Source organism: Nocardia sp. NPDC127526, assembly GCF_042672265.1.
In the GTDB taxonomy this organism is placed as follows: domain Bacteria; phylum Actinomycetota; class Actinomycetes; order Mycobacteriales; family Mycobacteriaceae; genus Nocardia.
In genome coordinates this window covers 230,687-288,357 of record NZ_JBHXVO010000007.1, presented here as the reverse complement: position 1 = coordinate 288,357, position 57,671 = coordinate 230,687, and the positions used below count along the sequence as shown (strand labels likewise).

Here is a 57,671-nt window from a genome sequence, read left to right as displayed (position 1 = left end):
GGACCTTTTCGACGCGGGCAGCATTGCGGTGCTGGCGCGCCGGTTCGAGCAGGTGCTGGCGGCGGTGGCCGCCGACCGCACGGTCGCGGTCGGCGATATTCAGCTGTTGAGCGCCGAGGAGCAGCGGCGCGGGCTCTACGAATGGCCGGTGGGCGATGCGGATATCGCCGAAACCGTCACCATCGCGGAGCGTTTCGCGACGGCCGCGCGCATCGATCCGGAGGCCGTGGCGGTCCGGGCGGGGGAGATCACGCTGACCTACCCGGAGCTCGATGCCCGCTCGAACCGGCTGGCGCGCCGGCTCATCGCGGCCGGCGCGGGACCGGAAGCGCTGGTGTGCGTGGCGCTCCCGCGGACCGCCGATGTGGTGGTGGCGCTGCTGGCGGTGCTCAAGTCCGGGAGCGGTTACCTGCCGATCGATCCGAACTATCCGGCGGACCGCATCGAGTACGTGCTGGACGACGCGCGTCCGGTGTGCGCGGTCACCAGCGCCGCCGCCCAGTTGCCCGCGGGCTGGTTCGGCGGTCCGGTCATCGATCTGGATACCGCTGAGCTGTCCGGCTTTTCGGACGCCCCGGTCACCGATGCCGACCGGCGCGGCGCGCTGCGGCCGGAGAACACCGCGTACGTCATCTACACCTCCGGTTCCACCGGCCGCCCGAAGGGCGTAATGGTGCCGCACAGCAATGTGATTCGGCTGCTGGACAATACGCACCGCGAATACGGTTTCGGTCCGTCGGATGTGTGGACGCTCTTCCACTCCTACGCCTTCGACTTCTCGGTGTGGGAGTTGTGGGGCGCGCTGCTGTACGGCGGGCGCATCGTGGTGGTCGACTACCTCACCTCGCGATCACCACAGCAGTTTCTGGAATTGCTGGCTGCCGAACGGGTTACGGTGCTCAACCAGACCCCGTCGGCGTTCTACCAGCTCATTTCCGCCGACGCGGAGTCGCATCCGGAGCTGGCGCTGCGGGTCGTGATTTTCGGTGGCGAGGCGCTGGAGCCGAATCGCTTGCGCGGCTGGTTCGCTCGGCGTCCGCAGCGTCCGGTCCTGGTGAACATGTACGGCATCACCGAGACCACGGTGCACGCGTCCTACCGGGCCGTCGGGCCGGAGGACGGCTCGGCCAGCGCCATCGGCGGCGCGCTCGCGGGTCTGACCCTGCGGCTGCTGGACTCCCGGCTGCGGCCGGTGCCGGTCGGGGTGCCCGGTGAAATCTATGTCTCCGGCGGGCAATTGGCGCGCGGTTACTTCGCCCGCCCCGCCCTGTCGGCCGGGCGCTTCGTGGCCGACCCGTACGGCCCGGCCGGATCGCGGACCTACCGCTCGGGCGATCTGGCGCGCTGGACCGCGGACGGTGAGCTGGAATACCTCGGGCGCGCCGACCAGCAGGTGAACCTGCGCGGCTTCCGGGTCGAGCTCGGTGAGATCGAGCAGGCGCTGCTGGAGCAGCCGGGCGTTCGGCAGGCAGCGGTCGCGGTGCGCCGGGACGCGGCCGTGGACGAAGACCGGATCGTCGGCTACGTCGTGGCCGGCGCGGCCGACGTCGATACGGCCGCGCTGCGGCAGGCGGTGGCGCGGCGGCTGCCCGAGCACATGGTCCCCGCCGCCCTCGTGCTGCTGGATCGAATCCCGTTGACCGTCAACGGAAAACTCGATCGCGCTGCACTGCCGGACCCGGTGTTCGAGACCGCCGTCTACCGGCGGCCCGCGACCTTGGCCGAGGAGATCGTGGCGGGCGTCTTCGCCGAACTGCTCGGCCTGGACCGAGTCGGCTCGGACGACGACTTCTTCGCCCTCGGTGGAAGTTCGCTGCTGGCGGCCAAGGCGGTCGCCCGGATCGGCGGGGTGCTCGGCGCCACCGTCGGGGTGCGGGCGCTGTTCGAATCCTCCCGGGTGCGTGAACTCGCGGCTCGTATCGGCGCCGGCGCGGAGTCGGCGCGTCCCCCACTGGTCGCGGGCGAGCGTCCCGACCGGCTGCCGCTATCACCCGCCCAGCAACGCATGTGGTTCCTCAACCGCTTCGACCGCACCTCCACCGCGTACACCATTCCCCTCGCACTGCGGCTCCGCTCGGCCTCCGGCGCGCTCGACGTGGAGGCATTGCGGGCCGCGGTAGGGGATGTGATCGGACGGCACGAGACCCTGCGCACCGTCTACCCCGAGACCGCCAACGGTCCGGCCCAGGTGATCCTGCCCGCCGAGGACGCCGCGCAGCCGCTGATCCCGGTGGACATCACCGAAGCCGAACTGCCGCAGCGAATGCTGGATCTGGTCGCCGCCGGATTCGATGTCACCACCGAGGTCCCGGTACGACTGCGACTGTTCCGCATCACCGATACCGACCCGAGCGAGCACGTCTTTGCCGCTGCGCTGCACCATATTTCGGCGGACGGCTCCTCGATCGTCCCCTTCGTCCGCGACCTGATCCACGCCTACGGCGCGCGGCTGGCGGGCGAAGCGCCGGTCTGGTCGCCGCTGGCGGCCCAGTACGCGGACTACGCCCTCTGGCAGCGGACCCTGCTGGGATCCGAAGACGATGCCGAATCGGTTGCCGCGCAGCAGATCGCGTACTGGAGCAATGCCCTCGCCGGGCTGCCGGAACAGCTGGACCTCCCCACCGATTACCCGCGCCCGGCCCGGCAGAGCCTGCGCGGCACCCACGTCGACTTCCCGATCGACGCGGAACTGCACGCCCGTCTTGCCGAGGTCGGCCGTCGCCGGGGCGCAACGCTGTTCATGGTGGTGCACGCGGCCTTCGCGGCACTGCTGGCCCGCCTCTCGGGTAGCGCCGATATCGCGGTCGGCACCCCGATAGCGGGCCGCGGCGAAGCCGCCCTCGACGACATCATCGGCATGTTCGTCAACACGCTGGTGCTCCGCACCGGCATCGACCCCGCCGAACCGTTCACGGACCTGCTCGACCGTGTGCGCACCACCGATATCGCCGCCTTCGCCCACGCCGACGTCCCCTTCGAACGCCTCGTCGAGGTCCTGAACCCGGCGCGCTCCACCGCCCGCCACCCCCTGTTCCAAGTCGGCCTGTCCTTCCAGAACCACGCCCGAGCCACCCTGCACCTCCCCGGTCTGGACATCTCGGATATCGAATTCGACAACGACACAGCCCAATTCGACCTGCACCTGTTCGCGATCGACCACTACTCCGACACCGGCGCCCCCACCGGCGTCGACCTCACCCTCCGCTACGCCACCGACCTGTTCACCGCCGCCACCGCGGCCCGGTTCGCCGACGCGCTGCGCCGGGTCCTGGAAACCATTGCCGCCGAACCGGAAACCAGGATCGGCGCAATAGATCTGCTGGGCGGGGAGCTGCGGCATCGGATGCTGGTCGAGTGGAACGACACCACCCACCCGGTCCCCGGCCATACCCTCGCGGACCTGGTGGACGCCCAGGTCGCGAGCACACCGGCTGCCCCCGCCCTCGTCATTCCGGCGGGCTCTCGGCCGGAACCTCGCGGTGGATCCCGGCCACAACCACGCCGGGATGACGGAGGATGCGAGGTTTTGACCTACGCCGAGTTCGATGCGCGGGTGAATCGGCTGGCGCGGTGGCTCATTGCGGGCGGGGTCGGGCCGGAGCGGACTGTGGCGCTGGCTATGCGGAGGTCCGTCGAGCTGGTTGTCGCGATGTACGCGGTGGTCAAGGCCGGTGGGGCGTATGTGCCGATCGATCCGGATCATCCCGCCGACCGGATCGCGTATGTGCTCGAGACGGCCGCGCCGGTCTGCGTGCTGACCACGAGTCGAGACGGGTTCGAGGTCGACTCCCATCGTCATCCCGGCGCGCTTCTTGGCCGGGATCCACACGATGTCGTGGATTTCGGTGCTGGTGTGGATTCCGGCCAAAAGCACGCCGGAATGACGGGGCAGGTGCTGCGGGTCGATGAGCTCGACCTGACGGGGTACTCGGGTGCGCCGATCGCCGACGGTGAGCGGGTGTGCCCATTGCGGGCGGCTCATCCGGCGTATGTCATCTTCACCTCGGGGTCGACCGGTGCGCCCAAGGGCGTGGCGGTCCCGCATTCCGCCATTGTCAACCAATTGCAGTGGCTGCGGACCACGTTCGGGCTGGGGCCGGCGGATCGGGCGCTGCTCAAGACGCCCGCGACCTTTGATCTGTCGGTGTGGGAGTTCTGGTCGCCGCTGGTTACCGGCGGTGGGCTGGTGGTCAGCGCGGCTGGTGACGAGCGGGATCCGGACCGGCTGCGCGAGCTGATGAGCGCGTACGGCGTCACGGTGCTGCATCCGGTTCCGTCGCTGCTCGGCATGTTGCTGACCGCTGGGCCGCTGCCCGCTTCGGTGCGGGCGGTGCTCACCATCGGTGAGGCGCTGCCTGCCGCCACCGCAGCGGAGTTCCTCGACCGGCATCCGTCCGGGAGTGAGTCCGCCGCAGGGCTTTTCAATCTGTACGGGCCTACCGAGGCCGCGGTGTCGATTACCGCATACGAGGTGCGGCAGCCGCCTGCGCATACGGTGCCGATCGGCACACCGGCTTGGAACAGCCGGTGCTATGTCCTCGATGCTCGCTTGCAGCCGGTGCCCGTCGGAGTTCCGGGTGAGCTGTACCTGTCCGGTGCGCAGTTGGCCCGTGGCTATCACGCGCACGCTGCCCGTACCGCCGAACGCTTTGTCGCCGATCCCTTCCATCCCGCCGGGGCGGAGGCCGACGGTCGCATGTACCGCACCGGCGATATCGTGCGGTGGCGTGCGGATAGCAGCCTGGAGTACCTGGATCGCGCCGACTTCCAGGTGAAGGTCGGTGGCCATCGCATCGAGCTCGGTGAGATCGAGACGGTGCTGCGCCGGCAGGAGGGTGTGACGGCGGCGGTCGCGGTGGCTCGCACCGGCGCGGCGGGCGCTCGGCTGGTCGCCTATGCGGCGGTGCCGGACGCCGAACCGGAGCGCTACGACGAAGTCGCCGCGGAATTGCGTGCCGCACTGGTCGCGGGCCTGCCGCAGTACATGGTTCCGGCGGCAATCGTGGTGCTGGATGCATTGCCGCTCAACGCCAATGGGAAGGTGGATCGCCCACGGCTGCCGGAGCCAGTGTTCGCCGCGGCGGTGCACCGGGAACCGGTGACGCGGCTGGAGCGGCTGGTGGCGGCGGCGTTCGCCGAGGTCGCCGAGTTGGCAGACGTTCCGGGGCTGGATTCCGATTTCTTTGCGCTGGGCGGAAATTCGCTCATGGCGACGAGGCTGGTGGCCCGGCTGGGTGCGGACCTGGGCGTGCACGTGCCGGTGGCAGCCGTCTTCGAAGCGCCGACGGTGGCGGGACTGGCCGAACGTTTAGCGAGCGCCGACGCGCGTGATGCGCGCCCGGTTCCTGTGCGCCGCAGTACGACCGGACCCGCGGCGCTGTCGCTGGCGCAGCAGCGGATGTGGGTGGTCAACCGGCTGCACCCGGATTCGACGGCCTACCACGTGCCCGCCGCGATTCGCCTGACAGGCGCGCTGGATCGGGACGCTCTGCACGCCGCATTGCTGGACGTGCTGGGCCGCCACGACATTCTGCGCACCCGATTCCCGGAAGTGGACGGCGAGCCGGTGCAGCAGGTGCTTCCGGTGACCGACCTCCGGCTCGATCTCGAGCCGGTCCCGGACGACGGCCGGGACATCGAACAGCGGATCGCCGACATCATGGCCGCAGGCTTCGATGTCACCGCCGAGCCGCCGGTGCGGGTGCGGCTGCTGGTCGACGGTGCCGAGGCGCATGTGCTGGTCGTGGTTCTGCATCACATCGCGGCGGACGGCTACTCGGTCACGCCCATGACGCGGGATCTGGTGCTCGCCTACACGAGCCGGGCGCGCGGTGACGTGCCCGCCTGGGAACCGCTGCCGATTCAGTACGCCGATTACAGCGACTGGCAGCGGCAGGTGCTCGGTGACGACAACGATCCGCGGAGCGTGCTGTCACGGCAGCTGGCGTTCTGGACCGATGAATTGGCCGGTGTGCCGGACCATCTGCCGCTGCCCACCGATCGGCCCCGTCCGGCACGGCGGGATATGCGTGGCGCGACAGTCGATTGCGAGATCGGTGCAGATCTCACCTCCAACCTGGTAGCGGTGGCCCGCGCACACGAGACCACGCTGTTCGGCGTGCTGCACGCCGGATTCGCCGTCCTGCTGTCGAAGCTGTCGGGCCTGCACGACATCGCAGTCGGCACGCCGGTGGCAGGTCGTGGTGATCGGGCGCTGGACGACATGATCGGCATGTTCGTGAACACGGTGGTGCTGCGCACCGATATCGACGCGCGAGCGCCCTTCCACGATTTGCTGCGGCAGGTGCGCGACCGCGATCTGGCCGCCCTCGCACACGCCGACGTGCCGTTCGAGCGTGTGGTGGAGGCCGTGCTGTCCGGTTCCGGCCGGTCCCGGTCCAGCGCGCACACGCCGCTGTTCCAGGTGCTGTTCACCTACCAGAACATGCCGGCCGGCGCGATCGCGCTGCCCGGTCTCGCGGTGGAGGTGCTGGAACCCCGGCCGGCCGAGGCCAAGTTCGATCTGCAGCTCACCGCAGTCGAGCAGTACGGCGAACACGGGCGCGTCACCGGATTGCGCATGCAATTCACCTATGCCACCGATATTTTCGACGCCGAGACCGTGCGCCGCTGTGCGGAGCGACTGGTCCGGGTGCTCGAGACGGTGGCCGCCGATCCGGCGATCACGGTGCGCGCCATCGATATTCGTACCGCGGCCGAGCAGTCCGGCCCGGCACGGTCCGCGACCGGTGGCGCCGCCGACGTCGCCCCGGCCGACCTCCCGGCGCTCATTGCCGCCGCGGCGGAGCTCACCCCCGATGCGATCGCCGTCCGGCACGGCGATCACATCGTCAGCTACCGCGATCTCGCCACCAAGATCGCCGCCGTTGCCCGTTCCATGGGCGCGGCGGCGAAACCGGAAGCACTGGTGAATGTCGCATTGGCCGGTTTGGTGCCCGGCATTCTGGCCGCCCTGGGTGCGGGCGGCCTGTCCGAAGTCCTGCGCACGCTGTCCGGCGAGGCGCAGGCGGTGGTCCTTCGATCTGATCTCGAATCGGAAGGAGCCCTCTGATGTCCAATGCGGAGTCGGTCGCCCTCGGCAGGTACGGAAACAATGCGGCGCTGCGCAGCGCCTACGGCATCGCGGATCTGCCGCTCTTGATCGAGACGGTGGCGGCGCTGGAACCGGAGCGCATTGCCGTGCGGCACGCGGACGCCACCGTGTGCTACGCGGCGCTCGCCACGGAACTGGATGTGCTGACCGAGGCCATGGGCGGTGCGCTGGAACCCGAGGCGCTCGTTCAAGTGGTGGTGTCGGGCGCGCTGCCCGCGCTCATGGAGGGGGAGGAGGGCGCGCTGGCGCGGGTGCTGGGGGAGCTGCTCGACGATGCCGTCGCGGCGGCGGCCGGGGTGCTGACCCCGCGGCTGGCGCCGGTGGAGACGCTGGCCACGCTGTTCGAGGAGCAGGTGCGGCGCACACCGGACGCGGTGGCGGTGCAGTTCCGCGACGAATGTTTGACATATTCCGAGTTGGATGCCCGCGCGGATCGGCTGGCCCGCCGGCTGGCAGGCTCGGGCGTGGGCCCGGATGTGCTGGTGGGCTTGGCCGTTCGACGATCGGTCGAATTGCTGGTCGGCATGTACGCCATTCTCAAGGCGGGTGGCGCGTATGTGCCGCTGGATCCGGATCATCCGGTCGAGCGGTTGTCGTATGTGCTGTCGGTGGCCACCCCGGCGCTGGTGCTCACCACCACAGCCGACGAGCCGGAATTCGATGCCGCCGTGCCGGTCCTGCGCATCGACGAGTTCGAGGCTGCCGCACAGGCTTCCGAGGCGTCCGGCGATCAGCTGTCACCATCCGTGGATCTCTATGCCCTGCAACCGTTGTCGGACAATATCGCCTACGTCATCTTCACCTCGGGCTCCACCGGACGCCCCAAGGGAGTCGCGGTCTCGCACCGTGCCATCGTGGCGAATCTGCGCTGGCGGCAGCGCATGTATCGGCTGCACGAGGACGATGCCGTCCTGCAGAAGACTCCGTTCACCTTCGATGTCTCGGTGTGGGAGTTCTTCTGGCCCTTGCAGGTCGGCGCGCGGCTGGTGATCGCCGAGCCGGAGGGGCATCGCGATCCGGCGTATCTGCTGCGCACCATGACCGAGTACGGCATTACCGTCGCGCATTTCGTGCCGTCCATGCTGGCGGTCTTCGTGGCCGGGGCGGGTGAGGGCGTGCCGGACGCGCTGCGCGTGGTCTTCGCCTCCGGCGAGGCGCTGCCGGCCGCCACCGCGGCGGCCTTCCGCGATGTGAGCGGTGCGACGCTGCACAATCTGTACGGCCCCACCGAGGCCGCCGTCGATGTGACCGCGCACGAGGTCACCGGCGCGGATACCGATCAGGTGCCGATCGGCGCGGCCGCGGACGATACCGAACTGCTGGTGCTGGACGAGCAGCTGCGGCCGGTGCCGGTGGGCGTGGTCGGTGAGCTGTATCTGGCGGGCGTGCAATTGGCGCGCGGTTATGTGGCGCGTGCGGCGCTCACGGCGGAACGATTCGTCGCCAATCCCGAAGGCGCGCCGGGTGATCGGATGTACCGCACCGGTGATCTGGTGCGTTGGACGCCCGGGGTCGATGGTGGTCCGGCCGAGCTGGAATACCTGGGGCGCAGTGATTTCCAGGTGAAGCTGCGGGGATTGCGGATCGAGCTGGGCGAGGTGGAGGCGGCGCTGCTGCGCCACGATCGGGTGGCGCAGGCGGCGGTGCTGCTGTGGCACGGTCCCGCCGGTGCTCACCTGGTGGGCTATGTGGCGCCCGCCGGCGAGCTGGACACCGCCGCCGTGCTCGCGGCGGCGCGGGAGCGACTGCCCGAGTACATGGTGCCGTCGCTGCTGGTGCCGCTGGCCGAAATGCCGTTGAACCCCAATGGCAAGCTGGATCGCAGGGCCTTGCCGGAACCGGAATTCGCCGACAGCGAGAGCTCCTACCGGGAACCCGAAAGCGCTGCCGAGCGCGCGGTGGCGGCTGTTTTCGCCGATCTCCTCGGGGTGGAGCGAGTCGGCGCGGACGACGATTTCTTCGCCTTGGGCGGCAATTCGCTCATTGCCACCCGCGCGATCGCCCGGGTGGCCGAGGCCCTGCGGATCACCGTCGACGTGCGCGACTTCTTCGATCGGCCGACCGCGGCGGCGCTGGCCGCGCTCGCGGAGACCGCCGGCTCCGTACCAGCATTGCGGGCGCAGTCCCGGCCGGAGCGGTTGCCGTTGTCGCCCGCCCAGCAGCGCATATGGTTCCTCAACCGCCTGGCCCACACCGAATCCGAATCCGCCGCAGCCGGATTCGATGCGGCGGCGGTGGACAATGTGGCCGTCGCGCTCCGGCTGCGCGGGGAGCTGGACGTCGCCACGCTGGCCGCCGCGATCGGTGATCTGACGGCCCGGCACGAGGTGCTGCGCACCTATTATCCGCAGACTCCGGACGGGCCGGTGCAGGTCGTGCGCGCCGCTGTGGAGCTCGACCTGGATCCGGTCGATATCGCCGTGACCGCTGTGCGACCCGCCATCGAGGCGCTGGCCGGTCAGGGTTTCGATGTCGCCGAACAGATTCCGCTGCGCATCCGGCTGTTTCGCGCCGGTCCCGATGACCACACGCTGGCGCTGGTGGTGCATCACATCGCCGCCGACGGCGTCTCCATGAATCCGCTGGTGCGCGACCTGGCCACGGCCTATACCGCCCGCCGGGCGGGGGAGCGGCCCGGGTGGGCGGCGCTGGAGGTTCAGTACGCCGACTACACCTTGTGGCAGCGGGAGCGGCTCGGCGCGGAATCCGATCCGGGGGCCCTGGCCGCCCGCGAACTCGCCTTCTGGACCGCCGAACTCGACGGGCTGCCCGCTCGGCTGGAGTTGCCCGGCGACCGGCCGCGACCGGCGGTGGCCGGATATCGCGGGGCCACGGTCGAATTCGATATCGACCCGGCGCTGCGCGCCGCGATCGACCAGCTTGCCGCGCGGTGCAAAGCGACACCGTTCATGGTGCTGCATGCCGCGTTCGCGGCCTTGCTGGCCCGGTTGTCCGGCACTACCGATATCGCCATCGGCACCGCGGTGGCGGGCCGCGGTGAACGGGCTCTGGACGATCTCATCGGCATGTTCGTCAACACCCTGGTGTTGCGCGCCGAGGTGCGCGGCGAATTGTCGTTCGCCGAACTGGTTTCCGCGGTGCGGGAGCGTGATCTGCGGGCCTTCGCCCACCGTGAGGTGCCGTTCGAGCGACTGGTCGAGGTGCTCAATCCGGTCCGTGCCCGCAATCGGCATCCGCTGTTCCAGGTGGCGCTGTTCCTGCAGAACCTCGGCGTCACCCTGCCGGAGCTGCCGGGGGTCGAGGTGGAGCCGGTCGATTTCGATCCGGGCTTCGCCAAATTCGATCTACAGCTCACCATCTCCGACCGCGCCGCCGGGTACCGCGCCGAATTCACCTATGCCACAGAGCTGTTCGACGCCGCCACGGTGGAGGAGTTCGCCGCCAAGTTCACTCGCCTGCTGACCGCCGCCACCGCTGCCGCCGATCGCCCGGTCGGCGATATCGAACTGCTGGACGCCGGGGAGCTCGACTATGTCGTCGATTCCTGGAACGCCACCGGTCACAAGGTGCCGGATGTGTTCCTGCACGCCGGTTTCGACACCCAGGTCCAGCGCACACCCAAGGCGCGCGCCCTGATCTCGGGCACGGACGAACTCACCTACGCGGAGCTGGATGCCCGCATCAATCGTGTGGCCCGCGCGCTCATCGACGCCGGGGTCGGTCCGGAATCGCTGGTCGTGCTGGCCATGACGCGCTCGGTGGAGCTGGTGGTCGCCATGTATGCGGTGCTGCGGGCCGGTGGCGCGTATGTGCCCGTGGATCCCGCGCATCCGGCCGAGCGCATCGGCCATATTCTCGATACCGCGCGCCCGGAACTTGTGCTCACCACCGCCGCCGACGGATTCGCGCTGCCGGAGGGTACGCGGCTGCCGCTGTATCTGCTGGACCTGCTCGAGCTCGCCGAATACCCCGAACGCAAGATCACCGACCGCGAGCGGCGCGCCGCCCTGCACCCGGACCATCCGGCCTACGTGCTGTTCACCTCCGGCTCGACGGGCAGGCCCAAGGGCGTCGCCGTGAGCCATCGCGCCATCGCCAACCAGATGGCGTGGATGCACGCCGAATACGGGATCGGCGTGCGGGATGTGTACCTGCAGAAGACCGTCACCACCTTCGACGTCTCGCTGTGGGGCTACTTTCTGCCATTGCGGGCCGGGGGCACCCTGGTGCTGGCCGAGCCGGACGGGCACCGTGACGCCCGCTATCTCGCCGAAACCGTGGCTCGGTACGGTGTCACGCTCACCGATTTCGTGCCGTCCATGCTCGCGGTCTTCGCCACTCACGCGCAGCCGGGCGAATTGGATTCGCTGCGAGATGTTTTCGTAGCCGGAGAGGCATTTCCGGCCGAGACGGCCGCGGCCTTCCGCGCGGTGTGTGATGCGGGACTGCACAATCTGTACGGGCCCACCGAGGCCGCCGTCACCGTCACCTATCGCGAGGCCGGCGACGAGGCCACGGCGGTGCCCATGGGGGAGCCGGAGTGGAACACCCAGGTGTACGTGCTGGATTCGCGGCTGCACCCGGCGCCCATCGGGGTGCCCGGCGAGCTGTATCTGGCAGGCGTTCAGCTGGCGCGGGGCTATCACCGCCGGGTCGACCTGACCGCGGATCGATTCGTGGCCAACCCGTTCGGGCGGCCGGGAGCGCGCATGTACCGCACCGGCGACCTGGTGAAGTGGACCGCCGACGGTGAGCTCGTCTACCTGGATCGGCTCGACCTCCAGATCAAGTTCCGGGGCCAGCGCATCGAATTGGCCGATATCGAGACGGCGCTGTTGACCGCACCGGAGGTCGCGCAGGCCGCCGTCCGGGTGGTCACCGCCGAAACCGGCGACTACCTCGCGGGCTATGTGATCCGCACGCCCGGAAGCGATCTCGATACCGAGACGCTCACGGCCCGCGCGGCCCGGCTGCTGCCGCCCTATATGGTGCCCACCGCGATCGTGGAACTGGCCGAGTTCCCCCTGGGAGCCAGTGGCAAGCTCGACCGCAAGGCCCTGCCCGCACCGGCCGTGGCGGCCAAGCGCTTCCGCGCACCCGTCGACGCCGTCCAACGCCTGGTGGCCCGAGTCTTCGGCGAGGTACTGGGCCTGCCGCGCATCGGCCTCGACGACGACTTCTTCGCCCTCGGCGGCAGCTCGCTCTCCGCCACCCAGGTGACCGCCCGCATCGGATCCGAACTGGGCGTACGCATTCCGGTCCGCATGCTCTTCGACGCCGGTTCCGTCGAAGCCTTCGCCGCCGCGGTAGCCGAATCCTCGGGCACCGCGACACGTCCCGCGCTGACACCACAGCAGCGCCCGTCCCGGGTGCCGCTCTCACCCGCGCAGCAGCGACTATGGTTCCTCAACCGCCTGGAAAGCGAGCAGGACGCCCCCAGCCGCTACCACCTCCCGGTCGTACTGCGCCTGTCCGGCCGTCTCGACCTCACCGCCCTGCAACAGGCCGTCCTCGATGTGCTGGCCCGCCACGAATCCCTGCGCACCTACTACCCCGCCACCGAGTTCGGCCCGTACCAGAAAACCCTCGACGCCACCGACGTCGGCCTGAGCCTGAACCGGGTCCAGGTCCCGGAATCCGAGATCATCGCCGCCGTCACCGCCATCGTGTCCGCGCCGATCGACGTGACCCGCGAACTCCCGTCCCGCATAGCGCTACTCGTGCTCGACCGCGGCCCCGACGCCCCCTTGAACGCCGACGAGTACGTCCTGGTCATGGTCCTGCACCACATAGCCGGCGACGCACTGTCCCTGCCGCCCCTCGTAGCCGACCTCATGCGCGCCTACACCGCCCGCCACACCGGCCACGCCCCCGACTGGTCCCCCCTGACCATCCAATACGCCGACTACAGCCTCTGGCAGCACACCCTCCTCGGCTCCGAAACCACCCCCGGCGACCTCGCCCACCAGCAACTCGAATTCTGGCGCGACACCCTCACCGGCCTCCCCGCCCAACTCCCCCTCCCCACCGACCGCCCCCGCCCGGCGAACCCGCAGAACACCGGCGCCGCAGTCGATTTCACAGTGTCCGCTGAGGTCCTCATCGGCCTACGCGACCTGGCGCAAACGAACAACGCCACCGTGTTCATGGTGGTCCACGCCGCCTTCGCCGCCACCTTGTCCCGACTGGCGAACACCTCCGACATCGCCATCGGCACACCGGTCGGCGGCCGCGGCGAACGCGAACTGGACCCACTCATCGGCATGTTCGTCAACACCTTGGTGCTCCGCACCGAAGTGGACGGCAACGCCACCTTCACCGACCTCCTGACCCGGGTGCGCGATACCGACCTCGCCGCCTTCGCCAATGCCGAGCTGCCCTTCGAGCGCCTCGTCGACGCACTCGCGGTGGACCGCTCCACCGGCGCGCACCCCCTGTTCCAGGTCATGCTCAGCTTCGGCGAAGAGTCCGGCGCCGACACCGAGCTGCGGCTCCCGGATCTCACCGTGAGCCCGATCGAAATACCGGACCCAACAGCCAAATTCGACCTGCAACTAGTGATGACAGAGGCGGACGGCGATCGCCTCACCGCCAGTCTCCGCTATGCGACCGAGCTATTCGACGCCGCCACCGCCGCCGCTCTCACGACCCGATTCGAGCGTGTTCTACGAGCAGTGGCCACCGATCCGTCGGCACGAGTTGGCGACATCGACCTCCTGGACGCCGCGGAAAGAGATTCAGCACTGCGCGCGTGGAACGACACCGCCCGGCCGGTAGCGGGATGCACACTGGTCGATCTGTTCGTGGCACAGGCAGAACGCACCCCGGACGCGGCCGCCCTCGTCATTCCGGCGCGCTCTTGGCCGGAATCTCGCGGTGGATCCCGGCCACAAACACGCCGGGATGACGGTCCGGGCGATGACGGTCCGGGCGATGACGGTCCGGGCGATGACGGGACAGGTCGCGCCGAGGCAGGAACGCGCCGCGAGGTCGTGACCTACGCCGAGTTCGCCGCCCGCGTGCACCGCCTGGCCCGCCGCCTCATCGCGGCCGGAGTGGGTCCGGAAACCCGAGTCGCCCTGGGCATGCGGCGCTCGCTCGACTTCGTCGCCGCCGCCTACGCGGTGCTCGAGGCCGGTGGCGCCTACGTGCCCCTGGACCTGGACCAGCCAGCGGAACGCATCGCCGACGTGCTCGCGACCGCAACTCCGGTTTGCGTGCTCACCACCGCGCATGACGGTTTCGAGATCGGCCCGCTTCGTCATCCCGGCGCGCTTCTTGGCCGGGATCCACACGTCGCGGGGGATGTCGTTGCCGGTGTGGATTCCGGCCACAAGCACGCCGGAATGACAGGGGAGGTGCTGCGCGTCGATGAGTTGGATCTGTCGGACTACCCGGACAGGCCGGTCACTGATGCGGAACGAATCGCTCCATTGCGGTCGTCGAACGCGGCGTACGTGATCTTCACGTCGGGCTCGACCGGGCGGCCGAAGGGTGTGGCGGTGCCGCATTCGGCGGCGGTGAACCAGGTTCGGTGGATTACCGCCGAATATGGGCTGGATGCCGATGATGTGGTCTTGTTCAAGACGCCGCAGACCTTCGATGTGTCGGTGTGGGAGTTGTTCGGGCCGTTGGCGACCGGTGGCCGGATGGTCGTGGCAGCGGCGGACGGGCATCGGGATCCGCGGTATTTGGCGGAGGTGATCGCGGCCGAGCGGGTCACTGTGACCTCGTTCGTGCCGTCCATGCTGTCGGTATTCGCCCAGGCCGCCGAGCCATGGCAATTGGTGTCGTTGCGGGCGCTATTGGTGGCCGGTGAGGCGTTGACCTCGGATGCGGTGCGGGCGTTCCGCCGCATCAGCTCGGCGGAGCTGCACAACCTGTACGGCCCCACGGAATTCACGGTGCACGCCACCTTCGCGCCGGTCGCGGAGGATGTGCAGGGTGCGGTGCCCATCGGTCTGCCGGTGTGGAATGCGCAGGCGTATGTGCTGGATTCGCGTCTGCACCCGGTGCCGCAGGGTGTCGCGGGTGAGCTCTACCTCGCGGGTGATCAGCTGGCGCGTGGTTACGTCGGTCGGGCGGATCTGACCGCGGATCGGTTCGTGGCCAACCCGTTCGGGACCTCCGAGCGCATGTATCGCACCGGTGACCTGGTGCGCCGGGCCGCTGATGGTTCGATCGTGTACCTGGGCCGCACCGACTTCCAGGTGAAGCTGCGCGGTCTGCGCATCGAGCTCGGTGAGATCGAATCCGCGCTCACCGCACTGGATTCGGTGGATCGGGCCGTTGTGCTCGTGCGGGACGATCACGGCACGGGTGATGCGCTGGTTGCTTATCTCATCCCGGCGAATGGTGGCGAGCTCGCGGTTGACGAACTGCGGGCGGCGCTGGCTCGGCGGTTGCCGGGATATATGGTGCCGTCGGCTTATCAAGTGCTGGATGCCTTTCCGCTCAATGCCTCCGGGAAGCTGGATCGCCGGGCTCTGCCTGCTCCCGCACCGGTGCGGTCGGAGTTCCGGGCGCCCGTGGGGTCCGGTGAGACTCTGGTTGCCGATGTCTTCTCCGCTCTGCTGGGCGTGGATCGGATCGGGCTCGACGACGACTTCTTCGCATTGGGCGGGAACTCCCTCATCGCCACGCAGCTGGCTGCGCGGCTGAGCAAGGCCACCGGTGCGCCGGTGCCGCTGCGCGCTGTGTTCGAGGACTCCACGGTGCGCGGGTTGGCGGCGCGTATCCAGTTGGCGGACAGTGCGGTTGCCCCTGTGCTGCCGCCGGTGACCGTGCAGGAGCGTGGGGCGGAGATTCCGCTGTCCATTGCGCAGCAGCGCATGTGGTTTCTCAATCGGTTCGATGGGCGGGACGGGTACAACATCCCGTTCGCATTGCGGCTCACCGGTTCGCTCAATGCGGAGGCGCTGGAGGCCGCCATTGCCGATGTGATCGCCCGTCATGAGACGCTGCGCACGCTGTATCCGGAACGCGATGGCGCGCCTACGCAGCTGGTTCTGCCCGCGGGTACTCGGCTGGTGGAGCTTGCGGCAGAGTCGGTTTCGGCCGCGGAGTTGGGTGAGCGGGCGGAGTCGTTGGCGCACACCGTCTTCGACGTCACGGCCGAGGTCCCGTTCCGCGCGAAGTTGTTGCGCGTTGTGGATGAACCGAATACCCATGTCCTGCTGTTCGTGGTGCATCACATTGCGGCCGACGGGTGGTCTTTCGCGCCGTTGACCCGGGATCTCGCGCACGCCTATGTGGCCCGTTGCGCAGGGGTCGCACCGAATCCGACGCCGTTGCCGGTGCAGTACGCGGATTTCGCGCTCTGGCAGCGGGCCGCGCTCGGTAGTGCGGATGACTACAGTTCGGTGCTCGCGGGGCAGTTGCGGTACTGGACGCGTCGTCTGGATGGTGTGCCCGATGTGCTGGCGCTGCCGGGCGATCGGCCGCGGCCGGCGGTGTCCGGGAATCGCGGCGGGCTGGTGCGCGGTCGGCTGGATGCGGAATTGCACGCCGCTATCGGTGAATTCGCGGCCGAGCATCGGGTGACGCCGTTCGTGGTGCTGCACACGGCATTGGCGGTTGTGCTGTCCCGGCTTTCGGGGACGGCGGATATCGTCATCGGCGCGCCGGTGGCGGGGCGCGGTGACGAGGCGCTGGATGACCTGGTCGGCATGTTCGTCAATACGCTGGTGTTGCGCACCGCCGTGGCGTCCGATGCCGCGCTCGGTGAACTGCTCGCCACGGTGCGGGAGACCGATCTGGCGGCCTTCGAGCACGCTCTCGTCCCCTTCGAAATGCTCGTCGACGCCCTGAATCCGGTGCGCTCGCAGGCGCATGCGCCGTTGTGCCAGGTGACGCTGACCCTGCAGAACCATGAGCGGCCGGAGGTCCGGTTGCAGCGGCTCGCCATCGAGGCGCTGGAGGTGGAGGTCGGCGCCACCCAGTTCGACCTGGATTGGACACTGTCGGAGACCACCGACACCGAGGGGGCGCCCGCGGGCATAGAGGTGCATCTGGTCTATGCCCGCGACCTGTTCGATCCGGAGACCGTGGACGGTTTCCTCGCCGCTTTCGAACGGGTGTTGCGCGCACTGCTCACCGATCCGCGTGTCACCGCGGGCGAGGTGGAGATCATGTCGGTGGCCGAGCGCGGGGAACTGCTCTCGGACCGCAATGCCACCGCGCGGGTGTTGCCGCGCGAAACCTTGGCCGATCTGCTCGATCGGCGAGCCGCGACGGACCCGGAGACTGTCGCGCTCGTCTTCGACGGGGCTACCCGAACCTATGCCGAGCTGGCCGATCGTGCGAATCGTCTTGCGCGGTACCTGGTTTCGGCGGGCGTCGGTCCGGACGCCATTGTCGGCGTCACCGCCCAGCGGTCGTTCGACATGGTGACCGCGCTGTTCGCCATCGTGCACGCCGGTGCGGCGTATCTGCCCATCGACCCCGAGCACCCGGCCGACCGGATCGCCCATGTGCTCGCCGCGTCGCAGGCCACCCTGGTGCTGTCCGTCGGCGGCGCGACATTGCCCGCGTTGGATGGCGTGCGCGTGCTGGAGGTGGCCGCGCTCGACCTGTCCGCGCTGTCGCCTGCGCCGCTCACCGATGCCGACCGGAGGGGTGTGCTGCGTCCGGACAACCTCGCCTACGTGCTGTTCACTTCGGGTTCCACCGGTCTGCCCAAGGGTGTGGCCACCAGCCATCGCGCCATCATGAATCAGCTGCGCTGGCTCGAGCATCGCTACAGGGTCACCCGGGACGACCGGATCATGCAGCGTGCGCCGTTGACCTTCGACGTGTCGGTGTGGGAGTGCTTCCTGCCCGCGCTGGCCGGCGCTCCGCTGGTGATTCCGCGGCCGGACGGGCATCGGGATCTGGACTATCTGGCGGGGCTGATGCGGGAATCCGGCGTCACCATTGCCGAGCATGTGCCGTCGGTGCTGGCCGCGCTGATCGCGGAGGGCCACGGCGATGCGCTGGCTTCGTTCCGCCATCTGCATACCGGTGGTGAAGCGCTGTCGGCCGAGCTGCTGACCGCGCTGCGCGCGCAGGTGGGCGGTGCGGTGCACAATGCGTACGGCCCGACCGAGGCCGCGATTTCCGCCATCTACCACGAGTTCTCCGATGCGGACCCGGAGTACGAGGTGGCCATCGGCCGGCCCAACTGGAATACCCGCGCGTATGTGCTCGATGCCCGGCTGCGGCCGGTGCCCACCGGCGTCACCGGCGAGCTGTACCTGGCGGGCGCTCAGCTGGCGCGCGGTTATCAGGGCCGGGGCGGGCTCACGGCGGAACGCTTCGTATCCGACCCGTTCGGAGTGCCCGGATCCCGCATGTACCGCACCGGCGATCTGGTGCGATGGAACCGTGCTGGCGCGCTGGTATATCTGGGCCGCAACGACTTCCAGGTGAAGCTGCGCGGCCAGCGCATCGAACTCGGCGAGATCGAGGCGGCGCTGCTGTCCGCCGACGGGGTCGCTCATGCGGCGGTGCTCGCGGCGCAGGACAGCAGCGGCGCCGATTGTCTGGTCGGCTATGTCAGCGGTGCGGGCCTCTCGGCGGATGCCGTGCTCGCCCATGCGCGCGTCCAGTTGCCCGGCTATATGGTGCCCGCGCATCTGGTGGTGCTGGACGATATGCCGCTCACCAGTGTCGGCAAGCTCGACCGCAAGGCCCTGCCCGCTGTCGAGTTCGCCGCGGCCGCGAACGCTTTCCGTGCGCCGAAGGAGGGTGCGGAAGCCGTGCTGGCCGCCCTGGCCGGTGATCTGCTCGGCGGCGCGCCCATGGGCGCGGACGACGACTTCTTCGCGCGTGGCGGCAACTCCCTGCTCGCCATGCGCCTGATCGCCCGGGCCAATGCCGCCCTCGGCAGCGATATCGGTGTGCGGGAGATCTTCGAGGCCCCGACCATTGCCGGTCTGGCCGCCCGCGTCACCCAGGGGGCGGGCCGTGGGCGGCGACTGGCGGCCGGGCCGCGTCCGGAGCGAATCCCGCTGTCGCTGGCACAGACTCGGATGTGGCTGCTCAATCGTCTGGAGCCGGAATCCCCGGTTTACAACATTCCGGCGGCCATTCGCCTCACCGGTGAGCTGGACGTGGCCGCGCTCCGGGCCGCCGTCGCCGATGTCATCGTCCGCCACGAATCGCTGCGCACCGTGTTCCCCGAGGATACGGAGGGTCCCAGGCAGGTCGTCGTGCCGGCGGCGGAACTCACCATGCCCGTGCTGAATCCGGTCGAGACCGGCGATATGGCCGCCGCGGTGGCCGGGGTCGCCGGCCGCGGCTTCGATCTGCGCACGGAGTTGCCGATACGGGTGCAACTCTTGCGGCGCGCCGGTTCCGGCCGGGATCACGTGCTGGTCGTGGTCACTCATCACATTGCGGCCGACGGCGTTTCGACCACGCCGCTGGCGCGCGACCTGGTGTTCGCGTACGCGGCCCGCACGGCGGGCGAGACGCCGCAATGGACTCCGCTGCCGGTGCAGTACGCCGACTTCACGCTGTGGCAGCATGCCGTGCTGGGCAGCGCCGATGACCCGGATTCGACACTGGCCGAGCAGATCTCGCACTGGCGTACCGAACTGTCCGGCCTGGCGCCGCTCTTGGAGCTGCCCGCCGATCGGCCGCGCCCGGCGGTGGCCTCCGGTCGCGGCGCCGCCTACCAGTTCGGCATCGATGCCGAGACGACCGCCGCCATCGAGGAATTGGCGCGGCGGCACGGGGTCTCGACCTTCATGGTGATGCACGCCGCCTATGCGACGCTGCTGGCGCGGTTGACCGGCAGCACCGACATCGCCATCGGCACGCCGATCGCGGGCCGCTCCGAGCAGGCCCTGGACGATGTGGTCGGCATGTTCGTCAACACCCTGGTGCTGCGCACACCGGTCATGGGGGACACCCGGTTCGCCGGCCTGCTCGGCACCGTGCGGGAAACCGATGTGCGCGCCTTCGCGCATGCCGAGTTGCCGTTCGAGCGGCTGGTGGACGAGCTCGATCCGGTGCGCTCCCAGGCGCATTCGCCCATTGTGCAGGCGCTGCTCACCTTCGAGCATCGGGACGACACGACGCTGCGGCTCCCTGGACTGGAGGTCTCCGGCTACCCGATCGAGAACACCACCGCGCAGTTCGATCTGTCGCTGGCGTTCACCGAGATCGCCGACGAGGCGGGCCGCACCACCCTGCACGGTGTGCTGCGCTACGCCACCGATCTGTTCGACGTCGGCACGATCGCCGGATTCGCCGCCAGATTCCGCCGCATCGTGACCGCCGCCCTCGCCGATCCCGCCATTCCGGTGGGCGATATCGACCTGCTCGATCCCGCCGAGCGCGATCTGGTGCTGCGGAACTGGAACGACACGGCCGCCGATCTGCGCCTGGACGGCGGTGCGCCGACGCTCATCTCGCTGTTCGAGGCCCAAGCGCTGCGATCCGCGCACCGCCCGGCGCTCACCTTCGAGGGCACGAGCCTCACCTACGGCGAGCTCGCCGTCCGGGTGAACCGTTTGGCGCGGCATCTGCTCGCGCACGGTGTGGGCCCGGAATCGCTGGTGGCACTGGGTATGCGGCGGTCGATCGACCTGGTCGTCGGTATGTACGCCGTGCTCGCGGCGGGCGGGGCGTATGTGCCGCTGGATCCGGATCAGCCCGCCGAACGCCTGGAATACATTCTCGCCACCGCCGATCCGGTGGCCGTGCTGACATCGGAGATGGATCTGCCGATCGATATCGCGCAGGTGCGCATCGATCTGCTGGACCTGTCCGGCTGGTGGCCCGGCGAACCACTGACCGATGCCGAGCGGCGGCGTCCGCTACGGCACGACAACACCGCCTATGTCATCTTCACCTCCGGTTCGACGGGCCGTCCGAAGGGTGTGGCGGTCAGCCACGCGGCCATTGTGAACCGCCTGGTGTGGATGCAATCCGAGTATCGCCTGACCGCCGAGGACGCGGTCCTGCAGAAGACCCCGGCCACCTTCGATGTGTCGGTGTGGGAGTTCTTCTGGCCGCTGCTCACCGGGGCCCGGCTGGTGGTGGCCCGGCCCGACGGGCATCGCGATCCGGCCTACCTGGCCCGTGTGATTGCCCAAGAGGGCGTCACCACAGCGCATTTCGTGCCGTCGATGCTCTCGGCATTCGTCGCCGCCCTCGAAGAGGGAACCACCCCCGTCATGCGCGGCGGGAGAATACGGTTGCGGCAGGTCTTCGCCTCGGGTGAGGCCTTGCCCGCGTCCACCGCACAGCGGACACGCGAGCTGACCGGGGCCCGGCTGCACAATCTGTACGGACCCACCGAGGCCGCGGTCGACGTCACCTATCACGAGGTCGCCTACACCGACACCGTCTCGGTACCCATCGGCAGGCCGGTCTGGAATACCCGTGTCTACGTGCTGGATTCGCGGCTGCGACCGGTGGCTCCGGGGATCGCGGGTGAGCTTTACCTGGCCGGTGATCAGCTCGCCCGGGGCTACCTGACCCGGCCCGGCCAGTCCGCCGATCGGTTCGTGGCCAATCCCTTCGAGCCGGGTGCGCGCATGTATCGCACCGGCGACCTGGTGAAGTGGACCGGCACCGGTGAACTGGAATACCTGGGCCGCACCGACTTCCAGGTCAAGCTGCGGGGCCTGCGCATCGAATTGGGCGAGATCGAATCCGCGCTCACCGCCCTGGAATCCATCGCGCAGGCCGTGGTGATGGCGCGTCATCACGATCAGTTGGGCGATCAGCTGGTCGCATACCTGCTCGCGGCCGATGCGGCGGTGAACGTCGACGCCGTGCGGGATCGCCTGTCCGCGACGCTGCCGTCGTACATGATCCCGGCGGCCTTCGTGGTCCTGGACGCCTTCCCGCTCAATGCCTCCGGCAAGCTTGATCGAAAGGCATTGCCGGAACCGGAATTCCGGGCGCTGGCCTACCGCGCCCCGGCGACCGCGACCGAACGCGTCATTGCCGATATCGTCGCGGAACTGCTCGGCCGGGACCGGGTCGGCGCGGAGGACGACTTCTTCGCTCTGGGCGGCAATTCGCTGTCCGGCACGCGCCTGATGGCGCGCCTGGGCGCTGCCCTGGAAGCCGACCTCCCGGTGCGACTGCTCTTCGAAGCGCCGACGGTGGCCGGTCTGGCCGCCCGGGCGGCCCAGCTCGCCGGCACCGGCGACCGGCCCGTTCTGCTGCCCCGGGCCGTGGACTCCGATGCGGCGGAACTGCTGCCGCTGTCACCGGCACAGCAGCGCATGTGGTTCCTGAATCGGTTCGATCCGCAGGAGACGGTCAACAATATTCCCGTCGCCCTGCGCCTCATCGGGGCCGTGGATTCCGCCGCGCTGACGGCGGCCGTGCGGGACGTCATCGATCGTCATGAGTCGCTGCGCACCGTCTACCCGGATGTCGACGGCATCGGCTACCAGCGCATTCTGCCGCCCGGCAGCGCGCCGGCGGTGGCCCGGCTGGACGGCACGGATCTGCCCGCCGCCCTGGCGGCGTTCGCGGGCACGCCGTTCGATGTGACCGCGGCGGTTCCGCTGCGCATCGGCCTCGCCACGGTGGCGGCCGATGAACAGGTGCTCGTCCTGGTCGTGCACCATATTGCCGCCGACGGCTTCTCGCTCGCGCCGCTGGCGCGCGATCTCGGCGTCGCGTATGCGGCCCGCGCGGGAGGCATTGCGCCGCAGTGGATGCCGCTGCCGGTGCAGTACGCCGACTACGCGCTGTGGCAGCGTGAGCTGCTCGGCGCCGAGGACGATCCGGAATCCCTTGCGGCACAGCAGCTGGCGTACTGGCATGCGGCGCTGCGAGGGCTGCCCGCACAACTCGACCTGCCCGCCGACCGGCCTCGCCCGATGGTGGCGTCACACCGTGCGGCCGTCGTCACCGTGCCTTACGACGCGTCGCTGCGGGAGGCGGTCGCCGCCCTCGCCGCGGCGCAGGACGCCACGCCGTTCATGGTGGTGCACGCGGCGCTGTCGGTGCTGCTGGCCCGCCTGTCCGGCACCGAGGACATTGCCGTGGGCGCGCCCGTCGCCGGCCGTGGTGAGGCCGCGCTCGACGATCTGATCGGCATGTTCGTCAACACCCTGGTGCTGCGCGCCTCGGTGCGGCCGTCCGAATCGTTCGCGGCACTGCTGGACCGGGTGCGCGAGACCGATCTGGATGCCTTCGCGCATGCGGATGTCCCGTTCGAACGCCTGGTGGAGGCGCTCGATCCGCCGCGCTCACCGGCCCGGCATCCGCTGTTCCAGGTGGCGCTGTTCTTCCAGAACCTCGACCCGATCGGCCTCGAGCTGCCCGGCAGCTCCGTGCGCGAATGCGAATTCGACTATCGGACCAGCAGATTCGATCTGCAGCTGACCGTCACCGCCGACTCGCTGTCCTTCACCTATGCCACCGACCTGTTCGATGCGGAAACCATTGCGGCCCTGGCTCGCCGGTTCGAGCGCCTGTTGACGGCGGTGACCTCCGCTCCCGGGCGGCTCGTCGGCGATATCGACCTGTTCGAGCGCGGTGAGCGCGAACGCGTGCTGCGCGAATGGAACGACTCCGGCTGTGCCGCGGAGCCCGGTGAGCTCTTGCTCGACGCCCTCCGAGCGCAGGTCGCGGCCACTCCCGACCAGGTGGCCCTGCGCTACGCGCCGGAGGGCGACCGGCCCGCCGCGGAGCTGACCTATGCCGGGTTGCATCGCCGCGTCAATCAGCTGGCCCGGCATCTCATAGCGACGGGCATCGGACCGGAATCACTGGTGGCCCTGTCGATCCGGCGCTCGCTGGATCTCGTGATCGCCATTTACGCGGTTCTGGAGGCAGGCGGTGCGTATGTGCCGATCGACCCGGATCATCCGGTGCGGCGCATTACCCACATCCTCGACACCGCCCGCCCGGCGGCCCTGCTGACCACCGCTGCGGATCGGGCCGATCTCGGCTACCGGGGTCCTATCGTGGAGGTGGACACGGTGGCGCTCGACGGCTATTCGATCGTCGCCGTCACCGCCGGCGAGCGGCGCGCCCCGCTGCGCCCGCAGCATCCGGCGTATGTCATCTTCACCTCCGGGTCTACCGGAAAACCGAAGGGCGTCAGCGTCTCCCACGCCGCCATCGTCAATCAGATGAACTGGATGGGCCACGAGTACCGGCTCACCGCCGCCGATGTGTATCTCCAGAAGACCGCCACCACCTTCGACGTCTCGCTGTGGGGCTGGTTCCTGCCCCTGCGGGTGGGCGCGACGCTGGTGGTCGCCACCCCGGACGGCCACCGCGATCCGGCGTACCTGACCCGCGTGATCGCCGAAACCGGTGTGACCGTCACCGATTTCGTACCATCCATGCTCGGCGTGTTCGCCGGTCACACCGATCCCGCCGGACTGCGCACCGCGCTGGCCACGCTGCGGCACGTGTTCGTCATCGGTGAAGCCCTGCCCGCGGAAACCGTGCGGGCCTTCGGCGCGGTGAGCGCCGCGCGGCTGCACAACCTGTACGGACCCACCGAGGCGGCGGTGTCGATCACCTACCGGGATGTCACCGGCGAGGTGGAGCGCACCGTCATGCCGATCGGCCGCCCGGAGTGGAACAGTCGTGTCTACGTGCTGGATTCGCGGCTGCGGCCGGTGCTGCCCGGGGTCGCGGGCGAGCTGTACCTGGCCGGTGCGCAACTGGCCCGCGGCTATCACGGGCGGCCGGACATCAGCGCCGACCGCTTCGTCGCCGATCCCTTCGGCGCGCCCGGCGATCGCATGTACCGCACCGGGGACCTGGTGCGCTGGGACGCCACCGGCGAGCACCCGGAACTGGTGTACCTGGGCCGCACCGACTTCCAGGTGAAGTTCCGCGGCCAGCGGGTGGAACTCGGCGAGATCGAGGCCGCGCTGGCCCCCGCGCCGGGCGTCGCGCAGGTCGCCGCCCGGGTGGTGGCGACCTCGACCGGCGAGCACCTGGTCGGGTATCTGACCGCGCTGCCCGGCGCGCACATCGAGGAAACAGAGGTGCGCTCGGCGGCCGCTGCCGCCCTGCCGTCCTATATGGTCCCGTCCGCGTTCGTGGTGCTGGAAGCGTTCCCGCTCAATGCCTCCGGCAAGCTGGACCGCGCGGCGCTGCCCGATCCGGTCTTCGACCAGGTCGCCTATCGTGCACCCGGGACCGCCACCGAGCACACCGTGGCCGCCGCTTTCGCCGAGGTCCTGGGCCTGGAGCGGGTCGGCGTCGCGGACGATTTCTTCGAGCTCGGCGGCAATTCGCTCAATGCCACCCGGGTCCTGGCCCGGCTGAACGAGCGCCTGGGCCACCGCATTCCGGTGCGCACCCTGTTCGAGACCTCGGTGGTGCACGAGCTCGCCGCCCGCCTGGAGTTCGAGCGGCCCGCCGAGGCGCTGCCCGCACTCACCACCGGGCCACGCCCGCAACGGATTCCGCTGTCGCCGCTGCAACAGCCCATGTGGCTGGTGAATCGTCTCGATCCCGAATCGCCCGCCTACAACCTGCCCGCGGCCGTGCGCATTCTGGGCGATCTCGACGAGCGCGCCATGCGGGCGGCCTTCGCCGATGTGGTCATGCGCCACGAAGCGCTGCGCACCGTGTACCCCCTCGACGGAGACGGTGACGGCCACCAGGTGATCCTGCCGCCGCACACCGCCATGCAGCTCGAGCTGGAAACCGTGGGCGCCCGCGTCATGGCGCGCATTGCCGAGATCGTCTCCGCCGGTTTCGATGTCACCACCGAGGTGCCGGTGCGGGCGGTGCTGCTGCGCGAATCCGGCGGCAGTCATGTGCTGGTGGTGGTGCTGCACCATATCGCGGGCGACGGCTTCTCCATGGGACCGCTGGTGCGCGACCTCATTACCGCCTATCTGGCTCGGTGCCAGGGCGCGCCGCCGGCTTGGTCGCCATTGCCGGTGCAGTACGCCGACTACACGCTGTGGCAGCACCGGGTGCTGGATGCGGTTGCCGCCGAGGAGCTTTCGTACTGGCGTGCGACACTCGCCGGTCTGCCCGACGAACTGCCGTTGCCGGCCGACCGTCCGCGTCCGGCCGTCTCCTCCCGCCGCGGCGCGGTGGTGCGCGGCCGGATCGGCGGGGGCGTCGGGGCGCGGGTGCAGTCGATTGCCAAGCGGCACAACGCCACACCGTTCATGGTCTGTCATGCGGCGCTGGCCGTGCTGCTGGCGCGCATGTCCGGCACCGACGACATCGCCATCGGCACGCCCACCGCCGCCCGTGCGGCCAGCGCGCTGGACGACCTGGTCGGCATGTTCGTCAATACCCTGGCGCTGCGCACCCGGCCCGGACTGGAACGCAGCTTCGCGGAACTGCTCGCCGAGACCCGCGCGGTGGATCTGGCGGCGTTCGCGCACGCCACGGTGCCCTTCGAACGGATCGTGAACGAGCTCGGCATCGAGCCCACCCGCACCCGGCATCCGGTCTTCACCGTGACGCTGAGCTATCTGAATCTGACCCGCGGCACCCACGGGGTGCCCGGGCTGGTGCTGGAGGATGTCGAATTCGACGAGACCACCGCGAAATTCGACCTCACCTTTACCATCGGCGAGGAACTCGACGCCGATGGGCACCTGCCGGTGGAGATCACCTACGCCACCGATCTGTACGACGAGTGCACGGTCACCGAGCTACTGCGCCGCTTCGGCCGGGTGCTCGGCGCGGTCACCGATAATCCGGATATCCGGATCGGCGCGATCGAGGTGCTGGCGCCCACCGAACGGTCCGCGCTGCTGGCCCGGCGGGGGCCGCGCGCGCTGCCCTCGCGAACCCTGGCCGAGATCATGGCCGCGGCCGTGGCGGCGAATCCGCACGGCACCGCACTGGTGTACCGGGGCCGCAGCCTCAGCTATCGGGAGCTGGACGAACGGTCCTCGCGGCTGGCGCGGCTGCTCATCGAGCGGGGGCTGGGGGCGGAGGATTTCGCCGCCGTCGCCGTTCCGCGCTCGATCGACTCCATGGTGGCGTTGTGGGCGGTGGCCAAGACGGGCGCGGCCTTCCTGCCGGTGGATCCCACCTACCCGGCGGAGCGCATCGCCTACATGCTGAACGATTCCGGGGCGCGGATCGGGCTCACCATCGCCGCCGTGGCGGACGGGCTTCCGGCGCAGACGGAGTGGATCGTGCTGGATGCCCCGGGCACCGGTGCGGCCCTGGATCGAATCAGCGGTGCGCCCCTTGCCGCCCGTGAACTGGTGCGCCCGGCTCGGCTGGGCAATGCGGCTTGGATGATGTACACCTCAGGTTCCACAGGGCGGCCCAAGGGCGTGGTGGTCACCCATTCCGGACTCAGCGGCGTGGCGGCGATTCACGAACAGCAGTGCCCCACCGGGTCGTCGGACCGGGTGCTGCACCGGGCCTCGCCCAGTTTCGACGCCTCCCTGATGGAACTGCTGATGGCGCTGCCCGCCGGCGCGGCGCTCGTCATCGCGCCCGCGGAGGTGTTCGGCGGTGCGGAGATGAGCGATCTCATCGCCTCCGAGCGGGTCACGCACGCGCTGATCACGCCGTCGGTGCTGCAAACCCTCGACCCGGACAAGTTGCGCGGGCTGCGTCAGCTGTCCGTCGGCGGCGAGGGATTCGGTCCCGATCTGGTGGAGCGCTGGGGGAGCGGCCGGGAGCTGTACAACTCCTACGGGCCGACCGAGGCCACCATCACCACCCATATGAGCGCCGCGCTGCGGCCCGGGGACGGGGTGGTGCTGGGCGGGCTCGCGCCCGGGCTGTCGGCGGTGGTGCTGGACGCGCTGCTGCGGCCGGTGCCGGACGGCGTGGTCGGCGAGATGTATTTGCGCGGACCGGGATTGGCGCGCGGCTATCACGGACGGCCCGCGCTCAGCGCCGACCGGTTCGTGGCCGATCCGTACGGGGAACCCGGTGGGCGGCTCTACCGCACCGGCGACCTGGTGCGCTGGGTGACCCGCACCGTCGGCGGGATCGGCTATCCGGTGCTGGAGTACCTGGGCCGATCCGATGATCAGGTGAAGCTGCGTGGCCTGCGCATCGAACTCGGCGAGATCGACGCGGTGCTCGCCGCGCACGAAACCGTGGAATTCGCCGTCACCATCGGCCATACCGGGCCTTCCGGCGATCTGTCGCTGGTGTCGTATGTGCTGCCCGCCGCCGGGCACATCATCGACACCGAGGAGCTGCGCGCTCATGCGAGCCGTTCGCTCATCGCCTATATGGTGCCCGCCGCCATCATGGTGATCGATGCGGTGCCGCTCACGCCGACGGCCAAACTGGATCGGAAGGCGCTGCCGGAGCCGGTGTTCCGGGCGGCGGAGTTCCGTGCGCCGGTCACCGTGGCCGAGCGGACGGTCGCGGCCGTCGTCGCCGAGACCCTCGGGCTGCCGGTGGGTGCGATCGGTCTGGACGACGACTTCTTCGCTCGCGGCGGCAATTCGCTGAGTGCGGCGAAGCTGTCCGCGCGGCTGACGGCGCGACTGGGCGCTCAGGTCGCCATGCGCACCGTCTTCGAGTATCCGACCGTCGCCGCCTTGGCCGCCGTCGTCGACTCCGGGGACGCGGTCCGGGGACCGATCCTGGTGCGCCGCACCGAGACCGGGCCCGCGCCGCTGTCGCCGGCGCAGCAGCGGATGTGGTTCCTGAACCGGTTCGACGGTGAATCGGCGGCCTACAACATTCCGTTGGTGCTGCGGTTGTCCGGCGCACTCGATGTCGAGGCGCTGAATGCCGCCATCGCGGATGTGGTGGATCGGCACGAGGTGCTGCGCACCGTGTATCCGCTCACCGAAACCGGACCGGTTCAGGTGATCCTGCCCGCCGCGACGGTGCCTCCACTGCACCCGATTCCCGTACCTGACGACGATTTGCGTTCGGCCGTCACCGATTTCGTCGCAGAAGGATTCGACGTCACCACCGGCGTCCCGCTGCGTGCTCGCCTCTACGAGCCGATCGGGGTCGACGGGGAGCGAGTGCTCGTGGTCGTCCTGCACCACATCGCCGCCGACGGATCGTCCCTGACGCCGCTGGCCCGCGACATGATGATCGCTTACACCGCCCGTCGGGCCGGAACAGCGCCCGACTGGACGCCGCTGCCGGTGCAGTACGCGGATTATGCGGTGTGGCAACGGGAACGGCTCGGCGCCGAGTACGAGGCGTCCTCGCTCCTGGCGTCACAGCTGCGGTACTGGACCGAGACTCTGGCCGGACTGCCCGATCAGCTGACGCTGCCCACCGATCGCCCACGCCCCGCCGTGGTGTCCACGTCAGGCCGCGAACTGGAGTTCACCATCGACGCCGAGCTGCACGCCCGGCTGGCCGAACTCGGACGCGACAGTGGCGCAACGCTGTTCATGGTGCTGCACACCGCCTTCGCGCTCCTGCTGTCCCGGCTGTCCGGCACCACCGACATCGCGGTGGGCACACCGGTCGCCGGGCGCGGCGATGACACGCTCGACGACCTGGTCGGCATGTTCGTCAACACGCTGGTGCTGCGCACCGAGATCGATCCGGCCGCGGCCTTCACCGCCCTGCTGCGGCAGGTGCGCACCGGCGACCTGGCCGCCTTCTCACACGCCGACGTGCCGTTCGAGCGCCTGGTCGAGGTGCTCAATCCGGTGCGCTCGACCGCACGGCACCCGCTGTTCCAGGTCGGCTTCTCGTTCAACAACATGTCCGGTGCGGCCTTCGCCCTGGACGGTCTGCACATCACGGCGGGCGAATACGACACCACCATTTCGCAATTCGATCTGCACCTGGTGCTCGCCGATCGCTACCACCCCGACGGCACACCCGCCGGGCTGGCGGCGAGCATCACCTACGCGACGGCCCTGTTCGACGAGTCCACCGTCGCCGGATTCGCGGCCCGATTCCAGCGCCTGCTCGCGGCCGTGGTCGCCGAACCCGCCGCCGCGGTGGGCGACCTGGACCTGCTCACCCCGGCCGAGCGCAGGCGAATCCTGGTGAGCTGGAACGACACCCGGCACGCGGTCGACGAATCGGCAACGCTGGCCTCGCTGCTCGAGCAGACCGTGGCCGCTGCCCCGCAGGCACCGGCCTTGGTGGGTGACAGCGTTGATGGCCGAGTCGAACTGACCTACGCCGAGCTGGCAGGGCGGGTGAACAGGCTGGCACGCCACCTGATTTCACTCGGCGTCGGGCCCGAGACACGCGTCGCGCTCGCGCTGCGGCGGTCGGCAGACCTCGTGGTCGCCATGTACGCGGTGTCCGTCGCGGGCGGGACCTACGTGCCGGTCGATCCGGATCAGCCTGCCGAGCGCACCCGATACATCCTGGAGACAGCCGCTCCCGCATGCGTGCTCACCACGGCCCGCGATTGCTTCGGGGACGAACCCGTCCACCATCCGGCCGAACCCGTCCGCCATCGGGCCGAACCCGTCGACCATCGGGCCGAACCCGTCGACCATCGGGCCGAACCCGTCCGCCATCGGGCCGAAGCCCCTGGTCATCCCGGCGCGCTTCTTGGCCGGGATCCACACGACGCCGGTGATGCCGTCGCCAATGTGGATTCCGGCCAAACCCACGCCGGAATGACCGGGGCGGGGCACCTCGGGATGACCGGGGTCGGGCACCTCGGGATGACCGGGGTCGGGCACGCCGGGATGACCGGGGTCGGGCACGCCGGGATGACCGGGGTCGGGCACGCCGGGATGACCGGGGCCGGGCACGCCGGGACGAGCGGGGCCGGGCACGCCGGGACGAGCGGGGCCGGGCACGCCGGGACGAGCGGGGCCGGGCATGCCGGGATGAGTGGGATCGGGCACGCCGGAATGACCGGAGCCGAAATGTCGGGGGCGGTGGTGTGCATGGACGAGCTCGACCTGTCGGGTTACTCGGCTGCGCCGGTTGCTGCCGGGGAACGGGTGCGGGAGCTGACCGCCGCCAATACCGCGTACATCATCTTTACCTCGGGTTCGACCGGACGGCCGAAGGGCGTGGCGGTGCCGCACGGTGCGGTGGTGAATCAGTTGCTCTGGAAGACGGAGGAATTCGGGCTCGGGCCCGCCGATTCGGTGTTGCTCAAGACTGTTGCCACGTTCGATCTGTCGGTGTGGGAGTTCTGGTCGGCGGCGGCCTGTGGCGGGAGGTTGGTGATCGCTGCTGTCGAAGGTCATCGCGATGCGGTGTATGTGAACGAGCTGGTGAGCCGGGAGCAGGTGACGACGCTGCATGCGGTGCCGTCCATGCTCGACGCGCTGCTCACCGCCGCGGGGCAGGAACGTCCGTTGCGGTCGCTGCGGCGGGTGCTGGCCATTGGCGAGGCGCTGCCGGGGGCGCTGGCGCAGCGGTTCCGGACGGCTTATCCCGAGGTGGGGCTGTTCAACCTGTATGGCCCGACCGAGGCGGCGGTGTCGATCACCTCGCATCGGGTGGGCGCGGCCGATCGGGTCACCGTGCCGATCGGTGTGCCGGAGTGGAACAGCCGGGTCTATGTGCTCGACGCGCGGCTGCGGCCGGTGCCGGTCGGGGTGGCCGGGGAGCTGTATCTAGCCGGTGCGCAGTTGGCGCGTGGTTATTTCGGGCGGGCCGAGCTGACCGCGGAGCGGTTCGTGGCCAACCCGTTCGAACCGGGGGAGCGAATGTATCGCACCGGGGACCTGGTCGCCTGGACCGCGGGCGGAAAGCTGGAGCATCGGGGCCGCACCGACTTCCAGGTGAAGATTCGCGGATTCCGGATCGAGCTGGGCGAGATCGAGACGGCGCTGCTGGCGCTGCCGGAGGTCACCCGGGCCGCGGTGCTGGCCAAGGCCGGACCTGCTGGGGATCGCCTGGTGGCGTACCTGGTCGGTACGAATATCGATGCTGCGCAGGTGGCATCGCGGCTGGCGGCCACGCTGCCGTCGTATCTGGTGCCCGAGGCGTTCGTGGTGCTGGATGCGCTGCCATTGAATGCCAATGGAAAGCTGGATCGCAGGGCGCTACCCGAACCGGCTTTCGCGCCGCGTGAATTCAGGGCTCCCGCCAGCGAACTGGAGCAGACCGTGTGCACGGTCTTCGGCGAGGTTCTGGAGCTGAAGCGAATCGGGCTGGACGACAACTTCTTCGAGCTGGGCGGCAACTCGCTGCTCGCGGTGCGGTTGGCAGCGGCGCTGAGTGCTGCTCTGGGCCAGCGGGTTCCGGTGCTGGTGCTGTTCACCGCGCCCACGCCCGGCGGGCTGGCGGCACGGCTCGATGCCGCGGCGGGCATCGATGCGGACCGCGCGTTCGATGTGCTGTTGCCATTGCGACCCTCCGGGACCGGAGCGCCGCTGTTCTGTATCCATCCGGCCGGCGGCATCTCCTGGTCCTTCGCCGGGCTGGCCGCCCATCTGGACGATGATCGCCCGATCTACGGTCTGCAATCACCGGCGCTCGGTTCGGATGCGGCACAGCCGGATTCGATCGAGGAATGGGCGCGGCGCTATGTCGAGGAGATTCGCGCGGTGCAGCCGGAGGGGCCGTATCACCTGCTCGGCTGGTCGCTCGGAGGTGTGCTGGCCCATGCCGTCGCGGTGCGGTTGCAGGAGCTGGGGCAGCAGGTGGCGACTCTGGCCGTGCTGGACAGTGCGCTGCAGGTGGATACCGCTGAGCCCGTGGACATTCCGCTGACGGAACTGTTCGGCGGCTTGCTGGGTGCGGCGGCCGATATCGGCCCGGAGCGGCTGGCGCGCATGACCGACAGCGGTGTGCGGTCGCTGGGGCTCATCGGCTCGTACCGGCCCCGCCGGTTCAAGGGTGACCTCGTGTACTTCACTGCTGCCCTGGACGATCCGAGCTGCACGGTGAATGTCGCGGGCTGGACCGATGCCATCGACGGCGTGCTGCACAACCATGCCGTGCCGGTCACGCACTGGCGCATGACCTCCCCCGAAGCCCTGGCTCAGATCGCCCGTGTTCTCACCGCGGGCAGCTGAAAACTCGAGATCATCAATATTGTGAAAAGGCTCTTATTCACAGTCTGGTTCCGCCAGGATTGGCTGCGGACTTTCAGAAAGGTAAACCGATGAGCAACCCCTTCGACGACGAAGACGCTCAGTTCTATGTGCTGGTCAATGACGAGGCCCAGCACTCCCTGTGGCCCGTCTTCGCCGCCATCCCCGGCGGCTGGACCATCGCGTACGGTCCGGCGCTGCGCCGCGACTGCCTCGACTACGTCGAATCGCACTGGACCGATATGCGCCCCAAGTCGCTCATCGACGCCATGGCCGAAGCCGAATAGCCCCGCGGACCACTGCTTTTCCGCGAACCACCCAGAAAGGAAAACCCATGGAAGGCGTAGACATCGGAGCCATCCTCACCACGGTGCTGAACTTCCTCAGCGCCGGCTCCAGCATCAACTACAACCCGAACGCCGCCTGATCCGTCCCGACGGCACCTCTGAAAGGACTCGAGACATGGATCTCGGCAGCGCCGGCTTCACCAGCCTCCTGCAAGCCATCGCCCACCTGATCGGTTCGGGCTCCGGCATTTCCGTCACCCCCGGCACACCCACCACCCCCTGAGGACCGCCATGGACAGCGGCAGCGCCATCGACAACCTGCTCGGCTGCCTGGCCGAAATGTTGCTCACCGGCTCCTCGTTCACCTTCCCGCCCACCGCGGGCTCCTGAAGGCGGCGGGCCGCCAGAACCGTTCCCCTCCTGGCGGCCCGTCGCCTAACCTCGATCTGGAGCCGGGATCCGGCGGCGGAAGGGGATACGCATGACCACCTTCGTATTGATCCACGGCGGCGGCGATGTCGGCTGGTACTGGCATCTGGTCGAGGCCGAACTCCGAGCCCGCGGCCACGAAACCATCGCCCCCGACCTGCCCAGCGAAGACAACTCCGCAAGCCTGAACGACTACGCGGACACGGTGATCAAAGCGGTCGGCGACCGCGAAGACCTGGTCCTGGTAGGCCAGTCCTACGGCGGCTTCACCGCCGCCCTGGCAGCCGACCGCCTCCCGGTCCGCGTACTGGTCCTGGTAGCCGCCATGATTCCGCTACCAGGCGAAACCGCCGCGGACTGGTGGACCAACACCGGCTATGCCGAGGCCGTCCAGAAACAAGCCGACCTGGACGGCGGCCTGACCGGCAACGCCGACCCCTTCATCAGCTTCTACAACGGCGTCCCCCGCCCCCTCGCCGAAGAGGCGATCAGCAAGGAACGCGAAGAATCCACCACCGCCTACAACTCCCCATGGCCACTCGACGCCTGGCCCCAGATCCCCACCAAATTCGTCCTGGCTCGAGACGACCGCTTCTTCCCACCCGACTTCTTCCGCCGCCTGGTCCCCGAACGCCTGGGCATCACCCCCGACGAAATCCCCGGCTGCCACTGCGTAGCCCTCAGCCACCCCCACGACCTGGCCAACCGCCTCGAAACCTACGCCGCCGAACACGGAGACGTGCGCTGACCGCCCAACCCGTCGAACCGCCCGGCGCTCGAATTCATGGCGCAGCGTCGATCCTGATTGCCAAGCCCGGGACCGAGGTGCGGTTGCCGACTCCTGCGGATGAGCGGGCGGCGCATCTCTGGTGGGTTCGTGAGCCGTTGGGGGAGTTGCCGTCTGCTGGATACCTGTTGGAAACCTTGGGTATCTGTCACAAAATTCGGTCGCGCCGGACCGGGGGGATGCGGCAATAATCCGGCATGGAGATGTTCTTTATCGCAGTCGCTTTCAGCGTCGGTTGTCCACTGTTCGTTGCACTGCTGGTTGCGGCGCTGACCAGTTCGTCCCGGCGACCGCCGCGGCCGCCGGGACCCTATCGCGGATCCGGATGGTCGCCGCAACGGCAGTGGAACGGTTCTTACGACAGCAGCGGTGGGGGCTATGCGCCGCAGTACGACGGGTCGTATGGGGGTTCCGGCTACTACTACAGCGATTCGGGTTACGACAGCGGTAGCAGTTCGAGTTCCAGCTCTTGTGACAGTGGCAGCAGTTCGAGTTCGAGTTCCAGTGACAGTGGTTCGAGCAGTTCGAGCAGCAGTTGTGACTAGGGCTCAGCGGAGGGGGTAGCGGCGGTCGATTATGTCGAACATGTTGGGCTGGCCCGCTTTGTAGAGTTCTCGGTCCAGCAGTTTCAGGGGCTCCCAGAGGGGCATGGTGAAGCGGGGGGTTATTTGGGCTTGGGGGTGGGGGGAACCGGAGGCGTGCAGGATGGCATTGGCTGCTTGCCTCCCACCTTCGTTCGCGCCTTCCATGCAGGCCACATTCATTTGCGTCTTGATCCAGTCACCGGCCAGGAAGAGGTTGTCGATCGCCGTCCAGGCTTCGGGGCGGTCGAACCAGGAGCCGGGGTTCTGGATGAATATGGCGTCGTCGTAAGCGATGTCGGGGGTGCCCGCGCCGGTGAGGGCAGGATCGAGCAGCCAGGAGTGGAGTAGGTCGTCGGTCAGCTGGATTTCGCCGTCGTCGTTGACGTGGGCCTTGATCTGGGACCAGGTTTCGAGGGCGATTTCTTCGGGGGAGCACTTGTCGGCGGTTTTGCCGTTGAAGGTTCCGGGCTCTTCCCACTCGGAGATGATGGCGGACAGGACTTCTCGGACGCTGCCGTCGCCGTAGCTGGATACGGGGCGGTGCCAGAACTGGGCTTCGCTGATGGAGGTCAGGCCCCAGGGGGCGTCGTTGTAGCCGACGTGGCCGTTGGCCAGGTCCACGCGCTTGCGGAGGAAGAATTGGATGCCGACCATCCAGGCGGACTGGAGGTTTCGGATGCGGTCCAGGGTGGGGTCCGCTGCGGTCAGGTCGTCGGACAGGATGGGCGGGATCTTGTCGAGGGGGATCGCGGAGAGGTAGTAGTCGGATTCGACGGTGTGGCGGGAATCGCTCGCATCGGTGACTGTGGCCGCGGTGATGTGCGCGCCATCGGTGGTGAAGCCGCTGAGCTGGTAGCCCTGGTGGAAGGTGACGCCTATGGAGCGCAGGTAGTCGATCCACGGGTTGATCCAGGTTTCGCTGGTGGGGCCGTTGAGGACTCGATCGTTGCCCTTGTTGTCGCCGTCGTTGTTGAGGTTCAGCAGCGACCACACGTACTCCTCGCCGACCAGCCCGATCGAATGCGCGCTGCAATTGACCGATTTGGTGGCCACCAGTTCGCGAATGAACCCGTCGCCCAGGAAGCGGTTGTACTCGGGGGAGGACACGTCCAGGCGGGCGAAGTCGGTCCAGGTCATGCGTTCCCACTGCCCGAGTTTGCGTTCGGTGCAACTGGATACGTACACGGCCAGGCGTTCGGCGGCGAACACTGCCTCGTGCAACGGCAGCCGGAACAAGGTCTCGAACACTGACGCCACCGAATCGATGAACCCCTTCGGCGTCATCGGGAACTGGCTGAACGGCAATGGGAACGGCAGCGGAACGGTGAGATTGTGCCGGTCCATCCCGGCGATCATGGCGGCGTTCAACCGCACCAGGTTGTCCCACACCCCGTGCGGGTTTCCGGGAAACGGTATGCGCCGCAGCGTATCCGGCAGATTGTGATAGAAGCCGAAGAAGCTCCGGAAGCCGTGCTCGCCGGGTAGCCCATCCGGTGCGTAGATGCTGCGCGTCTTGCCGCCGAAGTCGCCCAGCTTCTCGAAAACCTCGACGGAGAACCCCCTTTCGGCGAGCTCGTGCGCGGCGGTCAGCCCGGCCGGTCCGGCCCCGAACACCGCGACGCTGCGACCGGGCTGCGCGAAGGCCCGCCCACCGGTGGGCGCGAGCGTCAGCGCCGCCGCGATACCCCCTGCCCTGGCTGCGGTCCGGATGAATTGTCGTCGCGAATGTGGCCCCATGAGAGTCTCCCGCCAGTCTTCCAACTGGCGGCTATGTTAATGATAATTCTCAGCGTGGATATGGGATTTCATCGAAGTAGATAGCATTAAGTTGATAGAAGTTCTTTGATCATGAGGAACTTTCGAGCTACATCGAAACCAGACGCATCAAACTGATTTGATGTATTCTGGGGAGGGTGAAGGCATTGGACGGATCGCCGGTCCCCTTGCTGATGCGCATCGCGTCGCACCCGCTGCGCTGGGCGCTGATGTCCGAACTGGCCGCCGGCGATCGCCGGGTCGGGGAACTGGTCTCCGCCCTGGGTGAGCCGCAGAACCTGGTCTCCTACCATCTGCGGCTACTGCGTACGGCCGGACTGGTCGTCGCCCGCCGCAGCAACTTCGACGGGCGCGACAGCTACTACCATCTCGATTTGGCAAGCTGCGCCACAGCATTCGGCGCGGCGGCCACCGCCCTGCATCCGGCCCTGCGCCCAGCGGAACGCCGCTGGCCGTCCGGCAGCTCGGTGCTGTTCCTGTGCACCGGCAACAGCGCCCGCTCGCCGATGGCCGAGGCCCTGCTCCGGCACCGCGCCGGTGACATCGACGTCACGAGCGCGGGCAGTCACCCTGCGGCCCAGGTGCATCCGAATGCGGTACGGGTGCTGCGCACGGACTACGGCATCGATCTCGAACCCCGTCCGCCGCAATCCCTCGAGGCGCTGGCGGGCCGTCGGTTCGACTACGTGATCACCCTGTGCGACAAGATCCGCGAAGTCCCGCGCGATCACGGATCCGCCGTCACCGCGCACTGGAGCCTGCCCAATCCGTCCGACGCCGGCACGACCAATCGTGCGACCTATCCGGAATTCCGGCGCGTCGCACGGGAACTCGACACCCGTATCGGGTTCCTTCCGCCATAACACTCGGATCGGAGATCGTCATGACCGCCACGACACCCACCACGCTCGCCAACGTCCGCTACTTCATCGACGATGTACCGGCGGCCGTCGACTTCTACACCACCCACCTCGGCTTCACCGTCGAGTTCGATTTCTCCCCGGCCGTCGCCGCGGTGGCGCGCGGCCCGCTGCAACTGCTGCTGTCCGGCCCCACCAGCTCCGGCGCCCGCCCCATGCCCGACGGCGCGGTGCCCGAGCCCGGCGGCTGGAATCGCATTCAGCTCATTGTCGACGACCTGGCCGCCGAGGTCGCCCGGCTCCGGGCCGCCGGTGTCGGGTTCCGCAATGACATTGTCAGCGGCCCTGGCGGACAACAGATCCTGTTGCAGGATCCCTCCGGCAATGTCGTCGAGCTGTTCCAGCCCGCACCCCGCCCCGAGTCGCGCTGACGCCCGCAACCTGCACTCTTTGCCTGATTTGTCGCGATCGCGCTATTGGTACGGAAACCGAATAGCAAACACTCCCGGCGCGCGTCCGAGAACAAACGGATTCGCCGACCGATACTGAACTGGCTAGTTGCTTGGTATTTTCAGACGGGCACGCGTGGATTGCCGAACATTCGCTGCGGTTTGAACCGACCTGGCAAGGAGTGAGGGCTTGTTATTTCGAACGGCACGGTCATTCGGAAAGACGGTCTCGGTCGCCACGGCGGCCGTGGCAGTTGCGGTGGGGATGCTTTCGACCACCGGCGCACCACGGGCCGCGGCGGCGCCCGATAATTGCGCGGATCTGAACGTCATCGCCGTCCCCGGCACCTGGGAGACCTCGCGCGAGGAGAAGAGTCAGGGCATGCTCGCCCTGGTGACCCGCGGGCTACCGGGCTCGGTGCGCACCGATTACGTCAGCTATCCGGCCACCGCCCTGCCCTGGGAGGGCGAGGTCTACGGCTATTCCAAGCGGGAGGCCATCGCCAATCTGCGCGGCATGATCAGCGCCATGGCCGGCCGCTGCCCGGCGACGCGTTTCGCGCTGATCGGCTACAGCCAGGGCGCGGACGCGGCCGGTGACGTGGCCGCCGAGATCGGCACCGGACTCGGCGTGGTGCCGCCGGAGCGGGTGGCGGCGGTCGGGCTGCTGGCGGATCCGCGGCGCTCGCGCACCGATGCGCTGGTCGGCCCGCCGGTGCCGGGCGCGGGTGCGGGCGGGCCGCGCGTCGGCGGGTTCGGCTTCCTGAGCCCGAAGGTGCGAACCTTCTGCGCGGAGGGCGATTTGTACTGTTCGGTGCCCAATGACGATCTCGCCGGGCGCTTCGCCGGATTCTTCACCCAGCTCTCCGCACCGGATCCCCTGCAGGTCGGCAGCTATGTGCTGACCGTGCAGTCGATCATGGCCGAAGCGCTCTTCCCGGGCATCAATGCCATCCTGGCGGCGCCGCCGGACGATCCGGCGAGCGAGCAGTGGGCGCGGCAGGTGCAGGAGTTCATCACCTCCGGCGCGCATCAGTCCTATCCCCGCTATGTGGTCGACGCCAATGGCACCACGGCCACGACCTGGCTGCACAACTGGCTCGTCGATATCGCGAACCAGCCTGCCTGATCGCGTAATTCCCTGCGGCACAACCTGATACGCGCATAACCAAGACGGTGCGGGCCACCTGCGTGGCCCGCACCGTCTTGTCGTATCGGCGGCCCGAATTCGACTCGCGCCCTCCGCTTCCTGCATTCGCGAATGTTCGGCAAATATATTTGCTCCAAGGAATCGCATAAATCGCCCGAAACAGTTCGTCCCCTCGCAGATCGCTATTACTGGAGAGGAACAGCATGAGCCGGAGTGACACGATCGAACCGCTATCCGCTGGCCTGTATTGGGATCGGGACGGCGACATCTGGCAGCGCGAGGACGCCGGCTGGCGACTCATTCTGCAGAGCGGCGTCTCGGTGGATCCGATTTCGCTGTGGGAATGGGAGAGTGGGCACGTTCGCGATTACGCGCCCTTCACACCCGTGGTCTCATTCGCCGTCGCCTGATAACCGCGCCGGTCAGCGACCGGCTCCGGCGCCGAAGAGGGTGACCTCCATCAATCGAATAACCCGCTCCTGCGGGCAGATGCGCGGATCGTCGCCGAATACCCGGCCCAGATCCACCACCAGCCCGAAGGCGGCGTGCACCAGAATCCGCGCCTCACCCTCGGACAGTTCCGGCCGCACCGCCACCAGCAATCGCACCCATTCGGCCACGATGAGCCGCTGCACATTGCGCAGCATGGTGCGTTCCTCCGGCGCCACGTGCCCGAATTCCGCGTAATAGACGAAAGTCAGTTCCCGTTCGGCGAACGAGCCGGCCACATAGAGGTCGATGAGCTTGGTCAAGGCTTCGGCGGAACTCGACGAGGAGGCCACCGCCGGGCCGATCGCCCCCGACACCCGATCCGCCGCCCGCCGGAAGGCCGCCGCGAGCAGATCGCCCTTGCTGCGGTAGTACCGGTACACCGCCGAGGCCGCCGACAGATCCGCCGCCGCGGCGATGTCCTCCACGCTCACATTGGGATAGCCGCGCTCGTGGAACAGTTCCACGGCCTTCTTCAGCAGCAGTTCGTGTTTGAACGACTGCGGGATCTCGACGGCGCGCGGCTGCCGGGCCTCGGTCCCCGGCGGCGGCAGCTCGGTGTCGACGACCGACCGGCAGGCCGAATGCAGCAGCGCGGTCAGCGTTTTCACCGGCAGCGCGGCGTGATGGTCGCCCACGCTGCTGATCACGCTGAGCAGCGCCACCGCCCGCACCGCGCGATCGTGCCCGTCCAGCTCCGGCCGCACATCCTTGATGAGCTGCCGCAGCGTGGCCAGCGCCGTGGCGAACTGGTCCTCGAGGGTCCGCCGGTCGGTGTCGTCGAGATAGCGCCGCTCCCAGCGCACCAGCGTGACGGTGGCGCGATTGGCGATGGTCTCGCCGATCATCTTGTCCAGCACGCTGTCCAGCCGCTGCCGCGGCGTCAGCCCCTCGGCGGCGTCCGGCGGGACGGCCGCGTCCACGGTCAGCTGCCCCAGCCGGAGCAGCTCCTCGCGGAACAGCGCGTACTTGCTCGGATAGTGCCGATACAGTGCGGCCGAGGAGATTCCGAGACGAGCGGCGATGTCCTCCATGCTCACCCCGTGATAGCCGAGCGAGCCGAAGGCGGCCGCGGAGGTGGCGGCAATCTGGGCGCGCCGGTTCTTCGGGCGGCGCCGGATCACCCGCTGCGGCTCGACGGTCATATCAGCAATGGTAGTCACCAGGTCTTTTGCGTCCCTGCCGGGTTGAGGGCGAGGGGTCACGGCTGCGTCTGCCGGGCCAGCGGGGAGTTGACCTTGTTCACCAGCCAGCGGTCGCCGGAACGCTCCAGCCGCATGACCATCGAGAGCTGACCGGGGGCGGGCTTGTTCTGGGTGCCCAGGCTGGTGATGGTCTGGCCGATCACCACGATGGCCTCGGCCGAGTCCTTGTCGCTGGTGCGGATGGCGCATTGCACGTCGGTGGCGGTGGAGACCACCTCGCCTTGCGTGAGGACTTCGCGCAGATCCTTGCTGGTGGAATCGAACTGCTGCTGCCAGTCGCCGGTCGCGCCCGCGAGCACACCGGTGAAATAGGTGTCGAGATTCTTGGCGTCGTAGGTGGCGAGCTTCGGGGCGTACTCGCAGGCGGCGGTGCGGGCGGCCTCGCGGGCGTCGAGCAGTTCCTGCTTGTCGTTGTTCTGCACGAAGAGGAACACGCTCGAGCCGACGGCCGCGCCGACCACCAGCGCCGCGGCGGCGCGCACCGCGATCGTGCCGCGCGTCCCGAGCGCGGGCAGCGTGAAACGGCGCTTCGGGCCGATGGATTCGGGTTCCGATTCGGGCTGTTCCGTTTCGGGCTTCGCTGCTGCGGGCCCTGTCGATTCGGCCCCGTCCTCGACAGACGCGTCCTTGTTCAGGTCGATCTCACTCATCTGCTCGCTCCTATCGGGGTATGGGCTGGGAGAGTTCGTCACCGGTCACGCCGGGCGGCGCGGTCGCGCCGTTGTCCGGCACATCGGGCCGCGGCGCATTGGCCGACCCGCGAATCTGCAATGCCGGATCGGTGGTGACGCAGTAGTTGTAGAGCCGCACGCGGGTATCCACGACGGCCTGCGTGGGAACCACCGGGATGGTGTCATATTCGCAGGTCGGGCGCGGCCAGGGATCGACCAGCGTGTGATACGCCCCGTCGTGCGCGGGCACCCCGAGCGATTCCGAACCCACCCGCAGCGCCGGGAACAGCGCCGCGATGGCCGGCGCCCGCAGCTTCGCCGCCCGGGTGATGGCCACGAAGTTCGTCACCAGATTGGTCATGGGATCCTCGGTTTCGGTGAGAAACCCGCCCAGGGTGGCCAGCTGCCCCGGGCCTTGTTGCAGCAGATCGCGCAATTCCCGGTCCGCCGCGGCGAATTGGTGGAACAGCGCGCTGCCCGCGGCCGTGAGCGTGCCCAGATCCGGCTGCGCGTGCGAGGTGGTCTCGGCGATGACCTCGAGATTCTCGATCAGCTGCCGGGTCTGCGGCAGCAGATCGGTGAGCCCGGCCATGGCGCGGCTGATGCCGGAGATCATGTTGCGCAGCCGATCCGGGCCGCCGGCCAGGGCCTTGTCCAGCTCGTCGATGATGACGGTCAGCCGGTCCGGGTTCAGGCCGCCGATGAAGTCGCTCATATTCGCGAACACCGACTGAATGGTGACCGGCACGCTGGTGCGCGAACGCTCCACGACCGTGCCGTCGCGCAGGTACGGCCCGGTATCGGAATCGGGCCGGAAGTCGAGATACTGCTCACCGGCCGCCGACAACCGGCCCACGGCGACCGTGCCGCCCACCGGAATTCGCACCGAATCCTCGATCTCGGCAATGGCCGCGACGCCGTCCCCGGAGACCCGGACCTCGCTCACCCGGCCCACCCGGCTGCCGCGGAAGGTGACGTCATTGCCCGCCGCGAGCCCGCCCGAGGAGGCGAGCTCGACGGTGACGGTCATGGTGTGCGGCAGCGGATTGAACCGCAGCACATAGCCGCCGATATAGCCGCTGCCGATGATCAGCACGACGACCAGGCCGATATTGGCGATCCCGATGCGCCGCCGCACGATCCACTGCCACAGCGGGGAATTCATCGTTCACCGTCCTGCTCGGGCGTGAGCTCCGGCGTCACCCCGGGGATGGCTCCGGGCTGCTGCGGAGGACTCGTGAGCCTGCCGAAGACCTTCTCCAGCACCTGCGTCAGGCTGCCGATGAACTGCCCGGCATCGCCGAGCTCCGGCCAGCGGCTGCCCGAGGGATCGGTGAGCGCGCCGATGCTCAGATACGACACCGTCGCGGCGACCGCCAGCGCGGGCCCGTCGAAGCTGGCCATGAGCGAGGGGTAGAGGTTGTGCAACCCGTCGAGGGTCCCGGCGAGGTTGTCGCCCATCTGCGAGAAGCCCGACATCAGCGCCTGAATGCTGGTGAACAGGCTGACGAATTCGGTTCCGGTGGTGTCGCTGAAATCGCCGAGCGCGGACATGGTGGTCGAGACCTTGGTCAGCAGATCCACGATCTGCTGGTTGTTCTCGGTGAACAGGCCGATCAACTGCGGGAAGGTATCGGCGGCGGTCCCGAGTTCGGCCTTGCGCTGCGCCAGTTCCCCGGCGAGCACGTCCAAGCCGCCGAGCACGCTGTCGATATCCCCGGTGCGCTGATTCAATGCGGTGATGACACTGGTCATCTCGGTGATCAGATGCCGCAGCTGCGGCGCTTTCCCGGCGAACATGGAGTTCATCTCGGTGGTGATGCGCGCCGCCTGATTGATGCCGCCGCCATTGAGCAAGAGCGAGATCGACATCATGAGATGTTCCACCGAGGCCCCGGCCGAGGTCCGGTCGGTCCCGATGGTGTCGCCGTCCCGCAGCGGCTCGCCCGCCTCCGCCGTGGACGGCAGTGTCATGGCCACGAACATGTCGCCGAGCGGAGTGCCCTGCCGCAGTTCCGCGGTGGTGCCCTGCGGCAGCCGAATGTCCTCGCGAATCAGCATTTCCACATCGGCGATGAAGTTCGTGGTGCTGATATCGGTGACCACGCCGATATCGGTGCCGCCGATCTTCACGTGCGCGCGATCGGGGAGATTGAGCGCGTCCTTGAAGGCGACGTGAATGGTGTAACCGGGCCCGCCGATTCCCGGTTTCGGCATGGGCACATTGCTCACCGTGACCGCGCAACCGCTTGCTCCGGTGAGCGCCGCGGCGGTGAGCGCGGCCGCGAGAGCGCGAATTCGTCTACTCATTCGATACTCGCAATCCCGAGCAGTGCGGCCGTGAGTCCGAAATCGGGCCCGAAGTCCTGGATCTTGCCGGTCCGGCAGCCGTCCAGGCGCATCATGACGCGCTCGCAGAAAATCGACAGCGCCTCGCCATCGAGCGCCGATTTGTCCAGCAGGCCGTGCAATCGCAGCGCCTGATGTTCGGTGCTGGTGGCATTGGCCAGGTTCTGGAACATGAGCGGGGCGACATCCACGATCTCGGTGAGACCGCGGGCATTGAGCCGCATCTGCTCGGTAATGGTCACGAAGCGCGCCAGGGCTCCGGCCAGCTGATCCTTGTTCTCCCCGACGAGGGTCGCGGTATTGGTGACGAAATCGTCGAGTTGCGCCAGCACGGCTTGCAGACCGGGCGCCTGCTCGCCCATGAGGCTCACCAATTCGGTGAGGCGGCCGCTGAAGTCGCGGACGGTCTGATCATTGGACGCGATGATCTGGGTGATCTCATTGAGCTTGATGATCGTATTGGCGATCTGGTCCTTATTGGCGAAGGTGACCTCGAAGGCCGAGGAGAGCGCGTCGAGGGTCTCGCGGAGCCGGTCGCCATTGCCGTCGAGCAGCGGGAACAGCACGCGGCTCGCCATGGGACCGGTGTCGTTATCGCCCTTCAGCGCCGCCCCCAGCTGATCGAAGTTGGCCAGGATCCGGTCGAGCTCGACGGGAACCCTGGTGCGCGGCAACGGAATATGCGCGCCATCGGCGAGGGTGGGGCCCTCACCGGTGTAGGCGGGAGCCAATTCCACATGCCGGTTGGTTATGAGCTGTGGATTGACCAGCGCCGCCATGGCGTCGGCCGGAATCCGCACATCGCGATCCAGCGACATGACGACTTCGACGTAACTGCCCTTGGGCGTGACGGATTCGACCGAGCCGATGGGAACGCCAAGGACCGCAACCTCATTGCCCGCGTACAGTCCGGCCACGTTCTCGAAGTCCGCGCTGATCCGCATCCGGTCGCCGAGATACTGCCCGGGCAGCGAGCTCACGCTGTCCGGCAGCACCCCGCAGCCCGATCCCAGCGCCGCCGCGCAGCACACCGCGGCCAGCTTCAGCAGCGTCCGCGGCCTCGTCCATGCCCTCATCACCGACACCGCCCTCATCACTGACACCCCTGAACGGCCTGCGCGAAGCACAGCCAGTTGTCCGGGAACAGCCACGGGGCGTACACCTCGCCGTACGGCCCGTTGCCGACCACATTGTTGAACTGCCGCAAGGCGACCGGCATGATCTCGTAGAGCCGGTCGAGGTTCTGCTTGTTCTTCTCCAGGCCCTCGGACATGGTGTTGAGATCGCCGATCAGCGGTCCCAGCCGACCGTTGTTCTCCAGGCCCATCTCCTGCAGCAGCCGCGAGAGCGCGGCCACATTGTCGAGCAGGCTGCGCAGCAGGGTCTGGCGCTGCTGCACGGCCGTGCCGATGGCCTCACCGCGAGTCAGCAGGAGCAGCACGCTGTTCTGGTTGTCGGCCGCCAGCTGCGCCACCACATCCATGCCCTGCAGCAGGGTGTCGACCTCGTCGCGGCGGTCATTGATGACCTTGGCCAGCGCGCCGACGCTGTCGAGCGCCTGCACGGCCAGCTCGGGGGACTCGCCCATCTGCTGGTCGACGGTATCGAGGGCCTGGCGCAGCTTCACCGGGTCGATGCGCTCGATGTGCTCGAACGAGGACTTGTACTTGGGATCCTGAACGACCTTGCCCAGGTTGTAGGGCACGGTGGTGTTCTCGATCTTGATGCGATCCCCGGCCAGCGCCCCGCCGCTACCCGGAACCAGATCCACGTGCAGGCGGCCCAGGATGGTCGACATCTTGATGGCGGCATGGGCATTCGATCCCAACCGCAGGTCTCGACGGACTTTGAAATCCACCAGGACCTTGTCACCGTCAAGCTTCACCGCCGAGACGGTGCCGACCTCGATACCGGAGACATCCACCGTCGCACCCGGCCGCAGGCCCGCGGCTTGGGCGAACTCGGCGTGAATCGTCTTGTCGCCCAACTGCGCCTGTTCGAAGGCCGTCGAGCCGACCAGCAGCAGCACCACGAATCCGGCCGCCAGCAAGCCGAGCCGCAAATACCGATTCATCGGCACACCTCCGATTGGGCCGGACCGCCGACCTGGGAGAAGAGGCCGGGCGGCAGCAGCACGCCCCACAGCGAGACATCCAGCCGGCAGATGTAGGCATTGCCGTAGGTGCCGTAGGACGTGAAGCGCGCCAGGGCATTCAGGATGTCGGGCAGTTCCACGGCGGCCTGGTCCAGCGACGCGCCATTGAGCAGGAGCAGGGCGATACCGCTGGTGGCATCGTTCTGAGCTCGGGCCACACCGGGTTTCACGGTGGCGATGATGTTCACGAGCGAATCCGTCGCCGTCGCCACCCGATCGACCGAGGTCTTCAGCGCCTCACCCTGCGAGTACAGCGCCTCGGTGAGCGAACGCGCCTGGGTGATAAGCGTTTCCAGCTCACCACTGCGGTTCGACAGCCCGGCGATGACGCTGCTGAGGTTGGCGATCACATCGCCGAGGATCTGATCGCGCTGGCCGAAGGTCGCCGCCAGCTGCGCGGCCTGGGTGACGAGCGAACTCAGCGAGACGCCATTGCCTTGCAGGGCTTGGATGAGCGTCTCCGACAGCGAGTTCACCTGATCCGGTTGCAGCACGCTGAACAGCGGCTCGAAGCCCGACAGCAGCGCCGAGACATCGAAGGACGGTTCGGTGCGCTCGAGGGGAATCTGATCCCCGGGCGCGAGCGGCCGCCCCGCCACCTCACCCGGCATGAGCGCGATATAGCGCTGCCCGATCAGATTCTGATACCGCACCAGGGCTTTGGTGGAGGTCGTCGGATGCTGGTCGTCCTCGATCCGGAAGTCGACCCGCGCCCGGTAGTCGCCGGTGAAGTCGATCTTGTCGACCCGCCCCACCCGGACTCCGGCCATCCGCACGTCATCGCCGATGCGCAGGCCGAGCACATCGGAGAAGACCGCCGAATAGCTGTGCGTGCCACCGGGTACCGAGCGTTGCAGCGTGGACCAGATGGTGTAGGTCAGCACGATCGCGATGACCGCGAAGAGGCTGAATCCGGCCAGGGATTTCGCGGATTTCATGCCGTGGCCTCCGTGAGATAGCCGCCGGTCAGGACGGGCCCCAGCAACAGCACCTGGGCCATATTCGGCTTACCGCCGACCACCGCCGCGATGGCCTCGGTGCCACGTAGGCCCGCGGGTTGCGCGGTGGCCGGATCGCTTCCGTTGTACGAGGCCGGGGCGGTGATCCCTGGAATCGCCGGAAGTCCGGGTATCACAGGCAGATTCGGCAAGCCGGGGATGACCGGAGCATTCGCCTGCGGCTGCTGCACCGGCACGGGACCGGCAGCGCCCAGCCACTGCGGCAGGAGCGCGGTCGGATACTCCTGTGGCGGTGCGACATCCGGCACCGTCGGCCCGCCGCAGCGCGGCCCGGCCAGTTCGCCGTAGCGCGGGCAGTCCGCGGCCGTGTACTGCTGGAACGGAGTGAAGGACACATCCATCTTCCACACCATCTGCCGGCCGGGACCGAAGCTGAACACGCCGCCCAGCCGTTGCAGCGCGGTATTGAGATTGGCGACCGCATAGGGGATGGCCTGCGGGTCCTCGGCGAGGCTGCCGAACAGCTCGTCCAGCCCGGCCACCAGGAACTTCCCGGAATCGGGATTGCGGGCGAACAGCGAGTTCACCGCGTCCACGGCCGTCCCGCCATTGGTGAGCAGGGCAATGAGATTCGCCCGCTGCTCGGTCAGCGTGCGCGCGGTGGTCACCGACCGCGACAGCATCCCGACCAGTTCGGGTGCGGACTCGCTCAGCGCGGTGGCCGCCTGTCCGAGATCGCCGAGCAGATTGCCGATGCCGGGAATGGCGTGCACCTCGGTCAGCCAGGTGTCGAGACGCTCGACGGTGGAACCGGGGACGCGCGACTGCGGATCCAGTGCCGCCGCCAGGGTGCCCAGTACCCGGCCCAGCTTCTCCGGCTGAATATTGTTCAGCACATTGCGCAGGACATTGAGCGTGGTCTGCAACTGCACCGTCGCGGCGCTGGTGTCCTCCGGAATGACGTCCCCGGCTCGCAGGGTGCGCTGACCGGGCGCGGTGTCGACCAGCTCGACGGCGGTGACACCGAAGATGTTGTTCGGAATCACGCGGGCGGCCACCGTCGCCGGAATCATGCCCGCCACAGCCGGTTTCAGCGCGATCTCCGCCCGCTGTCGTTCACCCGCGGCCACGACCTCCACGGTTTCGACGCGGCCGACCACCATGCCGCGGAACTTCACGTCCGCGCGGTCGGGCAGCCCGTCTCCGGTGCTGGTCAGCTCCGCGACGACACCCACCTTGTCCTCGAAGCGCCCGGTGTAGCGCAAGGCCAGCAGATACAGCAGCAGTGCGACGGCGGTCAGCATGGCCAGTCCCGCGAGGGACAGTTGCCGGGCCGTCGGTCCGCGGCCACTCGGATCGAGAAGCACGGCGCCTACCCCGAAATCCGGAATCCGGGGTCGATGCCCCAGATCGCAAGGGTCAGAAACAGATTGGCGAAGACCATGACGACGATGACCATCTTGATGGCCCGCCCGGCCGCCACCCCGACGCCCTCCGGGCCGCCGGTGGCCACATAGCCGTAGTAGCACTGGATGAAGGCTGAAAGCATGACGAACACAACGACTTTCAGCAGCGACCAGAACACGTCCGGTCCCAGCAGGAACTGGAAGAAGTAGTGGTCGTAGGTGCCCGCCGTGGTCCCGCCCAGGACCAGTACCGACAGCTTGGTCGTCAGGTACGCGACCGCCAGCCCCACGCTGTACAGCGGGACGATGGTCACCGTCGCCGCGATCATCCGCGTGCTCACCAGATACGGAAGCGGCCGGATGGCAATGGATTCCAGCGCATCGATCTCCTCGGAGATGCGCATGGAACCCAACTGCGCGGTGAACCGGCAGCCGGACTGAATGGCGAAGGCCAGCGTGGCGATGATCGGCGCGAGCTCGCGCGTGGTGGCGAAACCGGAGATGGCCCCGGTCAGCGGCCCCATGGTGAGCAGGTTCAAGGCCGTGAACGACTCCATGCCCACGGTGATGCCGGCGAACCCGCACAGCACGATGACCACGCCGATGGTCCCGCCGCCCACAATGAGAGAACCATTGCCCCAGCCGATATCGGCGGTCAGCCGCAGCACTTCCCGGCGATAGTGCTTGACCACGAACGGAATCGCGATGAGCGCCTGGAAGAACGTGATCGCCTGATGCCCCAACCGCTGGTTCGCTTGATACGGCGCGGCAATGGCATTGCCCGCCAGCTTGATCGGCCGCAGCGCCGGGGGAGTGTAGGTGCTGCCCACCTCAGATCACCTTCGTCGGGAACAAGGTGTTGTACACCTGGGTGAGAATGATGTTGGTGGCGAACAGCATGAGCGCCGAGCTGACCACCGCGGAGTTCACCGCATTGGCCACCCCGCCGGGCCCGCCGTGCGCGTGCAAGCCGATATCGCAGGCGATGACCGCGGTCAGCGCGCCGAAGACCGCCGCCTTGACGAGCGCGATGACCAGGTCATTGGCCACTGCGAAGGAGGCGAAGGACCCGATGAACGAGCCGGGCGTCCCCGACTGCGCGTACACATTGAACATGTAGGCCGTCGCGAAGCCGACGAAGACGATGAACCCGCACAGCAGCATGCTCACCAGCACCGCCGCCAGCAGGCGCGGGGCCACCAGCCGGCGCACCGGATCCACGCCCATCACCATCATGGCGTCGATCTCCTCGCGAATGGTGCGCGAGCCCAGATCGGCGCAGATGGCCGACCCCACCGCCCCCGCGATCATGAGCGAGGTCACCAGCGGCGCGCCCTGGCGAATAATGCCCAGCCCGGCCACCGCGCCGATGAACGTGGTCGCGCCGACCTGATTCACCAGCGCGCCCACCTGAATCGACACCACCACGGCAATGGGAATGGCCACCAGCACCGTCGGCGCCGCCGACACACTGGTCATGAACGCGCACTGCTTGATGAACTCCTGATAGGGAAAGCGCCGGCGCGCCATGGCGACGACCAACTGCCGCACCGCCTCCCGGCCCAGCAGGACCTGCCGCCCCAGGGTTTCCAATGATTGCTGCGGATGTCGCTTCCACAGCCGAGTGAGACTCTCGATGATCCTGTCGAGCTCACCGCGTTCGGATTCGGTGGTGGTCAAGGCGTGCCCCCTTACGCCATGTCGTCGAGATACTGCTGCAACAGCACGAGCAGAAAGCCCAGGACCGCGACACCGGCGGCCAAGGTACTCAGTACCGCCACCCACAGCCCGAACCGGAAGACCGGATTCACCCGCGTACGCCCACCGAGCACCTTCACCCCCATGACGAGGAGGTCGATGAGCCGGACCAGAACCATCACGTCATGCACACATTCGAGAAGGTGAGCACCGGCCAGCACACGATGGAGCCCAGGAAGGAGATGATCACGTCCAGGCCGTTCATCTGCTTCAGATGCGAGGTGTGCGTGAGCGTCCAGATGAGGCCCACCAGGCCGTAGGGGATGCCGATCAGGATGAGGGTGCCGAGGAACTCCGACACCTTCATCTCATAGCTCAGTATGCGATCAAGCCGTTGCAGCATGGTCGGGTATGTTACCGAGCATTCTTTTCAAGAAGGGGGCTTTCGGAAAACTTATTTTAGGCATTGACCTGGAGCTGTGGCAGTTCTAAGTTATGGACCATTCCGCGTCTGCTCGGAAAGGACAGTCATGACCTCAGCAGCGGCCCAGCCCTTCGAATCGGTCCCCCTGACCACCGAGCGGACTCGCATTCGCATTCCGGCCATCCACCGCTCCCAGACCAAGCGCCCGCCGCGGGTACAGGACGCCATGGACTTCTGGCAGTTCGCCGGCGCGGCCGCCAATGTGGCCATGCAGCTGGCGCGTCCCGGCGTCGGAAACGGCGTCGCCGACAGCAGGGTGGAATCCGGGGCACTCCTGGTGCATCCGTGGAAACGCTTGCGCACCACGGCTTCCTATCTCGCGGTCGCGCTGCTCGGCAGTCCCGGGGAGAAGACCGAGTTTCGGGAAGCGGTGAATGTCGCGCACCGCCAAGTGCGTTCGGAACCGGGCGCGGCGGTGAAGTACAACGCCTTCGACCGGAACTTGCAGCTGTGGGTGGCGGCCTGCCTGTTCATCGGCTTCGAGGACTCGTACCAGATGCTGCACGGCAAGATGAACCCCGAACAGGCCGAGGAGTTCTACCGGACCTCATCGACATTGGGCACGACTCTGCAAGTGCCGGAAGACATGTGGCCAGCCACCCGCGCCGAGTTCGATGTCTACTGGAACCTCGCGTGCGAACAGGCCGTCCTCGACGACAAGGTCAAAGCCTACGTCGACGACCTGCTGCACCTGCGCATGATCCACTGGTACCTGCGCGTCGTCTTCGGCGGCCTGCTGCGCTTCCTCACCGCGGGATTCCTCGCCCCGCACTTCCGCGAGCAGATGGGCATCGCCTGGACCGCCACCGATCAGCGCCGCTTCGAAAACCTTTTCCTCTTCGTGGGTTTCGTCAATCGCTTCGTCCCCAAGTTCCTGCGCTTCGCGCCCACCCACTTCATGATGCGCGACGTACGCCGCCGCATCCGCAAGCACAAGCCCCTGATTTAATCCGCGTCGTTCCCGCGCCGACCGCTTCCCGATCTCGTAGGCTTCCCGGAGGTTCGAGCCAGACCAGAACGGAGCCGGCATGCGCACGGTCGATATTGAGCGCACCATCGCGGCCCCCCGCTCCGATGTATTCGACTGGCTGACCGATGCGACCAACTATCAGCGGGTGCCCTTCGTCCGCCGCGTGACCCTGGTCCGCCCCGGCGACACCACCGGGCACGGGGCCGGGGCCGTGCGCCTGATCGTCACCCCGCTGCTCCGCCTGACCGAGGAGATCATCGAATACGATCCGCCTCGTCTGATGCGCTACCGATTGCTGAAATCGGTTCCGCCGCTACGGCATCAGGACGGAAGTATCTCCTTCGACGAGGTGCCCGGCGGCACTCGCGTGCACTGGTTCGCCGACTTCGAAATGGCCACGCCGATCTTGTCCGGGCTCTGCACCCGCACCTTCCGGCCGATCATCGTCGGCGGGGTGCATCTGGTCCTCAATACCGCGGAGCGCGAACTGAAGGGCATTTGACCCGGTGGATTCCGGCCAAAAGCACGCCGGAATGACGGGGAAATGACGGGGAAAGGGCTCAGCCCAGGGCGGCCAAAGCCATGCGGCGCAAGACCGGGCGGGCCCGGGTGGCGGTCGCGGCCGGGGCGCTGTGCGGGGTCGAGTTGATCAGGCCGAAGGTGGCGTGGGCCTGGACCCGGGCCGTCGGCTCGGGCAGGTCCGGGTGGAGTTCGCGCAGGACGGCGACCCAGACCTCGACGTACTGGCGCTGGGTGCGGCGGACCTGGCGGCGGGCCGACTCCGGCAGGTTCTCCAGGTCGCGATCCTGGATGCGGATGAGCTCGGGCTCGCCGAGGGCGAAGTCGAGGTGGAAGTCGACCAGGTCGGTGAGTGCCTGGGCCGGGGTGGCGGCCCGTGCGGCCACGGCCTTGCCGCCGTCGAGCAGGCGCTGACTGATGCCGACCAGCAACTCGACCAGCAGGGCTTCCTTATTGGGGAAGTGGCGGTAGACGGCCGGGCCGCTGATGCCCGCCGCCGCGCCCAGATCGTCCAGGCGCATACCCAGGAAGCCGCGATCGGCGATGAGCCGGGCTCCCGCGTCCAGCAGCTGCTGCCGGCGCTGCGCCTTGAGCTGCTCACGGCGCGTGAGCGTGACGGTATCGGTGCTGCTCACCGTGGCTCCTCTCGCCGGTCCTGGACAACTCAGTTAGTGAAGATTATCTTATTTTCCAGTTATTGGTGATTAACCGAGCGGGCAGGATGGCGCGATGACGCTGACTGGGGACGTGCGTACCGGGAATCGGGAGGCACATCTGGCGCTGGTCGAACAGCTGCGTGCGCGGCTGGCGGTCAGTGCGCTGGGTGGACCGGAGAAGGCCCGGGAGCGGCATGTGGCGCGGGGCAAGCTGCTGCCGCGGCAGCGGGTGGATCAGCTGCTCGATCCGGGCTCGCCGTTCCTGGAGCTGTCGCCGCTGGCCGCCAATGGGATGTACGGGGACGAGTGCCCCGGGGCCGGTGTCATCGGCGGGGTCGGGCGGGTGTCCGGGCGCGAATGCGTGATCCTCGCCAATGACGCCACGGTCAAGGGCGGCACCTACTACCCGATGACGGTGAAGAAGCATCTGCGGGCGCAGGAAGTCGCGCTGCAGAACAACCTGCCGTGCATCTACCTGGTGGACTCCGGCGGCGCGTTCCTGCCCAAGCAGGACGAGGTCTTCCCGGATCGCGAGCACTTCGGGCGGATCTTCTACAACCAGGCGAATCTGAGCGCCAAGGGCATCGCGCAGATTTCCGCGGTCATGGGGTCGTGCACCGCGGGCGGCGCGTATGTGCCGGCCATGAGCGACGAGACCGTGATCGTGCGCAATCAGGGCACCATCTTCCTGGGCGGGCCGCCGCTGGTGAAGGCCGCCACCGGTGAGGTGGTGACCGCCGAGGAGCTGGGCGGCGGCGACTTGCATTCGCGCACTTCCGGTGTCACCGATCATCTGGCCGAGAGCGATCAGGACGCACTGCGCATCGTGCGCAATATCGTGGCCACGCTGGGGCCCAAGACGCCGACGCCGTGGGAGGTCCGTCCCACCGTCGATCCGATCGCGCCGCAGGACGAGCTCTACGACGTGGTGCCGGTGGATCTGCGCACGCCCTACGACGTGCGCGAGGTCATCACCCGCATGGTCGACGGCGGCGAATTCCAGGAATTCAAGGCCGAATACGGGCGCACCCTGGTCACCGGCTTCGCGCACATCCACGGCCATCCGGTCGGCATCGTGGCCAACAATGGCGTGCTGTTCGCCGAATCCGCCATGAAGGGCGCGCATTTCATCGAACTCTGCGACAAGCGCAAGATCCCGCTGCTGTTCCTGCAGAACATCACCGGGTTCATGGTGGGCCGCGACTACGAGGCCGGCGGCATCGCCAAGCACGGCGCGAAGATGGTCACCGCGGTGGCCTGCGCGCGGGTGCCGAAGCTGACCGTGGTCATCGGCGGCTCCTACGGCGCGGGCAACTACTCCATGTGCGGGCGCGCGTATTCGCCGCGCTTCCTGTGGATGTGGCCCAATGCCCGCATCTCCGTCATGGGCGGTGAACAGGCCGCCTCGGTGCTGGCCACCGTGCGCGGCGATCAGCTCGACGGCAATGGCAAGCCGTGGTCGGAGGAGGATCAGGAGGCGTTCAAGGCCCCGATCCGCGAGCAGTACGAGGCGCAGGGCAATCCGTACTACTCCACCGCGCGGCTCTGGGACGATGGCGTCATCGATCCGGCCGATACCAGAACAGTTGTCGGCCTGGCGCTTTCGGCATGCGCGCAGGCGCCGCTCGAACCCGTCTCCTACGGCGTCTTCCGGATGTGATCACCATGATGAACAAAGCGCACCCCATTGCCTTCGACACCGTGCTCGTCGCCAATCGCGGCGAAATCGCGGTGCGCGTCATTCGCACCCTGCGCGCCATGGGAATTCGCTCGGTCGCGGTCTACAGCGACGCGGATGCCGATGCCCGCCATGTGCACGAGGCCGATACCGCCGTGCGGCTGGGCCCCGCCCCCGCGCGCGAGTCCTACCTGGACATCGCCAAGGTGGTCGACGCGGCCGTCCGCTCCGGAGCGCAGGCCGTGCATCCGGGATACGGCTTCCTCTCGGAGAATTCGGCCTTCGCGGCGGCGCTGGACGAGGCGGGCATCGTCTTCCTCGGCCCGCCCGCGCGGGCCATCGAGATCATGGGCGACAAGATCGCCGCCAAGAACGCGGTCTCGGCCTACGGCGTGCCGGTGGTGCCCGGTATCGCGCGGCCGGGCCTGACCGATACCGAACTCATCGAGGCCGCAACGGAAATCGGCTATCCGGTGCTGGTGAAGCCATCGGCCGGTGGCGGCGGCAAGGGCATGCGGCGGGTGGACGATCCGGCGCTGCTGCCGGACGCCCTGGTCAGCGCCCGGCGTGAGGCGGCCGCCGCCTTCGGCGACGACACCCTGTTCCTGGAGCGATTCGTCAGCCGCCCCCGGCACATCGAGGTGCAGATCCTCGCCGACGGCTTCGGCCAGGTGCTGCATCTGGGTGAGCGCGAATGCAGTCTGCAGCGCCGCCACCAGAAGGTGATCGAGGAAGCCCCGTCCCCCTTGCTGGATGCCAGGACTCGCGCCGAGATCGGCGCGGCCGCCTGCAATACCGCGCGCAGTGTGGACTACATGGGCGCGGGCACCGTCGAATTCATCGTCTCCGCCGACAAGCCCGACGAGTTCTTCTTCATGGAGATGAACACCCGCCTGCAGGTCGAGCATCCGGTGACCGAACTCGTCACCGGCGTCGACCTGGTGGAATGCCAGGTGCGCATTGCCGCCGGGCAGAAGCTGTCGGTGAGCCAGGACGATATCCGCCTCACCGGCCACGCCATCGAAGCCCGCGTGTACGCCGAGGACCCGAGCCGCGACTTCCTGCCCACCGGCGGCACCGTACTGGCGCTGTCGGAGCCGGAAGGCCCCGGCGTCCGGGTCGATTCCGGTCTCCGGGCCGGAACCGTCGTCGGCAGTGACTACGACCCGATGCTGTCCAAGGTCATCGCCCACGCGCCCGACCGCGCTGCCGCCATCGCCAAACTCGATGGAGCACTGCGGGATACGCAGATCCTCGGCCTGCGCACCAATACCGACTTCCTGCGCTTCCTGCTCGCGGATTCGGACGTCCGCGCCGGAAATCTGGACACCGGCCTGCTCGATCGCCGAGTGCGCGATTTCGAGGCGGAGCCGATCCGGGATACTCAATTCCTCGCCGCCGCAGCCTATCTGTGGCTGCGGCGCTGGCCGGTGGAGCCGACAGACCTCTGGGCGGTACCAACCGGCTGGCGGATAGGCGCTCCGGCCCCGACCGTCTTGCGGCTGCACGGCGGTGACCGCACCGAGCATGTTTACCTCACCGGCACCCCCGCACGTGCCGAAGCCTGGCTGGAGTCGGGCGAGAAGCACACGCTCACGGCGCAATTCGGCGTGACTCGGACGGAGAGCCCGGTCGAAGGTTCTTCTCGTCATTCCGGCGCGCTTTTGGCCGGAATCCACAGCGGCTTCGGAGATCCCGGCCAAAAGCATGCCGGGATGGCGGGTGGTGGTGAGCTGACGCTGACCGTCGACGGCGTGCGCACTCGCTTCCGCATTGCCCAGCACGACGGCCAGGTCTGGATTGCCGACGCCACCGGGATCGCCCTGCTGCGCGAGGTCGCCGAGGCCGATGTGCGCACCGCCGCCGATCACTCCGGCGATGCCGAAATCACCAGCCCCATGCCGGGTTCGGTCATCGCGCTCCCGGTGGAGTCCGGCGCTCACGTGGCCGCGGGCGCACCGATCGTCGTCGTGGAGGCCATGAAGATGGAACACACCCTGACCGCCCCTGTCGCCGGTCGAGTCGAGCTGCTCGTCACGCCCGGTACGCAGGTGCGACTGGACCAGGTGCTCGCCCGCGTGATCATCGACCCCGCACCGGGTGCGGCCGAGACGCCTGCCGCCGCTGAGCTCGACACTGCCGAGCCCGACGCCGCTCAGCCCGCCGACACCGAACCAACTCGACGCGGGGGCGATACACCCGCCTCAGCTACCGCCGATCAGATCAGGGATATGTGATGACCGACTTCCTCTCCACCGGGACACTTCCGGATGAGTACCGCGAACTCGCGCTCACCGTGCGGGATTTCGCCAATCAGGTGGTGGCTCCCGTGGCCGCCAAGCACGATGCCGAGCACACCTTCCCGTACGAGGTGGTCAAGGGCATGGCGGATATGGGGCTGTTCGGCCTGCCGTTCCCGGAGGAGTTCGGCGGGATGGGCGGCGACTATTTCGCGCTGTGCCTGGCTCTCGAGGAGCTCGGCAAGGTCGATCAGAGCGTGGCCATCACCCTGGAGGCCGGAGTCTCGCTGGGCGCCATGCCGATCTACCGGTTCGGCGACGACAAGCAGAAGCAGGAGTGGCTGCCGCAGCTGACCAGCGGCCGGGCGCTGGCCGCCTTCGGGCTCACCGAACCGGGCGCGGGCAGTGACGCGGGCGGCACCCGCACCACCGCCGTGCTGGACGGCGACAGCTGGATCATCAACGGCTCCAAGCAGTTCATCACCAACTCCGGCACCGATATCACCCGCCTGGTGACCGTCACCGCCGTCACCGGGACCACGGAGGGCAAGAAGGAGATCTCCACCATCCTGGTGCCCACCGACACTCCCGGATTCGTGGCCGAGCCCGCCTACAACAAGGTCGGCTGGAATGCCTCCGACACCCATCCGCTCAGCTTCACCGATGTGCGGGTGCCCGCGGAGAACCTGCTCGGCGAGCGCGGCCGCGGCTACGCCAACTTCCTGCGCATTCTCGACGAGGGCCGGATCGCCATCGCGGCGCTCTCGGTCGGCGCGGCGCAGGGCTGTGTGGACGAGAGCGTCCGGTATGCCAAGGAGCGCGAGGCTTTCGGCCGCCCCATCGGCAGCAATCAGGCGATTGCCTTCAAGATCGCGCGCATGGAGGCCCGCGCGCACGCCGCCCGCGCCGCCTACTACGACGCGG

General features: G+C 68.2%; 26 protein-coding genes and 1 pseudogene (2 of these 27 running past the window's edge). 13 read left to right on the top strand and 14 right to left on the bottom strand.

Going from position 1 to position 57,671, the window contains the following annotated elements; all coding sequences use genetic code 11:
* The 4 genes from ACFVIV_RS15915 to ACFVIV_RS15900 form a co-directional block, all read left to right on the top strand.
* On the top strand, nucleotides 1–7,072 hold the final stretch of the coding sequence (locus ACFVIV_RS15915) for a non-ribosomal peptide synthase/polyketide synthase (protein WP_379196761.1). The gene continues 11,552 nt to the left of window position 1, outside the view; the window shows 7,072 of its 18,624 coding nt (coding positions 11,553–18,624); the start codon falls outside the window, past its left edge; it ends in the stop codon at nucleotides 7,070–7,072.
* Nucleotides 7,072–32,928: a non-ribosomal peptide synthase/polyketide synthase gene (locus ACFVIV_RS15910; protein ID WP_379196759.1), complete on the top strand. Its 25,857-nt coding sequence runs from the start codon at nucleotides 7,072–7,074 to the stop codon at nucleotides 32,926–32,928. The genes ACFVIV_RS15915 and ACFVIV_RS15910 overlap by 1 nt, the downstream gene beginning before the upstream one ends.
* Nucleotides 32,929–33,017: 89 nt before the next feature.
* Nucleotides 33,018–33,233 (top strand): MbtH family protein, encoded by a 216-nt coding sequence (locus ACFVIV_RS15905; RefSeq protein ID WP_379196757.1) that lies wholly within the window; start codon nucleotides 33,018–33,020, stop codon nucleotides 33,231–33,233.
* A gap of 481 nt (nucleotides 33,234–33,714) precedes the next feature.
* Nucleotides 33,715–34,410, top strand: a complete 696-nt coding sequence (locus tag ACFVIV_RS15900) for an alpha/beta fold hydrolase (protein WP_379196755.1) — start codon at nucleotides 33,715–33,717, stop codon at nucleotides 34,408–34,410.
* A gap of 587 nt (nucleotides 34,411–34,997) precedes the next feature.
* Here the strand turns inward: ACFVIV_RS15900 and ACFVIV_RS15895 are convergent.
* On the bottom strand, nucleotides 34,998–36,770 hold the full coding sequence (locus ACFVIV_RS15895; RefSeq protein WP_379196753.1) for an FAD-dependent oxidoreductase: 1,773 nt from the start codon (nucleotides 36,768–36,770) through the stop codon (nucleotides 34,998–35,000).
* A gap of 176 nt (nucleotides 36,771–36,946) precedes the next feature.
* Between ACFVIV_RS15895 and ACFVIV_RS15890 the strand changes: the two genes are divergently transcribed.
* From ACFVIV_RS15890 to ACFVIV_RS15875, 4 genes are all read left to right on the top strand, one after another.
* Nucleotides 36,947–37,672 (top strand): ArsR family transcriptional regulator, encoded by a 726-nt coding sequence (locus ACFVIV_RS15890; RefSeq protein WP_379196751.1) that lies wholly within the window; start codon nucleotides 36,947–36,949, stop codon nucleotides 37,670–37,672.
* Between the two features lie 20 nt (nucleotides 37,673–37,692).
* Entirely contained in the window at nucleotides 37,693–38,100 is a 408-nt protein-coding gene (locus ACFVIV_RS15885) for a VOC family protein (RefSeq protein ID WP_379196749.1), read from the top strand.
* Between the two features lie 283 nt (nucleotides 38,101–38,383).
* On the top strand, nucleotides 38,384–39,247 hold the full coding sequence (locus ACFVIV_RS15880) for a cutinase family protein (protein ID WP_379196747.1): 864 nt from the start codon (nucleotides 38,384–38,386) through the stop codon (nucleotides 39,245–39,247).
* 224 nt (nucleotides 39,248–39,471) lie between these two features.
* Entirely contained in the window at nucleotides 39,472–39,678 is a 207-nt protein-coding gene (locus tag ACFVIV_RS15875; RefSeq protein ID WP_379196745.1) for a hypothetical protein, read from the top strand.
* Between the two features lie 12 nt (nucleotides 39,679–39,690).
* Here the strand turns inward: ACFVIV_RS15875 and ACFVIV_RS15870 are convergent, their stop codons facing one another.
* Genes ACFVIV_RS15870 through ACFVIV_RS15815 form a run of 12 tightly spaced genes read right to left on the bottom strand, consistent with a single transcriptional unit; the run spans nucleotide 39,691 to nucleotide 50,603 of the window.
* Complete coding sequence (locus ACFVIV_RS15870; RefSeq protein ID WP_379196743.1) at nucleotides 39,691–40,902, bottom strand: TetR/AcrR family transcriptional regulator; 1,212 nt, start codon at nucleotides 40,900–40,902, stop codon at nucleotides 39,691–39,693.
* A gap of 56 nt (nucleotides 40,903–40,958) precedes the next feature.
* Nucleotides 40,959–41,612: a hypothetical protein gene (locus ACFVIV_RS15865; RefSeq protein ID WP_379196741.1), complete on the bottom strand. Its 654-nt coding sequence runs from the start codon at nucleotides 41,610–41,612 to the stop codon at nucleotides 40,959–40,961.
* A 10-nt stretch (nucleotides 41,613–41,622) separates the two neighbouring features.
* The gene (locus tag ACFVIV_RS15860) at nucleotides 41,623–42,798 is read right to left on the bottom strand and encodes an MCE family protein (RefSeq protein WP_379196739.1); all 1,176 of its coding nucleotides are present in this window, start codon (nucleotides 42,796–42,798) and stop codon (nucleotides 41,623–41,625) included.
* Nucleotides 42,795–43,943 carry an MCE family protein gene (locus tag ACFVIV_RS15855; protein ID WP_379196737.1) on the bottom strand — a complete coding sequence of 383 codons (1,149 nt, stop codon included), beginning with the start codon at nucleotides 43,941–43,943 and terminating at the stop codon, nucleotides 42,795–42,797. Before ACFVIV_RS15855 ends, ACFVIV_RS15860 begins: the two co-directional genes overlap by 4 nt.
* Complete coding sequence (locus ACFVIV_RS15850) at nucleotides 43,940–45,058, bottom strand: MCE family protein (protein WP_379196735.1); 1,119 nt, start codon at nucleotides 45,056–45,058, stop codon at nucleotides 43,940–43,942. Before ACFVIV_RS15850 ends, ACFVIV_RS15855 begins: the two co-directional genes overlap by 4 nt.
* 17 nt (nucleotides 45,059–45,075) lie before the next feature.
* Complete coding sequence (locus ACFVIV_RS15845) at nucleotides 45,076–46,056, bottom strand: MCE family protein (RefSeq protein WP_379196733.1); 981 nt, start codon at nucleotides 46,054–46,056, stop codon at nucleotides 45,076–45,078.
* Nucleotides 46,053–47,075: an MlaD family protein gene (locus ACFVIV_RS15840; protein WP_379196731.1), complete on the bottom strand. Its 1,023-nt coding sequence runs from the start codon at nucleotides 47,073–47,075 to the stop codon at nucleotides 46,053–46,055. The genes ACFVIV_RS15845 and ACFVIV_RS15840 overlap by 4 nt, the downstream gene beginning before the upstream one ends.
* Nucleotides 47,072–48,463, bottom strand: a complete 1,392-nt coding sequence (locus tag ACFVIV_RS15835) for an MlaD family protein (protein WP_379196730.1) — start codon at nucleotides 48,461–48,463, stop codon at nucleotides 47,072–47,074. The genes ACFVIV_RS15840 and ACFVIV_RS15835 overlap by 4 nt, the downstream gene beginning before the upstream one ends.
* 5 nt (nucleotides 48,464–48,468) lie before the next feature.
* Nucleotides 48,469–49,332, bottom strand: coding sequence for an ABC transporter permease (locus ACFVIV_RS15830; RefSeq protein ID WP_379196728.1), 864 nt, complete (start codon nucleotides 49,330–49,332; stop codon nucleotides 48,469–48,471).
* A 1-nt stretch (nucleotide 49,333) separates the two neighbouring features.
* Nucleotides 49,334–50,182 (bottom strand): MlaE family ABC transporter permease, encoded by an 849-nt coding sequence (locus ACFVIV_RS15825; protein WP_379196726.1) that lies wholly within the window; start codon nucleotides 50,180–50,182, stop codon nucleotides 49,334–49,336.
* A gap of 11 nt (nucleotides 50,183–50,193) precedes the next feature.
* Entirely contained in the window at nucleotides 50,194–50,379 is a 186-nt protein-coding gene (locus ACFVIV_RS15820; RefSeq protein ID WP_379196883.1) for a hypothetical protein, read from the bottom strand.
* On the bottom strand, nucleotides 50,379–50,603 hold the full coding sequence (locus ACFVIV_RS15815; protein ID WP_379196725.1) for a hypothetical protein: 225 nt from the start codon (nucleotides 50,601–50,603) through the stop codon (nucleotides 50,379–50,381). The genes ACFVIV_RS15820 and ACFVIV_RS15815 overlap by 1 nt, the downstream gene beginning before the upstream one ends.
* Before the next feature lie 127 nt (nucleotides 50,604–50,730).
* Here ACFVIV_RS15815 and ACFVIV_RS15810 point away from each other — a divergent pair, with 127 nt between their 5' ends.
* Together ACFVIV_RS15810 and ACFVIV_RS15805 are read left to right on the top strand one after the other, a co-directional pair.
* Nucleotides 50,731–51,633, top strand: coding sequence for an oxygenase MpaB family protein (locus ACFVIV_RS15810; RefSeq protein ID WP_379196723.1), 903 nt, complete (start codon nucleotides 50,731–50,733; stop codon nucleotides 51,631–51,633).
* Nucleotides 51,634–51,712: 79 nt separating this feature from the next.
* The gene (locus tag ACFVIV_RS15805) at nucleotides 51,713–52,156 is read left to right on the top strand and encodes an SRPBCC family protein (protein WP_379196721.1); all 444 of its coding nucleotides are present in this window, start codon (nucleotides 51,713–51,715) and stop codon (nucleotides 52,154–52,156) included.
* 58 nt (nucleotides 52,157–52,214) lie between these two features.
* On the opposite strand, the gene ACFVIV_RS15800 is transcribed toward ACFVIV_RS15805, so the two are convergent.
* Nucleotides 52,215–52,808, bottom strand: a complete 594-nt coding sequence (locus ACFVIV_RS15800; protein WP_379196719.1) for a TetR/AcrR family transcriptional regulator — start codon at nucleotides 52,806–52,808, stop codon at nucleotides 52,215–52,217.
* A gap of 94 nt (nucleotides 52,809–52,902) precedes the next feature.
* On the opposite strand from ACFVIV_RS15800, the gene ACFVIV_RS15795 reads away from it, so the two are divergent.
* From ACFVIV_RS15795 to ACFVIV_RS15785, 3 genes and pseudogenes are all read left to right on the top strand, one after another.
* Nucleotides 52,903–54,489, top strand: coding sequence for a carboxyl transferase domain-containing protein (locus tag ACFVIV_RS15795; protein ID WP_379196717.1), 1,587 nt, complete (start codon nucleotides 52,903–52,905; stop codon nucleotides 54,487–54,489).
* Nucleotides 54,490–54,494: 5 nt separating this feature from the next.
* Nucleotides 54,495–56,591 (top strand): annotated as a pseudogene (locus tag ACFVIV_RS15790) (acetyl/propionyl/methylcrotonyl-CoA carboxylase subunit alpha); the annotation flags it as partial.
* Between the two features lie 152 nt (nucleotides 56,592–56,743).
* Nucleotides 56,744–57,671, top strand: partial view of an acyl-CoA dehydrogenase family protein gene (locus ACFVIV_RS15785; RefSeq protein WP_379196715.1) — the 5' portion only. The gene runs 233 nt beyond the window's last position; 928 of the gene's 1,161 nt are visible here — the first part of the coding sequence; it begins with the start codon at nucleotides 56,744–56,746; the stop codon falls past the right edge of the window.

What these genes read in the sequence shown, in the direction of transcription:
- ACFVIV_RS15795 (WP_379196717.1), top strand. Translation starts at nt 52,903, where the DNA reads ATGACGCTGACTGGGGACGTGCGTACCGGGAATCGGGAGGCACATCTG.
- ACFVIV_RS15910 (WP_379196759.1), top strand. Translation starts at nt 7,072, where the DNA reads ATGTCCAATGCGGAGTCGGTCGCCCTCGGCAGGTACGGAAACAATGCG.
- ACFVIV_RS15875 (WP_379196745.1), top strand. Translation starts at nt 39,472, where the DNA reads ATGAGCCGGAGTGACACGATCGAACCGCTATCCGCTGGCCTGTATTGG.
- ACFVIV_RS15815 (WP_379196725.1), bottom strand. Translation starts at nt 50,603, where the DNA reads ATGCTGCAACGGCTTGATCGCATACTGAGCTATGAGATGAAGGTGTCG.
- ACFVIV_RS15855 (WP_379196737.1), bottom strand. Translation starts at nt 43,943, where the DNA reads ATGAGTAGACGAATTCGCGCTCTCGCGGCCGCGCTCACCGCCGCGGCG.
- ACFVIV_RS15870 (WP_379196743.1), bottom strand. Translation starts at nt 40,902, where the DNA reads ATGACCGTCGAGCCGCAGCGGGTGATCCGGCGCCGCCCGAAGAACCGG.
- ACFVIV_RS15885 (WP_379196749.1), top strand. Translation starts at nt 37,693, where the DNA reads ATGACCGCCACGACACCCACCACGCTCGCCAACGTCCGCTACTTCATC.
- ACFVIV_RS15810 (WP_379196723.1), top strand. Translation starts at nt 50,731, where the DNA reads ATGACCTCAGCAGCGGCCCAGCCCTTCGAATCGGTCCCCCTGACCACC.
- ACFVIV_RS15900 (WP_379196755.1), top strand. Translation starts at nt 33,715, where the DNA reads ATGACCACCTTCGTATTGATCCACGGCGGCGGCGATGTCGGCTGGTAC.
- ACFVIV_RS15880 (WP_379196747.1), top strand. Translation starts at nt 38,384, where the DNA reads ATGCTTTCGACCACCGGCGCACCACGGGCCGCGGCGGCGCCCGATAAT.
- ACFVIV_RS15895 (WP_379196753.1), bottom strand. Translation starts at nt 36,770, where the DNA reads ATGGGGCCACATTCGCGACGACAATTCATCCGGACCGCAGCCAGGGCA.
- ACFVIV_RS15865 (WP_379196741.1), bottom strand. Translation starts at nt 41,612, where the DNA reads ATGAGTGAGATCGACCTGAACAAGGACGCGTCTGTCGAGGACGGGGCC.
- ACFVIV_RS15850 (WP_379196735.1), bottom strand. Translation starts at nt 45,058, where the DNA reads ATGAGGGCATGGACGAGGCCGCGGACGCTGCTGAAGCTGGCCGCGGTG.
- ACFVIV_RS15905 (WP_379196757.1), top strand. Translation starts at nt 33,018, where the DNA reads ATGAGCAACCCCTTCGACGACGAAGACGCTCAGTTCTATGTGCTGGTC.
- ACFVIV_RS15840 (WP_379196731.1), bottom strand. Translation starts at nt 47,075, where the DNA reads ATGAAATCCGCGAAATCCCTGGCCGGATTCAGCCTCTTCGCGGTCATC.
- ACFVIV_RS15820 (WP_379196883.1), bottom strand. Translation starts at nt 50,379, where the DNA reads ATGGTTCTGGTCCGGCTCATCGACCTCCTCGTCATGGGGGTGAAGGTG.
- ACFVIV_RS15860 (WP_379196739.1), bottom strand. Translation starts at nt 42,798, where the DNA reads ATGAATTCCCCGCTGTGGCAGTGGATCGTGCGGCGGCGCATCGGGATC.
- ACFVIV_RS15805 (WP_379196721.1), top strand. Translation starts at nt 51,713, where the DNA reads ATGCGCACGGTCGATATTGAGCGCACCATCGCGGCCCCCCGCTCCGAT.
- ACFVIV_RS15845 (WP_379196733.1), bottom strand. Translation starts at nt 46,056, where the DNA reads ATGAATCGGTATTTGCGGCTCGGCTTGCTGGCGGCCGGATTCGTGGTG.